General features: G+C 61.1%; 54 protein-coding genes. 36 read left to right on the top strand and 18 right to left on the bottom strand.

Features of this window, described 5'->3' with window-relative positions:
* Window positions 1–52: 52 nt before the first annotated feature.
* Both NMA58_RS16040 and NMA58_RS16035 read left to right on the top strand, forming a co-directional pair.
* Window positions 53–1,837 (top strand): IlvD/Edd family dehydratase, encoded by a 1,785-nt coding sequence (locus tag NMA58_RS16040; protein WP_434711184.1) that lies wholly within the window; start codon window positions 53–55, stop codon window positions 1,835–1,837.
* A gap of 327 nt (window positions 1,838–2,164) precedes the next feature.
* Window positions 2,165–3,013: a GNAT family N-acetyltransferase gene (locus tag NMA58_RS16035; RefSeq protein WP_434711182.1), complete on the top strand. Its 849-nt coding sequence runs from the start codon at window positions 2,165–2,167 to the stop codon at window positions 3,011–3,013.
* A 2-nt stretch (window positions 3,014–3,015) separates the two neighbouring features.
* Here the strand turns inward: NMA58_RS16035 and NMA58_RS16030 are convergent, their stop codons facing one another.
* Window positions 3,016–3,933, bottom strand: coding sequence for a DMT family transporter (locus NMA58_RS16030; protein WP_434711180.1), 918 nt, complete (start codon window positions 3,931–3,933; stop codon window positions 3,016–3,018).
* A 192-nt stretch (window positions 3,934–4,125) separates the two neighbouring features.
* Between NMA58_RS16030 and NMA58_RS16025 the strand changes: the two genes are divergently transcribed.
* Together NMA58_RS16025 and NMA58_RS16020 are read left to right on the top strand one after the other, a co-directional pair.
* Window positions 4,126–5,424 carry an adenylosuccinate synthase gene (locus NMA58_RS16025; protein WP_434711178.1) on the top strand — a complete coding sequence of 433 codons (1,299 nt, stop codon included), beginning with the start codon at window positions 4,126–4,128 and terminating at the stop codon, window positions 5,422–5,424.
* A gap of 60 nt (window positions 5,425–5,484) precedes the next feature.
* Window positions 5,485–7,971, top strand: a complete 2,487-nt coding sequence (locus NMA58_RS16020) for a hypothetical protein (RefSeq protein ID WP_434711176.1) — start codon at window positions 5,485–5,487, stop codon at window positions 7,969–7,971.
* Window positions 7,972–8,268: 297 nt separating this feature from the next.
* Here NMA58_RS16020 and rpoH read toward each other — a convergent pair whose 3' ends face one another.
* Together rpoH and NMA58_RS16010 are read right to left on the bottom strand one after the other, a co-directional pair.
* A complete protein-coding gene (rpoH, locus tag NMA58_RS16015) occupies window positions 8,269–9,177 on the bottom strand; it encodes an RNA polymerase sigma factor RpoH (protein ID WP_085779205.1) in 909 nt (302 codons plus the stop codon).
* Between the two features lie 189 nt (window positions 9,178–9,366).
* On the bottom strand, window positions 9,367–10,392 hold the full coding sequence (locus tag NMA58_RS16010; protein ID WP_434711174.1) for an RluA family pseudouridine synthase: 1,026 nt from the start codon (window positions 10,390–10,392) through the stop codon (window positions 9,367–9,369).
* A 41-nt stretch (window positions 10,393–10,433) separates the two neighbouring features.
* On the opposite strand from NMA58_RS16010, the gene NMA58_RS16005 reads away from it, so the two are divergent.
* Complete coding sequence (locus tag NMA58_RS16005) at window positions 10,434–10,817, top strand: hypothetical protein (RefSeq protein ID WP_434711172.1); 384 nt, start codon at window positions 10,434–10,436, stop codon at window positions 10,815–10,817.
* A gap of 6 nt (window positions 10,818–10,823) precedes the next feature.
* Window positions 10,824–11,645 (top strand): TrmH family RNA methyltransferase, encoded by an 822-nt coding sequence (locus tag NMA58_RS16000; protein WP_434711170.1) that lies wholly within the window; start codon window positions 10,824–10,826, stop codon window positions 11,643–11,645.
* 3 nt (window positions 11,646–11,648) lie between these two features.
* Here NMA58_RS16000 and NMA58_RS15995 read toward each other — a convergent pair whose 3' ends face one another.
* Together NMA58_RS15995 and NMA58_RS15990 are read right to left on the bottom strand one after the other, a co-directional pair.
* Window positions 11,649–12,809 (bottom strand): hypothetical protein, encoded by a 1,161-nt coding sequence (locus NMA58_RS15995; protein ID WP_434711169.1) that lies wholly within the window; start codon window positions 12,807–12,809, stop codon window positions 11,649–11,651.
* A 116-nt stretch (window positions 12,810–12,925) separates the two neighbouring features.
* Window positions 12,926–13,513, bottom strand: a complete 588-nt coding sequence (locus NMA58_RS15990; protein WP_434711167.1) for a DUF1134 domain-containing protein — start codon at window positions 13,511–13,513, stop codon at window positions 12,926–12,928.
* Window positions 13,514–13,707: 194 nt separating this feature from the next.
* On the opposite strand from NMA58_RS15990, the gene chpT reads away from it, so the two are divergent.
* Window positions 13,708–14,355 carry a histidine phosphotransferase ChpT gene (chpT, locus tag NMA58_RS15985; protein ID WP_085780171.1) on the top strand — a complete coding sequence of 216 codons (648 nt, stop codon included), beginning with the start codon at window positions 13,708–13,710 and terminating at the stop codon, window positions 14,353–14,355.
* Window positions 14,356–14,473: 118 nt separating this feature from the next.
* Complete coding sequence (locus NMA58_RS15980) at window positions 14,474–14,836, top strand: response regulator (protein ID WP_011426567.1); 363 nt, start codon at window positions 14,474–14,476, stop codon at window positions 14,834–14,836.
* 214 nt (window positions 14,837–15,050) lie between these two features.
* Here NMA58_RS15980 and ctrA read toward each other — a convergent pair whose 3' ends face one another.
* Window positions 15,051–15,752 carry a response regulator transcription factor CtrA gene (gene ctrA, locus NMA58_RS15975; RefSeq protein WP_007533606.1) on the bottom strand — a complete coding sequence of 234 codons (702 nt, stop codon included), beginning with the start codon at window positions 15,750–15,752 and terminating at the stop codon, window positions 15,051–15,053.
* 437 nt (window positions 15,753–16,189) lie between these two features.
* Between ctrA and NMA58_RS15970 the strand changes: the two genes are divergently transcribed.
* Window positions 16,190–16,543, top strand: a complete 354-nt coding sequence (locus NMA58_RS15970; protein ID WP_085779199.1) for a flagellar export protein FliJ — start codon at window positions 16,190–16,192, stop codon at window positions 16,541–16,543.
* 156 nt (window positions 16,544–16,699) lie between these two features.
* On the opposite strand, the gene NMA58_RS15965 is transcribed toward NMA58_RS15970, so the two are convergent.
* Window positions 16,700–16,978 carry a GNAT family N-acetyltransferase gene (locus NMA58_RS15965; RefSeq protein ID WP_183699090.1) on the bottom strand — a complete coding sequence of 93 codons (279 nt, stop codon included), beginning with the start codon at window positions 16,976–16,978 and terminating at the stop codon, window positions 16,700–16,702.
* A 135-nt stretch (window positions 16,979–17,113) separates the two neighbouring features.
* Here NMA58_RS15965 and NMA58_RS15960 point away from each other — a divergent pair, with 135 nt between their 5' ends.
* Window positions 17,114–17,581 (top strand): paraquat-inducible protein A, encoded by a 468-nt coding sequence (locus NMA58_RS15960; protein ID WP_430958573.1) that lies wholly within the window; start codon window positions 17,114–17,116, stop codon window positions 17,579–17,581.
* A gap of 21 nt (window positions 17,582–17,602) precedes the next feature.
* On the opposite strand, the gene NMA58_RS15955 is transcribed toward NMA58_RS15960, so the two are convergent.
* The gene (locus NMA58_RS15955; RefSeq protein WP_007533628.1) at window positions 17,603–17,878 is read right to left on the bottom strand and encodes a DUF1153 domain-containing protein; all 276 of its coding nucleotides are present in this window, start codon (window positions 17,876–17,878) and stop codon (window positions 17,603–17,605) included.
* Between the two features lie 105 nt (window positions 17,879–17,983).
* On the opposite strand from NMA58_RS15955, the gene NMA58_RS15950 reads away from it, so the two are divergent.
* Window positions 17,984–18,292: a hypothetical protein gene (locus NMA58_RS15950; protein WP_434711157.1), complete on the top strand. Its 309-nt coding sequence runs from the start codon at window positions 17,984–17,986 to the stop codon at window positions 18,290–18,292.
* Window positions 18,293–18,529: 237 nt separating this feature from the next.
* Here NMA58_RS15950 and NMA58_RS15945 read toward each other — a convergent pair whose 3' ends face one another.
* On the bottom strand, window positions 18,530–19,255 hold the full coding sequence (locus NMA58_RS15945; protein WP_085779195.1) for a sugar transferase: 726 nt from the start codon (window positions 19,253–19,255) through the stop codon (window positions 18,530–18,532).
* 548 nt (window positions 19,256–19,803) lie between these two features.
* Entirely contained in the window at window positions 19,804–20,601 is a 798-nt protein-coding gene (gene cysQ, locus NMA58_RS15940) for a 3'(2'),5'-bisphosphate nucleotidase CysQ (protein WP_285194278.1), read from the bottom strand.
* Window positions 20,602–21,135: 534 nt separating this feature from the next.
* Here cysQ and NMA58_RS15935 point away from each other — a divergent pair.
* The 6 genes from NMA58_RS15935 to NMA58_RS15910 all read left to right on the top strand — a co-directional run bounded on the left by NMA58_RS15935 (window position 21,136) and on the right by NMA58_RS15910 (window position 26,669).
* Window positions 21,136–22,038, top strand: coding sequence for a branched-chain amino acid ABC transporter permease (locus NMA58_RS15935; protein ID WP_064811172.1), 903 nt, complete (start codon window positions 21,136–21,138; stop codon window positions 22,036–22,038).
* A gap of 4 nt (window positions 22,039–22,042) precedes the next feature.
* Window positions 22,043–23,434: a high-affinity branched-chain amino acid ABC transporter permease LivM gene (gene livM, locus NMA58_RS15930; protein ID WP_085779193.1), complete on the top strand. Its 1,392-nt coding sequence runs from the start codon at window positions 22,043–22,045 to the stop codon at window positions 23,432–23,434.
* Window positions 23,434–24,309 (top strand): ABC transporter ATP-binding protein, encoded by an 876-nt coding sequence (locus tag NMA58_RS15925; protein ID WP_064804536.1) that lies wholly within the window; start codon window positions 23,434–23,436, stop codon window positions 24,307–24,309. The genes livM and NMA58_RS15925 overlap by 1 nt, the downstream gene beginning before the upstream one ends.
* Entirely contained in the window at window positions 24,309–25,052 is a 744-nt protein-coding gene (locus NMA58_RS15920; RefSeq protein ID WP_434711154.1) for an ABC transporter ATP-binding protein, read from the top strand. The genes NMA58_RS15925 and NMA58_RS15920 overlap by 1 nt, the downstream gene beginning before the upstream one ends.
* Window positions 25,053–25,070: 18 nt before the next feature.
* Window positions 25,071–25,424: a DUF6867 family protein gene (locus NMA58_RS15915; RefSeq protein WP_085779192.1), complete on the top strand. Its 354-nt coding sequence runs from the start codon at window positions 25,071–25,073 to the stop codon at window positions 25,422–25,424.
* A gap of 120 nt (window positions 25,425–25,544) precedes the next feature.
* A complete protein-coding gene (locus NMA58_RS15910; RefSeq protein WP_085779191.1) occupies window positions 25,545–26,669 on the top strand; it encodes a branched-chain amino acid ABC transporter substrate-binding protein in 1,125 nt (374 codons plus the stop codon).
* Between the two features lie 193 nt (window positions 26,670–26,862).
* Here the strand turns inward: NMA58_RS15910 and NMA58_RS15905 are convergent, their stop codons facing one another.
* Together NMA58_RS15905 and NMA58_RS15900 are read right to left on the bottom strand one after the other, a co-directional pair.
* Window positions 26,863–27,780 (bottom strand): response regulator, encoded by a 918-nt coding sequence (locus NMA58_RS15905; RefSeq protein WP_434711151.1) that lies wholly within the window; start codon window positions 27,778–27,780, stop codon window positions 26,863–26,865.
* The gene (locus NMA58_RS15900; protein ID WP_434711149.1) at window positions 27,773–31,156 is read right to left on the bottom strand and encodes a hybrid sensor histidine kinase/response regulator; all 3,384 of its coding nucleotides are present in this window, start codon (window positions 31,154–31,156) and stop codon (window positions 27,773–27,775) included. The genes NMA58_RS15905 and NMA58_RS15900 overlap by 8 nt, the downstream gene beginning before the upstream one ends.
* 178 nt (window positions 31,157–31,334) lie before the next feature.
* On the opposite strand from NMA58_RS15900, the gene NMA58_RS15895 reads away from it, so the two are divergent.
* From NMA58_RS15895 to ureG, 19 genes are all read left to right on the top strand, one after another.
* A complete protein-coding gene (locus NMA58_RS15895; protein WP_434711147.1) occupies window positions 31,335–33,239 on the top strand; it encodes a phosphatase PAP2 family protein in 1,905 nt (634 codons plus the stop codon).
* A 179-nt stretch (window positions 33,240–33,418) separates the two neighbouring features.
* Entirely contained in the window at window positions 33,419–34,711 is a 1,293-nt protein-coding gene (urtA, locus tag NMA58_RS15890) for an urea ABC transporter substrate-binding protein (protein WP_097600669.1), read from the top strand.
* A gap of 111 nt (window positions 34,712–34,822) precedes the next feature.
* A complete protein-coding gene (gene urtB, locus NMA58_RS15885) occupies window positions 34,823–36,448 on the top strand; it encodes an urea ABC transporter permease subunit UrtB (protein WP_434711144.1) in 1,626 nt (541 codons plus the stop codon).
* Window positions 36,445–37,608, top strand: coding sequence for an urea ABC transporter permease subunit UrtC (gene urtC / locus NMA58_RS15880; protein WP_085779185.1), 1,164 nt, complete (start codon window positions 36,445–36,447; stop codon window positions 37,606–37,608). Before urtB ends, urtC begins: the two co-directional genes overlap by 4 nt.
* A 5-nt stretch (window positions 37,609–37,613) precedes the next feature.
* Entirely contained in the window at window positions 37,614–38,369 is a 756-nt protein-coding gene (gene urtD / locus NMA58_RS15875) for an urea ABC transporter ATP-binding protein UrtD (RefSeq protein WP_085779184.1), read from the top strand.
* A gap of 76 nt (window positions 38,370–38,445) precedes the next feature.
* Window positions 38,446–38,964, top strand: coding sequence for a hypothetical protein (locus NMA58_RS15870; RefSeq protein ID WP_097600667.1), 519 nt, complete (start codon window positions 38,446–38,448; stop codon window positions 38,962–38,964).
* A 17-nt stretch (window positions 38,965–38,981) separates the two neighbouring features.
* Entirely contained in the window at window positions 38,982–39,677 is a 696-nt protein-coding gene (gene urtE / locus NMA58_RS15865) for an urea ABC transporter ATP-binding subunit UrtE (RefSeq protein ID WP_183699104.1), read from the top strand.
* A 151-nt stretch (window positions 39,678–39,828) separates the two neighbouring features.
* Window positions 39,829–40,650, top strand: coding sequence for an urease accessory protein UreD (locus tag NMA58_RS15860; RefSeq protein ID WP_085779182.1), 822 nt, complete (start codon window positions 39,829–39,831; stop codon window positions 40,648–40,650).
* A gap of 28 nt (window positions 40,651–40,678) precedes the next feature.
* On the top strand, window positions 40,679–40,981 hold the full coding sequence (locus NMA58_RS15855; RefSeq protein ID WP_064695492.1) for an urease subunit gamma: 303 nt from the start codon (window positions 40,679–40,681) through the stop codon (window positions 40,979–40,981).
* 9 nt (window positions 40,982–40,990) lie between these two features.
* Window positions 40,991–41,242: a DUF1272 domain-containing protein gene (locus tag NMA58_RS15850; protein WP_183699108.1), complete on the top strand. Its 252-nt coding sequence runs from the start codon at window positions 40,991–40,993 to the stop codon at window positions 41,240–41,242.
* Window positions 41,243–41,252: 10 nt separating this feature from the next.
* Window positions 41,253–41,558, top strand: a complete 306-nt coding sequence (locus NMA58_RS15845) for an urease subunit beta (RefSeq protein WP_003542314.1) — start codon at window positions 41,253–41,255, stop codon at window positions 41,556–41,558.
* A 17-nt stretch (window positions 41,559–41,575) separates the two neighbouring features.
* Window positions 41,576–41,983, top strand: a complete 408-nt coding sequence (locus NMA58_RS15840; RefSeq protein ID WP_434711138.1) for a lysozyme inhibitor LprI family protein — start codon at window positions 41,576–41,578, stop codon at window positions 41,981–41,983.
* Between the two features lies 1 nt (window position 41,984).
* Window positions 41,985–42,623, top strand: a complete 639-nt coding sequence (locus NMA58_RS15835) for a Urease operon accessory protein (protein WP_434711136.1) — start codon at window positions 41,985–41,987, stop codon at window positions 42,621–42,623.
* A 3-nt stretch (window positions 42,624–42,626) separates the two neighbouring features.
* The gene (ureC, locus tag NMA58_RS15830) at window positions 42,627–44,339 is read left to right on the top strand and encodes an urease subunit alpha (RefSeq protein ID WP_221113556.1); all 1,713 of its coding nucleotides are present in this window, start codon (window positions 42,627–42,629) and stop codon (window positions 44,337–44,339) included.
* Between the two features lie 12 nt (window positions 44,340–44,351).
* Entirely contained in the window at window positions 44,352–45,023 is a 672-nt protein-coding gene (locus NMA58_RS15825) for a TIGR02117 family protein (RefSeq protein WP_434711134.1), read from the top strand.
* A 330-nt stretch (window positions 45,024–45,353) separates the two neighbouring features.
* Entirely contained in the window at window positions 45,354–46,217 is an 864-nt protein-coding gene (locus NMA58_RS15820) for a GGDEF domain-containing protein (protein WP_434711132.1), read from the top strand.
* A 76-nt stretch (window positions 46,218–46,293) separates the two neighbouring features.
* Entirely contained in the window at window positions 46,294–46,896 is a 603-nt protein-coding gene (gene ureE / locus NMA58_RS15815) for an urease accessory protein UreE (RefSeq protein WP_434711130.1), read from the top strand.
* Window positions 46,897–46,902: 6 nt separating this feature from the next.
* Window positions 46,903–47,577 (top strand): urease accessory protein UreF, encoded by a 675-nt coding sequence (locus tag NMA58_RS15810; RefSeq protein WP_434711128.1) that lies wholly within the window; start codon window positions 46,903–46,905, stop codon window positions 47,575–47,577.
* Window positions 47,578–47,664: 87 nt separating this feature from the next.
* Window positions 47,665–48,276, top strand: a complete 612-nt coding sequence (gene ureG, locus NMA58_RS15805) for an urease accessory protein UreG (RefSeq protein WP_097600658.1) — start codon at window positions 47,665–47,667, stop codon at window positions 48,274–48,276.
* A 299-nt stretch (window positions 48,277–48,575) separates the two neighbouring features.
* On the opposite strand, the gene NMA58_RS15800 is transcribed toward ureG, so the two are convergent.
* From NMA58_RS15800 to NMA58_RS15775, 6 genes are all read right to left on the bottom strand, one after another.
* Window positions 48,576–51,896, bottom strand: a complete 3,321-nt coding sequence (locus NMA58_RS15800; protein ID WP_434711125.1) for an efflux RND transporter permease subunit — start codon at window positions 51,894–51,896, stop codon at window positions 48,576–48,578.
* Between the two features lie 12 nt (window positions 51,897–51,908).
* Window positions 51,909–53,099, bottom strand: a complete 1,191-nt coding sequence (locus NMA58_RS15795) for an efflux RND transporter periplasmic adaptor subunit (RefSeq protein WP_221113551.1) — start codon at window positions 53,097–53,099, stop codon at window positions 51,909–51,911.
* 397 nt (window positions 53,100–53,496) lie between these two features.
* Window positions 53,497–54,468 carry an ABC transporter substrate-binding protein gene (locus NMA58_RS15790; RefSeq protein WP_221113550.1) on the bottom strand — a complete coding sequence of 324 codons (972 nt, stop codon included), beginning with the start codon at window positions 54,466–54,468 and terminating at the stop codon, window positions 53,497–53,499.
* A 59-nt stretch (window positions 54,469–54,527) separates the two neighbouring features.
* Window positions 54,528–55,655 carry an ABC transporter permease gene (locus NMA58_RS15785; RefSeq protein ID WP_434711123.1) on the bottom strand — a complete coding sequence of 376 codons (1,128 nt, stop codon included), beginning with the start codon at window positions 55,653–55,655 and terminating at the stop codon, window positions 54,528–54,530.
* On the bottom strand, window positions 55,652–56,581 hold the full coding sequence (locus NMA58_RS15780) for an ABC transporter permease (protein WP_434711121.1): 930 nt from the start codon (window positions 56,579–56,581) through the stop codon (window positions 55,652–55,654). Before NMA58_RS15780 ends, NMA58_RS15785 begins: the two co-directional genes overlap by 4 nt.
* A 234-nt stretch (window positions 56,582–56,815) precedes the next feature.
* Entirely contained in the window at window positions 56,816–57,601 is a 786-nt protein-coding gene (locus tag NMA58_RS15775; RefSeq protein ID WP_085779168.1) for an ABC transporter ATP-binding protein, read from the bottom strand.
* Window positions 57,602–57,671: the final 70 nt, after the last annotated feature.

Genomic DNA, 57,671 nt, shown 5'->3' with positions numbered 1-57,671 from the left:
GCGCTTCGCTTCTAAATTTCGAAGAGAAGAGTGGCCGATCGGGAGGATAATGATGACGGACCGCCAAACGAAGAAACGCCGCCTGCGTTCGCAGGATTGGTTCGACAATCCCGATCATATTGACATGGCGGCGCTCTATCTCGAGCGTTTCATGAATTACGGCATCACCCCGGAAGAGCTGCGCTCGGGCAAGCCGATCATCGGGATTGCCCAAAGCGGCAGCGATCTAACGCCCTGCAACAGAGTGCATATCGAGCTCGCCAAGCGCGTGCGCGACGGCATTCGCGACGCAGGCGGAATACCGATCGAGTTTCCGACACATCCGATCTTCGAGAACTGCAAGCGTCCGACCGCCGCCCTCGATCGCAATCTTGCCTATCTCGGCCTCGTCGAAATCCTCTACGGCTATCCACTCGACGGTGTCGTGTTGACCACCGGCTGCGACAAGACCACGCCTTCGGCGATCATGGCTGCTTCGACGGTCGATATTCCGGCTATCGTGCTTTCCGGCGGTCCGATGCTCGATGGCTGGCACGAAGGCGAACTGGCCGGTTCCGGCACCGTCATCTGGCGGATGCGGCGGAAATATGCGGCAGGCGAGATCGATCGGGAGGAGTTCCTGCAGGCAGCGCTCGACTCGGCTCCGTCCGTTGGCCACTGCAACACGATGGGCACAGCCTCAACGATGAATGCGCTGGCGGAAGCACTCGGCCTGTCGCTCACCGGCTGTGGCGCCATCCCGGCCGCCTACCGCGAGCGGGGGCAGATGGCCTACCGCACCGGACGGCGCGCCGTCGAGATCGTGTTCGAGGATCTGAAGCCATCGGATATCCTGACGCGGGCTGCTTTCCTCAATGCGATCCGCACCAATTCGGCGATCGGCGGCTCGACCAATGCGCAGCCGCATCTGGCTGCGATGGCCAAGCATGCCGGCGTCGAACTTTATCCCGATGATTGGCAGGTGTACGGCTTCGATATCCCGCTTTTGGCCAATGTCCAGCCAGCGGGCGCCTATCTCGGTGAGCGCTACCACCGCGCCGGCGGCACGCCGGCGATCATGTGGGAGCTGCTGCAGGCCGGAAAACTCGACGGCGATTGTCGCACGGTGACGGGGAGGACGATGGCCGAGAACCTCGACGGTCGGCAGACTAGCGACCGCGAGGTCATTCGGCCATTCGACGAACCGCTGAAGGAGCGGGCGGGCTTCCTCGTTCTCAAGGGCAATCTCTTCGATTTCGCGATCATGAAGATGAGCGTCGTCTCGGAGGATTTCCGCCAGCGCTATCTTCTGGAACCCGGGCGGGAAGGTGTCTTCGAGGGCAAGGCGGTGGTTTTCGACGGTTCCGAGGATTATCACAAGCGCATCAACGACCCCGAACTCGGCATCGACGAGGATACCATCCTCGTCATCCGCGGCGCGGGGCCGCTCGGCTGGCCGGGATCGGCCGAGGTCGTCAATATGCAGCCGCCGGATCATCTGTTGAAGCGTGGCATTCGCAGCCTGCCGACAATCGGCGACGGGCGTCAGTCGGGCACCGCCGACAGCCCGTCGATCCTCAATGCATCACCAGAAAGCGCTGCCGGGGGCGGCCTCGCCTGGCTTCGCACCGGCGATATCATCCGCATCGACTTCAACCAGGGGCGCTGCGACATGTTGGTCGACGACGCGGAGATCGAGCGGCGCAGGAGCGACGGCATTCCGCCGGTGCCGGCGGATGCCACGCCGTGGCAGCAGATCTACCGCCGCTCGGTGACGCAGCTGTCGGACGGCGCGGTTCTAGAAGGTGCTTCGGAGTTTCGCCAGATCGCGAAAAACCCGCCACGGCACAACCATTGATTCTGGCGCAGGGCAGCGATAGTGGCTAATTTCCGCTGAAATGCTTCCTGTCCTCCGGGTTGAGTACGCGAGAGATTTCGGCGCGACATTTATCCGCGCCGGAAGTTATTGGGCACCAAGTAATTTTCTTGAGCTTGCAACGGCATTGTTTCATGGTAATGCGGAAACGAAGCTTACTGCATTGCATCGAAAACGATTATACGCGTGGTCAAGACCATCGGCGCGGCTTCTCCATCGTTCGTCCGGTGCGATCGGGTGGCGGTGATCTGAAAATTGCTTTGCCGTTGGCGGGATGGACTTGCGGGACATTCAATCTGGGAAGGTCGCATGAATTCGGAATTTGCCGTTCGTTCGATGCGGCCCGGCGAATTGGAACTCGTGCTCGAATGGGCGCGTCAGGAGGGGTGGAATCCGGGTCTCGACGATTCGCTTGCATTCCTCGAAGCCGATCCGTCGGGATTTTTCGTCGGCTCTATCGGTGAAGTCCCCGTCGGCTCGATCTCGGTCGTCAAATATGGCGACAGCTTCGCCTTTCTCGGCCTCTACATCGTCCACCCGGATTTCCGCGGCAAGGGTTACGGCAAGGCGATCTGGGAAGCGGGGATTGCCACGGCGGAAGGCCGGACGATCGGTCTCGACGGCGTTGCCGCGCAGCAGGGGAACTATCGCAAGGCCGGCTTCGAGCCCGCCTATTCCACCATTCGTTACGGCGGTGTTGCCTCCTCTTTGCCGGCCTCCACGCTTGTCGCGCAGCCGGTGCTGGATTCACGCCTGGAAGGGCTGCAGCGTTATGATGCGGCGATCTTTCCGCAGCCGCGGGATGCCTTCCTCGCCGCCTGGTGCACCAGCCGCAAGGGGCGGCGTACGGCCGTAGTCCGCAAAAGCCACAAGATCCGCGGTTACGGCACGATTCGCCGCTGTTACGAGGGCTACAAGATCGGCCCACTTTTCGCCAACGATGCAGACAGCGCCGCGGCGCTGCTTGCCGGATTGATCCCTGAGGCAAAGGGTGCTCAGATCTTCATCGATATCCCCGCCGACAATCGCGAGGCGATTGCACTTGCCGAAGGCATGGGTCTTCTGCCGGTGTTCGAGACCATGCGGATGTATCGAGGACCCGCCCCGGCGATCCCGCTGAAACACGTCTTCGGCGTGACGACGCTGGAGCTTGGTTAAGCCTAATCCACGGGCGAGGCGGGCACGGTGGGAGCGGACGCTTTCGGCCGGCCCTTTTCGGCGATTGCGATGCCGCCGAGCGTCAGCATCAGCGCTACCATATGGAAGGACTGAAGCCTTTCTCCGATCAGTACGACGGAAAGCAGTGTTCCGAATACCGGCACGAGATTGATGAAGAGACCGGCGCGGTTGGCGCCGATAGCCTCAACGCCTTTGATATAAAGGATCTGCGCCAGCAATGAGGGGAAGATCGCGGTATAGAAGGTGATGCTCCAGCCGGCCTGGTCAGGCCACTGCGCAGCGCCGCGGCCGATCTCCCAGAGAAGCAGCGGCAGCGAGGTCAGCATGGCGGCGAGGGCGGGGAAGGCCATTAGCGTGCGCCAGTCGACCGGCGGTTTCCAGCGCAGGAAAATGGTGTAGAGCGAATAGGCGGCAATAGCGATCAGCATCAGCCCGTCGCCGCGGTTAAGCTGCAACTGCAGGAGCGTGGCGAGGTCGCCATGGGCGGCGGTCAGCGCCACGCCCATCAGCGTCATGCCGAAGCCGAGACATTGCGCCAGCGAGATGCCAGTGCGGAAAAAGAAAAAATTCAACAGGAAGATCAGCATCGGAATGCCGGCTTGCTCGATGGCGACGTTGATCGCCGTTGTATATTGCACTGCCGAATAGAGCATGGCGTTGAAGAGCGTATAGCCAATGGCGCCGTAGCAAAGAAGCAGCGGCAGGTTTTTCCTCGCCACGGGCCAATCCTTCTTCAGTTGCGGCACAGATATCATGGCGATGAACGCGACGGCGAGGAACCAGCGCAGAAAGGTCAGCATCATTGGGCTGATATGGCCGACTGCGAGTTTGCCGGCGACGGAGTTGCCGCCCCAGCAGAGGGTGGCGATGACGAGGCAGATATAGGCTGTGGCTTGCAAGAGCGTTCTTCCTCGTCTTCTTGCGATCGAAGTTCGGATTTTTCCCAGGGGAAATAGACTGCCGGCTGCTGATTTGTCACGCAAAAAGCCCAATCGTCTGTGACAACAGGGTCGCTTTCCCAAAAACAAAGCTTTATAGATGCGCGGGTTTGAGCAGGTGCGCGGTTTTCCGCCGGTAACAGGAAGAGTTGGATGACGAACGTAGTCGTGGTCGGTTCGCAATGGGGTGACGAAGGCAAAGGCAAGATTGTCGATTGGCTTTCGGAACGTGCGGATATTGTCGTGCGCTATCAGGGCGGCCACAATGCCGGCCATACGCTCGTCATCGACAGCACGAGCTATAAGCTCTCGCTGTTGCCCTCTGGCGTCGTGCGTCCCGGCAAGATGGCGGTGATCGGCAACGGCGTCGTCGTCGATCCGCATGCCCTGATCGCTGAGATCGGCCGACTGGAGGCGCAGGGCGTGACGGTTACGCCTGACAATCTGCGCATCGCCGACAATGCGACGCTCATCCTGTCGCTGCATCGCGAGCTCGACGCGATGCGCGAGGATGCCGCGTCCAACAGCGGCACCAAGATTGGCACGACGCGCCGCGGCATCGGTCCGGCCTATGAGGACAAGGTCGGCCGCCGCGCCATCCGGGTCATGGATCTCGCCGATCTCGACAGTCTTTCCGGCAAGGTCGACCGTATCCTGACGCATCACAATGCGCTTCGCCGCGGCCTCGGCGTCGCCGAGATCAGCCACCAGGCGATCATGGACGAGCTGACCTCAATCGCCGATCGGGTGCTGCCGTTCCGCGACACGGTCTGGCTTTTGCTTGATAGGGAGCGCCGCAAGGGCGCCCGCATCCTGTTCGAAGGTGCGCAGGGCAGCCTGCTCGACATCGATCACGGCACCTATCCTTTCGTGACCTCCTCCAACACCGTGGCTGGCCAGGCGGCGGCCGGTTCCGGCATGGGGCCAGGCTCGCTCGGCTATATCCTCGGCATCACCAAGGCCTATACGACACGCGTCGGCGAAGGCCCGTTCCCGACGGAGCTGACCGACGAAATTGGCCAGTTCCTGGGTGAGAAGGGGCATGAGTTCGGTACCGTGACAGGGCGCAAGCGCCGCTGCGGCTGGTTCGACGCGGCACTGGTGCGTCAGTCGGTTGCGACCAACGGCATTACCGGCATCGCGCTTACGAAGCTCGATGTGCTCGACGGTCTCGAGGAACTGAAGATCTGCGTCGGTTATATGCTCGACGGGGAACAGATTGATCATCTTCCCGCAAGCCAGGGAGCGCAAGCTCGGGTCGAACCGATCTATGTCACGCTTGAGGGATGGAAGGAATCGACCGTCGGCGCCCGCAGCTGGGCGGATCTTCCGGCACAGGCGATCAAATATGTTCGCCAAGTCGAGGAACTGATCGGGGCGCCGGTCGCGCTCCTTTCCACCAGCCCGGAGCGAGACGACACGATACTTGTGACCGATCCGTTTGAGGATTAAGGTCACGGCCCACTGTGGAGGACAGTTCGGCAGAAGGCCGGACTTCTTGAGAAAGTAAGAATGGCGGATTTTATTGCAGTTATTCGGCGGGCCGTCGACGGCTTGGCTGAAAACACCCCCGAGATGCGGGTGAAAGTCTACGAACGTGCTCGCGGTGCAGTGCAGCGGCAGCTCGAGAACATGAAGCCGCGTCCGCCGGAAGCCATGCTGCAACGCCAGCTCGAAAAGCTCGAGGCCGCCATCCGCGAAGTGGAGGCTGAACACTCCGAAGCGCTGCCCCTCGAGGAGACGGTCGGCGCCGGTGCTGCGCCGGAAACCTTGGAAGAACAAGCGGTTCCTGACGAAAGCACCTTGCCGCCTGCGCCCCAGACCGCTGTCGGCGAGCCGGCCGGTGAAGCCGATGTGGAACCGGCGGCGGCCGACGCCGCCCATGAGCCGGATCACCATGAAGCTGACACACGGCAGGAAACTGAGGAAGAGGTCGCGGCCGAGGAGCCGCTTTCCGCGGAAGCTGAGGCCGCACAAACACCTGTTTCCGCTGAGACAGCTGCACCCGCCGAGACCTATTGGCATCCCTCGCATGAGGAAGAGGCTCCGGCCGAGGAATGGCATGCCGGCGAGGCGCGTGACGTCGCCGCCGAAGAAATGCAGCCGGAACATCACGGCTTCGAAACGCCAGCTGCCGATCATTCCTACGAGGAAGCCGACGAGCATCGTGCCGATGAAGAGCATCCCGTGGAGGCCGAGGAGATCGCGGCCGAACCGGCGATGGCGGAAAGCCATGAGCCCAAGGCCGAGGCCGCTTACGAGCCCATCGAGTCGTTTCAGCCGATCACACGCGGCCTAGAGCATGCATCCAACCGGCTCGTGGAGCCGGTTGCCGATTTCAATCGTGCCCAGGAATTCGTCGAACATAGCCGCGAGCAGCCGCTGCAGGCGGATGCTGCGGGACATTTCGATCCAGTCTGGGCCGAGCCTGCCGTCGAGACGCCGGCTCCGGCGCCCAAGGATGCGGAGACCGAATGGGCCGAAGAGGAGCTCCGCCAATATTCGGAAACGGCGCCAGTTACCGCCGACGCTTCGGCGCGTGCCTTCGAAGACGTGATATCGAGCCTCGAAAAAATGGCGCCCGCCGCTGTCATGCCGGCCGCCAAGGAAGCTTTCTCCTGGGAGAAGGCTGCCTTCGACGACCTGCCGCCGCTCGAGGCGGGCACCGACAAGAAGACGCCGGTGTCCTCGCATTTCGACGACGTTGATATCTTTGCGGAGGTGCACGACGGCAAGCCTACACCTCCCGCCGGCGCGCCGAGCGAGGCATGGCGCGAAGCGAAGGCGCTGCGGGGCTATGACCGCCGCGGCCCGATCGCCACTGACGATGACGACGCCAACCCGGCGATGGATATCGATCAGATCGTCGCCTCAAAGCTGCAGGGCAAGAATTTCCGCATGGAACCGAAGCGCCGCCGCTTCGGCATCGGCACGATAATTACTCTTCTCTTTGCGCTTATCCTGATCGGTGGCGGCGCCTATGCCGGCTGGGTGAACAGAGAAGCGCTGGTGGCGATGGTCGATGGGCTTGTCAGTTCGGCACCGTCGCAGGCGACGAGGAACGAGGCTGCAACCACGCCGGCGGGGTCCGAGATGCCGGCTCAGCCCGCGCCGACGCCAGCCCAGCCAGCCGCACCGGAAGCACAGAATACGCCGCCGGCGCCGGCACAGCCTAACCAGCAAGTAGCGTCCTTGAACAATGACGGCGCGGCGGCCAATTCCAAATTCACGCAACGACTGCTTTCCGACGGGACCGAAGTCGACAGCGGCCCGGCGACGGTGCCGGGAACGCCGACGGCTGAAGGAAAATCGGTGGCCGAGCAGAACGTCGCGGCGGCGGATACGCCGGCGGCCAGTGCGCAAGGCGATGCGGCCCCGCCCGAAACGCTGACGCCCAACGGTCCTGCGGCATCGCCGCAGCAGGCTGCGCCGGTTGGTTCGTCGGAAAAAATGTTCCTCTATGAGGAGCGTATCGGCCAGAGCTCGCCGACGGCGATCGAGGGAACGGTCGTCTGGACCGTCCAGCACGAGGCTGGCCAGGACGGCCGGCAGGAGGCGACGGTACAAGGCAATGTCACCGTTCCCGAGCGCAACCTCTCGGCTCTCGTCACCTTCAAGCGCAATTCCGATCCGTCGCTTCCGGCGAGCCATCTCGTCGAGATCGTCTTTTCGGTGCCGCCCAACTTTGAAGGCGGCAGCATCGAAAGCGTCCAGCGCATCTCGATGAAGCGCACCGAGCAGGATCGCGGCGACGCGCTGATCGCGGTTCCGGCCAAGATCACGGATGATTTTCACATGATCGCGCTCAACGACTATCCCGATGCGCGCAAGGCCAATCTCGATCTGCTGTCGACCCGCAACTGGATCGATATTCCGATCACCTACCGCAACGGCCGCCGTGCGCTGCTGACGATGGAAAAGGGTGGTACGGGAACGGATGCCTTCAATACAGCCATCAAGGAGTGGACTGCACTCGGGGATGTCTCGACGAGCCAGTGAGTGGGTCTCGGTGCGTTGTGCCACCGGCCCCCTCATCCGCCTGCCGGCACCTCCCCGAGGGGGAGAAGGGAATCGTGGCAGCGTCCTGTCTTTCTTAAAGCATTCCTTTTGGATATGAGGGCGAGCAGCTTGCTTCTCCTCTTCTCCCCAGGGGGAGAAGGTGGCCCGAAGGCTCGGATGAGGGGGCTGCACGGCACGCCCTTCCACGTCCTTCCTGCCGGCATCGCCCGCCCACAAAACAAAAACGCCACCTCCCGCATCCGGAAGGTGGCGTTTCCAACTGTCAGTTCAGTTCTATCAGGCCGTGGCTTCGACGACGCGAATGGCCTTGGCGCGTTCCAGGGCTTCCTTGCGGACAGCATCCTGCACCTTTTCAAAGGCGCGGACTTCGATCTGGCGGACGCGTTCGCGGCTGATGTCGAACTCGGCCGAGAGATCCTCCAGCGTCACCGGATCCTCGGCAAGGCGGCGAGCCTCGAAGATGCGGCGCTCGCGTTCGTTCAGAACACTCATCGCTTTCGCCAGCATGCGCCGGCGGGTTTCGAGCTCATCCTGTTCGATCAGCACGTCTTCCTGGCTGTCGTGGTCGTCCACAAGCCAATCCTGCCATTGACCGCTGTCGCCTTCGGCCGCCTTGATCGGCGCGTTCAGCGAAGCGTCGCCGGAGAGACGGCGGTTCATCGAGATGACCTCCTCCTCCGAGACGTTCAGCTTGGTGGCGATTTCCGAGACGTGCTCCGGCTTCAGGTCGCCGTCGTCGATCGCCTGGATGCGGCCCTTCAGCCGGCGCAGGTTGAAGAACAGGCGCTTCTGGTTGGCCGTCGTGCCCATCTTCACCAGCGACCACGACCGCAGGATATATTCCTGGATCGAGGCCTTGATCCACCACATGGCGTAGGTGGCGAGGCGGAAGCCGCGTTCGGGATCGAATTTCTTGACGGCCTGCATCAGACCGACATTGCCTTCGGAGACGACTTCGCCGATCGGCAGGCCGTAGCCGCGATAGCCCATCGCGATCTTCGCGACGAGGCGAAGATGGCTGGTGACGAGCTTATGGGCAGCGTCGCGGTCGCCATGCTCGGCATAACGCTTGGCCAGCATATATTCCTGCTGCGGCTCCAGCATGGGGAACTTGCGGATTTCGTCGAGATAGCGGTTGAGACCGGCTTCGCCGGCGGTAATGGACGGCAAGGTATTTCGGGCCATATTGCACCCTCCTAAAGTGAATTCCGGTTCCCGATGGAAACGCGCCCCCGCGTTAAAAGGCGAACCGGGACGTGCGGCTTTTGTTCCAAGCCCGCACTAAGTCTATATACAGATAAGTATGGCGAAACGGCGGTTCAAGGTGCTGCTCACGCAGGTGTGAGGCGGCGAGAGAGGTATCCCGGGCCGCCTTTATCGTCGCAAAGCTGCGACCAGTTTCATCATATCATCCGGCAGCGGCACTTCGAAATGCATGAGTTCGCCGGTGCGGGGATGCTCGAATTGCAGCATGAAGGCATGCAGTGCCTGACGGCCGAAACCGTTGACGATCTTGCGGATTTCTTCGGGCAGAAGATTGGCCTTGGTCCTGAAGCCGGCGCCATAAACGGTGTCGCCAACGAGCGGATGACCGATATGGGCCATATGCACGCGGATCTGATGGGTGCGACCGGTTTCCAAGTGGCACTCGACCAGCGAAGCGAGCGCGGTCGCGTCAGGGTTTTCCTGGAAGCGCTCGATTACTTCGTAGTGGGTGATCGCCGCGTCCGCATCCTGGCTGTCGGGGCGCTTGACGGCCCGGCGGGTGCGGTCGCCGGTGGCGCGGCCGAGAGGCGCATCGATTGTTCCCGACAGAGTGCGGGGACGGCCCCAGACGACTGCCCGATAGGCCCGCTCCAGCGGCATGGTGCGGCCGTGGTCGGCAAATTGAAGCGAGAGGTGGCGATGGGCGACGTCGTTCTTGGCGACGACCATGACGCCTGTCGTGTCCTTGTCGAGACGATGGACAATGCCGGGACGGCGCACGCCGCCGATGCCTGAGAGCGTATGGCCGCAATGATGGATCAGCGCGTTGACCAGCGTTCCTGTCCAGTTACCGGAGCCGGGATGGACGACCAGACCCGCCGGTTTCGATATGACGATAAGGTCATCGTCCTCATGCAGGATGTCGAGCGGGATATCTTCGCCCTTTGGGGTCGGGTCCTCCGGCTCGGGCAGGGTGATCTCGAAACTGTCGCCGACGCGCACCTTGCGCTGCGGATCGGTAACCTGCTCGCCTCTCAAAGAAACCAGTCCCTCCTTGATCAGCGCCTTGATGCGGCTACGGGAAAAATCCTCACCGACCTGCGCCGTCAGCCAGGCGTCGAGCCGGCCTTCGGCGGTTTCATCGGCGGTCAGGACTTTTCTAATGCCGGCTGCTTGTTTAAAGGGGTCGCTCAAGACGCTTCTTCTCCGACGTATTTTTAGAACGGAACGCACAGATGACAGCAATCGAGCCAGACGACCAGGAAGAGAAGCCCCTTGATCCGGCGATGGAAAGTGTCCGGCGCAAGATGGTCCGCCTGCAGATTGTTTCCGGCGCCATCATGTTCGTCAGCCTTATGGCGGTCTTCGGCGCTGTTGTCTACAAGACGATGCGCGAGCCCAAGGAGACCGCGTCCACTGCCGCAGCCTCCGGCGTGCCTGCGGATGCACCGCTTGCGGCGAGCCTCTCCCTGCCTATCGGGTTCAAGGTGCAGTCCACCTCGTTTTCGGCGGGACAGATGCTGTTCTATGGAGAAACGGTTGAAGGCACGAGGAAGGCGCTGGTATTCGATCTGAGGACCGGCCGCACGGTCGCCGACGTCACCGTCGGGGGAAATTGAGGCGGGATGGTCGCCCCGATCGTCATCGACAGCGCCAACGATCCACGCATCGCCGAGTTTCGCGATATAAGAGAGCGTGACCTGACGGGCCGGGAAAACCGCTTTATCGCCGAAGGCACTGTCGTGCTGCGCATGCTCGCCGAGGCGCATGCGGCACGTCGCGGCTTCTCGGCCGAGAAAATCCTGCTGCTGCGCAATCGCGTCGACGGCTTGCAATCCATCCTGGAACGGTTTCCGGCTAGTGTGCCGGTTTATGTCGCCGAGGCCGAAGTGCTCGATGGTGTCGTCGGCTTTCATCTGCATCGCGGCGTTCTCGCCCTTGGAAAGCGAGAGGACCGCGGCGAGGCGGCACTTCTCGACGCATTGCCGGAACGGGCGCTGGTGCTGGTCGGCTGCGGCATTTCCAACCACGACAATGCCGGCTCGATGTTTCGCAATGCTGCTGCCTTCCGGGCGGATGCCGTGTTGCTCGACGAAACCTGCTGCGATCCGCTCTATCGCAAGGCGTTACGTGTGTCGGTCGGCTCGGTGCTTAGCGTTCCGCACCGGCGCGGCGGCAAGGCGCTGGACCTGCTCCTGACGCTTGCCCAACGGGGCTTTGCCATCTGGACGCTTTCGCCGCACGGAAAGACCGACATCCGCGCCATTCCCGCTGCGGCACGCATGGCGCTCGTCATCGGCACCGAAGGGGAGGGCTTGCCGGAGGCGCTGCTGGCGCGTTTTCAGAGCGCGCGCATCCCCCAATCAGACGAGCTCGATAGTCTCAACGCGGCAACTGCGACAGGGATCGCATTGTTTTCCATGGCCTCCGCCATGGGGCGGCTATGAGCTTTAACGCAGCGGATTGGCGATGATGGCGGCCGCCCTGTCTGCAAGACTGACGCGATCGCTCGGATTTTTGTTGCCGGCATCCGGCAGTAGCGCGCGGATCGGCGACGAAGGGCCTTCGTTGAGTGCGGTCAGCGCCACCATGTTGGCGGCGATCGAGGCGATCTCCTCGCGGATCGCGCCATCGCGTCCGGTGACGGACTTTGCCTTCTGCAAGCGTTCGGCAAGGGCGGCGCTGCGCTTGCGGACATCCTCGCCTATCTCAGCCGTCACAGCGGCCATGTCGAGCACGGATGCGGTCGTGTCTTCGACTGTCAGTTCCGTCGGTAGTTCTGCCGCTATCTTGGCCAGGCCGGCATCGCGCAGGATTCGGTTGATCTTGCGGATCTCGGCATTGGCGGCTTTCAACTGCTCCTTCAACTTGGCGATCTCCTGCTGACGGCGGGCGAGCTGCGTTTCCTTCTCGGAGGCGGAAGCACTTTCGCGCGCAGCCTTATCCTCCAGGCGGATCACCAAATGCTGCTGCTGCGTGAGTTTCTGCTCGACATCCCTAGCCCGCTTCTGCAGCAGGTTGGCGTCCTGGCGCAAGGTGTCGCGTTCGTCGCGCAACGCGTTGGCGCGGAATTTCAGGCTTTCCGCTTCGGTCTCACGCGCGGCGAGATCGATTCTCAGCCCGTCGGCCTGTTCGCTGAGTTTGCTCAGCCGCGTCCGCATTGCCGTCAGTTCGGCCTCCTTGTTGGCGGCGGATTGTTCGGCAATATGCAGATTGGTCTTCAGCTGGCTGATATAGTTTTCATCCTTACGCAGGCGCGAGCGCTGCTCGGCCGCCTCGACGTGCATCTCGCCGATCTGGGCCTGCAATTCGCCAATCTCGGCGGCGAGCCTGCCGGCATCGACGGCGAGCGCATCGTGGCGCAGCTGGAGAGACAGGGATTTCTCGCGCTCACGCAGAAGGTCCTGGGTGGTGCGGGCATTTTCGGCGGCATGAAGCGCGCGCACCATATCCTTCTGGGCGCGAACCTCCTGCGGGCTCAGGGGCATTGTCGCCTTCAGGCGGTTCTCGGTATACCAGACAATGCGGCGGTGAACGGCCGGCGAAACCAGAAAGACGAGGAAGGCCGCGGTCAGGAAGCCCAATCCGAACAAGAGAGCGTATTCGATCACGGCGCGGCCATCGGTTCGACAGTTAATGCGGGGTCAGCCGCGATGATTAAAGAGACATGGCGCGCATGGCAAGGCCGCCGATGCGGCGGCGGCCGATTCCTGCCGCTTTTAAGGTCTCAGAAGGGGTTCCAGGTCGGCGCTTGGGTGATCTTGAGATAACCCACATTGACCCCGAGGCGGGCGCCGACGCCGGTGCGGATCGGCACAACCAGCACGTCATTGTTTTTCAGCACCGTCATGCCGAAGCCGGCGATCACATAGGCCGAACCGCTGACGCCGCCGAAGCGGGCATAGATGCCGTCGATGGAGGGCAGGTCGTAAACCAGCATCATGACGCGCGAACCCTGGCCGCCGTAATCGATGCCGAGAGACGGGCCCTGCCAGTAGAGCGGATGCTCGCCGGCGTTCTTGGTGTTGAGTTGGCCCTCGCCGTAGGTGAGACCGGCGATGAAGGCGCCGCCGCCTTCCTGCCCGAGAATATAACCGTTCGGCAGGCCGTATTTCTGGAAGGCGCTCTCGACCACCTTGGCAAGGCCGCCACTGGCGGAGCCGAAGAAGGAGTGGCCGGTATCGATGATTTCCTGCATCGTATACTGCCCGTTGTTCTGGGCGGCGGCCGGCGCGGCAATCACCAGCGAGGAGAAGACGAGGGCCGAAAGCAACCTGCAGAAGCCAATGAATCGGTGCGGAAATCGAGGGCGCATGATGTCATCCGTTCGTCGTTTGGCTGGAGCGGGCACCCGCTCGCGTCGATTGCTGCATTTTGCGCCGATGATCTTAACAATCGGTTTACCAAATATGGTGTCATTATGGCACCGAATACGATCGCAAACTTCGCGCAATTTTGATGAAGCATATTTGCGGGCGCGATGAGATTGCCGCCTTTCAGGAGACGATGATGTCCAAGAACCCGAACCTCACCCTGTCCGGCCCGGATCTGGCCGCGCTTCTCTGCAGCCGCGTTTGCCACGACGTCATCTCGCCCGTCGGCGCGATCAACAACGGCCTGGAACTCTTGGATGAAGGCGGAGCTGATTCCGATGCAATGGATCTGATCCGCACCAGTGCGCTCAACGCCTCGGTCCGTTTGAAATTCGCGCGCCTCGCCTTCGGCGCCTCCGGTTCCGTCGGCGCCTCGATCGATACCGGCGAGGCCGAGCGGGCCGCGAAGGATTTTGCACTCGCCGAGAAGAAGACTGAGGTGATCTGGAATGGACCGCGTGCCATCGTCGCCAAGAACCGCGTCAAGCTGCTGCTCAACCTCTTCCTCGTCGCCTATTCGGCGATTCCGCGCGGCGGGGTGCTCGAGGTAACGCTCGAAAATCCCGAATTCGACGCCAAGTTCACGCTGACGGCGAAAGGCAAGTTGATGCGTCTGCCGCCGAAATTCGTCGAGATATCGACGGGCACGATCGAGGAAGCGATCGACGCCCATTCGATCCAGCCGTACTACGCCGTGCTTCTGGCCGAGGAGTGCGGAATGACGCTTGACCACAGCGCAAGCCCGGACGAACTGGTGTTTACGGCGACGGTTGCTGCGGTCTGATTTTCGGGTGCAGCAGCATGCTCTCGCCCGTCTGGTAACGATTCCTTAGCCTGATAGACCTATTCTCTTAGGTTGTGGAAGACCCCTCGTTACGACGAATGCGGGGAAAGGAGTAGTCATGCAAAGGTTCATGATCACCGATAATTCGGATATTGTCCGTAAGGTCGGCAAGCGCATTCTCTCCGAACTCGACTTTCTCGTCAGCGAGGCCTCCAATGCCGCCGAGGCGCTGCAGCGCTGCCAGACAGAGTTGCCGGAATACCTGATCGTCGATTCCGGCATGGAAGGTGCGCTCGATCTCATCGCGGCCATCCGCGCCATGGACGGCGGCAAAGAGGTCAAGATCTATTACTGCGTCATTGAGGCGGATCTGAAGAAGCTGATGGCGGGTAAACGAGCCGGCGCCACCGATTTCCTGCTGAAGCCGTTCGATCGTAAGATCCTAACCGCGGTTTTCGGAAACCGCGCGATTGCTGCCTGACAGCAGCTTTTTTCTGGCCGCATCGGCCGTCCCTGAGCATAGTGCCGAAAGCGCCGCCGGGCTCCGGCTGACGCTGCGCTTTTCCTTGACCGGATATCAGCCTGTTCGGTCAGATCAGGCGGATACCTTCAACGCGGCGGCAGCGCCGGCGGTACAAACGAAAAATCCCGCCGAAAGGGCGGGACTTCGTCATCCGACAAGGGGGATCGGAAGATCAAGCGGTTTCCGCATATTCGGTGCCATCCGGCTCGCGAAGAACGTAACCACGGCCCCAGACGGTTTCGATGTAGTTGGCGCCGCCGGCGGCGTTGGCGAGCTTCTTGCGCAGCTTGCAGATGAAGACGTCGATGATCTTCAGTTCCGGCTCGTCCATACCGCCGTAAAGGTGGTTCAGGAACATTTCCTTGGTGAGCGTGGTGCCCTTGCGAAGCGACAGCAGCTCCAGCATCTGATATTCCTTGCCCGTCAGGTGGACGCGCTGGCCGCCGACTTCGACGGTCTTGGCGTCAAGATTGACGATCAACTCGCCGGTCATGATGACCGACTGGGCGTGACCCTTGGAGCGGCGAACGATAGCGTGGATGCGGGCGACCAGTTCGTCCTTGTGGAACGGCTTGGTCATGTAGTCGTCGGCGCCGAAGCCGAGGCCGCGAACCTTGTCTTCGATGCCTGCCATGCCCGACAGAATGAGGATCGGTGTCTTGACCTTGGAAAGCCGGAGAGTGCGGAGCACTTCATATCCGGACATGTCGGGCAGGTTCAGGTCGAGAAGGATGATGTCGTAATCATACAGCTTGCCCAGATCGACGCCTTCTTCACCGAGATCGGTGGTGTAAACATTAAAACTCTCTGATTTGAGCATCAATTCGATGCTCTGCGCCGTAGCGCTGTCATCCTCGATGAGAAGTACCCGCATAATTATCCCCTTTACCGCCGCCGAAAGGTGGTCTGGCCCCCTACACGCTACCCGAACAAGCTAGGTGATTTGGAGGCTGCCACGAAATGGTTAACAAATTCTAATTCACTCTGGCAAGGAGTATCGAATTTATTAAATAATTTTTCCATTTCTCTGTTTTCCAATAGGAATCTCAAAAAGGCGTTCCTCAACGTTAACATTAGGAAACAGCGCTAAGTGATTCATCCGACTCGCCAATGAAAAGGTTCGAACTTCATGCCGTGGCATTTACCGACCCTTAAATCATCGGGCCTATCATTAACGATGCCCGTAAACGAAAGGTTACCAGCGGTAGGTTTTTGTTAATATCGCAGGAAATTTTTTAGCAAACCGTGTCAAAGCGGCGCGCAGGGCGGTTTCAAGTTGAGCCGGGGTCTCGCATCACGGGAGTAATGCGTATGAAGTCGCGAGAAAGTCTCGTTCGCCTGAAAGAGTTTCAGGTGAACGAAAAACGACGTCAATTGCAGCAATTGCAGATGATGATGTCCGAATTCGAACGGATGACGAAGGATCTGGAGAGCCAGATCGTCGTCGAGGAAAAGAAGTCCGGTATATCCGACCCGAATCACTTTGCTTATCCGACCTTCGCCAAGGCCGCGCGTCAGCGGGCCGACAACCTGCAGGTTTCAATCAAGGAACTGAAGATGCAGGAAGAGGCGCTGGAATTGGCGCTTGAGGAGATGCAGGCGGAATTTGCAAGGGCGACGGCGCTGGAAGAACGTGACAGCGGCGCCCGCGCCGCCAGGGCCTGAGAGAAAATGCGGGCGCCGGCGTCGGCGCCCCGGGAATCGCCAGAGAGAAGCCATGTATGATGGGCGTGCCGTCCGTCATACATGGCTTTTGGTGTTTCCCTTGTTTTGCGTCCGCACGCCGCCGCTCCACGCGACGACCGCTTCAAGCGTCGCGAATCAGTTCACGACATCTTGCCATTCCGGATGACGTTGTGCCTGCGCCTTGAAGAACGGGCAGAGCGGAATGATCTTCCAACCGCCGGCGCGGGCCGCTTCCACCGCGTGAAGCGCCAATGCCTGGCCGACACCCTTGCCACGCAAAGCGTCGGGAACGGCCGTGTGATCGATGATGACGAGCTTCGGCGACGCACGTGAATAGGTCATCTCCGCCTCGTGCCCCTCGACATCCACGGCATAACGGCCGCCGGATGCGCCTTCCTCATTTCGGATATCCATCGTCTTTCCTCGTACACAGATATTTATCGCAGCCGACGGTGACACGGCGGCGCGGTCGTGCCAAGCGAGTGGAACAGTTCCTCAGGGAGACGCAGTGTTCATGAAAAATGTCGGATCGGCGCTAGGTCTTTGGGAATGAGCGCGCTTTCGATCGTCCGCCCTGCTCTTCTCGTAGCAGCGCCGTTCCTCCTGGCGCTCGGTCTGATCTTGCCGCTGGTCCGTTTCGAGACTCTGTACTTCTTCGATCAGACTCCGTCGCTCATCGAAATCGTCGTCTCGCTCTGGCAAGGCGGAGATGGGCTGCTGGCGCTGATCGTCGCGCTGGTCTCGATCGTGCTTCCGTTTCTGAAGATGATCGGGATTGCGGCGGAAGCGACGGCTGCCGGCAGCGGGGCCGGGAGCCTCTTCTATCGTCGCGTCGTGCCGCATCTGTCCAAGTGGTCAATGATGGACGTGCTGCTGGTCGCGATCGTCATTGCTGCGGCGAAGACAACGGGGTTGGCGGATGCCTTCACGCAGCCCGGCCTCTGGTGCTACGCGGCCTCGTCAATGATTTCGGGCCTTCTTCATTCCCTGATGGGAGATGCGTCCGGCCCGAAATAAGTGACGACGAATGGCGCGTGATCAGTGGCGATACTGCTGGATGCGGGTGGTGCGCAGCCCGGCGAGGCCGTGGCTGTTGATCGACGACTGCCAGGAAAGGAATTCTTCGACCGTGAGCGTGTAACGCTCGCAGGCCTCTTCCAAGCTCAACAGGCCACCGCGAACAGCCGCGACAACCTCTGCCTTGCGGCGGATTACCCAGCGCCGCGTATTGGGCGGCGGAAGGTCCGCGATGGTCAGGGGGCTGCCATCGGGGCCGATGACATATTTCACTCGGGGACGTATCATTTCGGTCATTGGACTCTCTACACAACGCAAGACCACGAGCGCCACTCTAGCCTGCCACATTTAAAAATTGCCTAAGCCCAACGTAAGACTTTGATAACAAATTTAGGTGCCGGAGTGGCCGGTGAACGAGCGAAACAAAATCCCGCCGGCTCTCACGAGCACGTCGATCTCTTCTATGGCATCAGACCGGTGACGCCGATGAAGCGTACGGTTCCGCCGATCTTCTGCGAGGATGGATCGATTGCGGGCGGTGCTGCCGATCAGGAAAATTGCCGCCTCGACGCGCTCTTCCAGGTGTCCGGCCTGAACATCCCTTCGCATTGCCCGACACTCACCGGAAGCAAATACATTTTCGCTACTCGGGCGGCGATGTGGGCACGGGAGCACTCTGTGGCAATGCGCTATGGCTGCGTGAGGTTCTAACCGCAATCCGGAAGATGGCTCGCCGGAAACGTCTAGCCGGCGCCAGCTCGAAGAGCTGCGTTGTCAGCGAAACGCACGAGCAGCGATGAGATTACGATCATTCTCGATCTCTCGTCGCACGCGGTCGATGGTTATCTGAAGAGCGCGATGTCCAAGCCATATACGGTCAACCGCACGCAGGAGATCGCCAGAACGGCACCGGCCGCCCTGAGGCAGCCGGCCTTTCTCACAAAAAGCTTAGAAGCCTTTTCCGCCGGTCAGTTCGGATACGACGGTCCCGGCGATAATGCGCATATCCATCAAAATCGAGAAATTCCCAACATAATAAAGATCACAAGCGATGCGGGCGCGCGCCTTGGCGGGACGATCGGTCGGACCGCGCAGGCCACGCATCTGGGCAAGACCGGTCATGCCGGGGCGCATCGCGTGGCGCTGATGATATTCGGGTACGAGCTCTTCATAGAGCATGCCGCCGGCGCGCATGCCGATTGCATGGCAGCGAGGACCGACGACCGACATGTCGCCCAACAGCACGTTCAACAGCTGCGGCAACTCATCGATATTCGTGCGGCGCAGAATAGCGCCGATGCGGGTGATGCGCGGGTCGTTCTTCACCGTCTGGGCAACGCCCGAGACATCGCAAAGATCGGTGCGCATGGAACGGAACTTGTAGACCTTGATGGCCTTGCAGTTCTTACCCCAGCGGGTCTGCTTGAACAGCACCGGTCCCGGGCTGTCGAGCTTGATCAGCAGGGCTATGAGGAGAAGGAAAGGAGCGAGGACGAGGAGGGCGCTCAACGACGAAACTATGTCGAACGCCCGCTTCAGGGCGAGGTCCATCCACGGCGCCTGGGAGGCATCGCTATGGATAACAGGGGTCTGAATCTTCAAGCTCGGCTGCTGGCGGCGGCTCGGGCGGAAGGAATCAGTCGAAATGGTGTTGTTTAATTCCGTGATGCTCAAGGATCGTACTCTGTTGTCTTCGAGGGGCGCGGCGGCAATAGGCGATCAATGGTTTGCCCTGTGACCAGGGCTGCACTCAGGTGTTGGTAACCCTACTAAAACGGAAAAATGCGACAATTGTGTAATGGTGTCCAGAGAAATATCGCATCGCAACAAATCTTTCGCACCTGCGTTAAGTTGAGGCAAGCTCATGATATTTCGTTAAGAATTACAATTTCGTCAAGGTTTCTAGGCCTTTGGCCATGGCTTCCATGGGGCTGTCCTCGTGTTGTTTCGACACGCGACCGACGGTTGGCTGACGGCATTTTTAACGAATTCCGACGTGAATTTTTTTGCCGGATATGTTCGGCCGTTCTCAATCTGTGTCAGAATATGACAAAATCAAGGCCGAATCGACAAGCTCCAAACTGTGAGCGATCGAGAGTTAAGCCGGCCCGGAATCACGCGACCGCCCCGGCCAAATCACTTCCCAGTTTGTGCGAGGGTGTGCTGTGCGATCGAACGCGGTAGGGAATGCCGCGGCAGGCGCAGAACATCATAACGGGCGGTCACGCGGGTTCGAGGACGCGTTTCCTGCCGCCCCAGGAGATGAAGTTGGGGTTGGCAAAGTCGAAATCGGCCGCCGCCCCCGTCTTGCCATAGGTCAGCAGCGCCCCGTCGAGCGTCACTGTCGACCCTCCGGCGGCGCGCAGCACCGCGTCGCCGGCCGCGGTGTCCCACTCCATCGTGCGGGTGAAGCGTGGATAGACGTCGGCCTTGCCTTCCGCCAGCAGGCAGAATTTCAGCGAAGAGCCGATATTGGTGCATTTGGAGATCGCGTGATCGGCGAGGAAGGTTCCTGTCTCCGGACTGTTGTGACGAAGGCTTGCAAGTGCCAGCCGATCGTCCGGCTGCTCGCGCACGGCAATTGCGGTGCGTGCCCCAATGGTGAAGTCCTCGGTGACATCAAGCCTTTCGGCACGGCCGCGTTCTCCCGAGAAGGCGAGCCCGAGCGCCGGCGCGTAGACGATCCCGGCGACCGGGGCGCCGTTCTCGATATAGGCGATGTTGACGGTGAATTCCTGCCGTCCGTCGACGAATTCACGGGTGCCGTCGAGCGGGTCGACGAGGAAGAAGCCCCGGCCGCTGATGTCGGGCACGTTTCCAGCGGCAACCGACTCTTCCGCCACGACGGGTATGTCGGGGTAATCCCTGGAGAGATGGGCGAGGATGATGCGTTCGGCCTCCTCGTCGGCAACCGTAACCGGACTTGCGTCCGCCTTCATGGCGATGGGAAAGCCTTCGCGCAAAACCGCGATGATGGCCTTACCGGCTTCGAGCGCCGCCTTTTCAAATGTGGTCAGCATTGTCCTTTGCCGTTCGCCGCGCCGCGAGCGCCCGCTGTCGCTCGTCGTCAACCATCCCTGTCGCACCAGATATCGATATGGTGGTTCTCGCCGCGCCCCGCACCCCCGATAACGCAGATAGTTGATGCTACCATAAGTTCACGCAGCTGTCAGGCGAGGATGGCGGCATTTGCATGTGAAATACCATTCGCAAAAACTGCGGGCTGAAGGGTTGAATTTGCGCTTTCTTCCAGCCTTGCGGAATAGCTTACGCGGAAAGCGACGCGGGAAATCGAAGGCGCGCTTGCCGGATGGTTAAGCCGGCAGAGGGTTTTGGCTAAAAATGGGTCGGCCTTTGCCGATTTTCTGTGGATTTTGGTTCAAAATGCGCCATTTAGGCCTGTTCGAACAAGAATCTGCTGGAGTAGACCCTTTTTGTCTTCACATTTTCAACGAAACCGGTATGGATGCGGCCTATGAGGTTCCTTGAACGGGGAGCCGAATAACCAAAAAGAGATGCAGCATCTTTGGCTCGCATCCAGGGGAAAACGACATATGGAGTATTTCGTCCAGCAGCTCTTCAATGGGCTGACGCTCGGATCCATCTATGGCCTCGTGGCTATCGGCTATACGATGGTTTATGGCATTATCGGCATGATCAATTTCGCCCATGGCGACATCTTCATGCTCGGTGGTTTCGCCGCTCTTATCGTCTTTCTCGTCCTTACATCCATCTTCGCAGGTCTCCCGGTGGCAATTTTGCTGCTGGCGATGCTTGTCGTTGCGATGCTGATGACGAGCTTGTGGAATTGGACGATCGAGCGTGTTGCCTACCGTCCGCTGCGCGGATCCTTCCGCCTTGCACCGTTGATCACCGCAATCGGCATGTCGATCGTGCTGTCCAACTTCATCCAGGTGACGCAGGGACCGCGCAACAAGCCGATCCCGCCGATGGTGAGCTCGGTTTACCAGTTCGGCAACATCTCGGTGTCGCTGAAGCAGATCATCATCATCCTGATCACGGCGGTGCTGCTGACCGTCTTCTGGTATATCGTCAATCATACCGCGCTTGGCCGCGCCCAGCGCGCCACGGAGCAGGATCGCAAGATGGCGGCGCTGCTCGGGGTCAATGTCGACCAGACGATCTCGATCACTTTCGTCATGGGGGCGGCGCTGGCTGCCGTCGCCGGGACGATGTATCTGATGTATTATGGCGTCGCTTCGTTCGCCGATGGTTTCACGCCGGGTGTGAAGGCATTTACCGCAGCCGTTCTCGGCGGCATCGGCTCGTTGCCGGGCGCCGTTCTCGGCGGGCTGATGATCGGCCTGATCGAATCGCTGTGGTCGGCCTATTTCACCATCGCGTATAAGGATGTGGCGACCTTCGCCATCCTCGCTTTCGTGCTGATCTTCAAGCCGACGGGCATCCTCGGACGGCCGGAAGTCGAGAAGGTATAACGTCATGGCAAACATCGAGAATTCTGCAGGCAAGCCCGATGCCGGACTTGTCCGCAAAGGTCTTATCGAAGCCCTTTTCGCCGCCGTCCTGTCGCTCGGCATGTTTGTTCTTTATGTCGGTCTGAAGACCGATCAGAACATCAACAACGAGCTGATCATCATCCAGCGCTGGGGTCTGCTGGCGATTTTCGTCGCCATCGCGGCGATCGGCCGTTTCGCCATGGTCGTTTTCATCAAGCCGAATATCGACCGCCGCAAATTGCGGAAGGCGCGGGAGGGCGATCTCGACATTTCGACCGAGAAGAGCTTCTTCCATCGGCATTTCCTGAAGATCGCGCTGATTGCGCTGCTGCTCTATCCGATGGTGATCGTGGCGGCAGTCGGCGCTCAGGGCTCATTGAAATGGGTCGACAATTTCGGCATCCAGATCCTGATCTACGTGATGCTCGCCTGGGGGCTGAACATCGTCGTCGGCCTCGCGGGCCTTCTCGATCTCGGCTATGTCGCCTTCTATGCGGTCGGCGCCTATTCCTACGCCCTGCTGTCGAGCTATTTCGGCCTGTCCTTCTGGTTGCTGCTGCCGCTTTCCGGCATCCTGGCTGCGCTCTGGGGCGTCATTCTCGGCTTCCCGGTGCTGCGTCTGCGCGGCGACTATCTCGCCATCGTCACGCTCGCCTTCGGTGAAATCATCCGCCTCGTGCTGATCAACTGGACCGACGTGACCAAGGGAACCTTCGGTATCTCAAGCATTCCAAAGGCGACGCTCTTCGGCATTCCTTTCGATGCGACGGCCGGCGGCTTTGCCAAGCTCTTTCACCTGCCGATGTCTTCCGCCTACTACAAGATTTTCCTCTTCTACCTGATCCTGGCGCTGTGCATGTTGACGGCTTACGTCACCATCCGCCTGCGGCGCATGCCGATCGGGCGTGCCTGGGAAGCGCTGCGTGAAGACGAGATCGCTTGTCGTTCGCTCGGCATCAATACGGTGACGACCAAGCTGACGGCGTTCGCGACCGGAGCCATGTTCGGCGGCTTCGCGGGTTCGTTCTTCGCCGCTCGCCAGGGCTTCGTCTCGCCGGAATCCTTCATCTTCCTGGAATCGGCCGTCGTTCTTGCCATCGTCGTTCTCGGCGGCATGGGCTCGCTGACCGGCATTGCGATCGCCGCGATCGTCATGGTGGGCGGTACCGAAGCGTTGCGCGAAATGGATTTCCTGAAAGCGGTCTTCGGGCCCGACTTCACGCCGGAACTCTACCGCATGCTGCTCTTCGGTCTCGCAATGGTGGTCGTCATGCTGTTCAAACCGCGCGGTTTCGTCGGATCGCGTGAACCAACCGCCTTCCTCAAGACACGCAAGGCCGTATCCGGAAGCTTCACCAAGGAGGGCCACGGTTGATGAGCCCCGTCACCAATACGATGTCGAGCGACACGCTTCTCAAGGTCGAGCACCTGTCGATGAAGTTCGGCGGCCTGATGGCCATCAACGACTTCTCCTTCGAGGCCAAGCGCGGCGACATCACCGCGTTGATCGGTCCGAACGGCGCCGGCAAGACCACCGTCTTCAACTGCATCACCGGCTTCTATAAGCCGACGATGGGGATGATCACGCTTAATCAGAGAAGCGGCAAGCAGTACCTGCTGGAGCGTCTCCCGGACTTTCGTATCACCAAGGAAGCCAAGGTGGCGCGCACCTTCCAGAACATCCGGCTGTTTTCCGGCCTGACGGTTCTGGAAAATCTGCTCGTCGCCCAGCACAACAAGCTGATGCAGGCGTCGGGCTATACCATTCTCGGCCTCATCGGCATCGGCCCTTATCGGCGAGAAGCCGCCGCAGCCGTCGAGTTGGCGCGTCATTGGCTTGAAAAGGCCGATCTGATCGAGCGTGCAGACGATCCGGCAGGCGATCTGCCTTACGGCGCCCAGCGCCGTCTCGAGATCGCACGTGCAATGTGCACGGGCCCGGAATTGCTTTGCCTGGACGAACCGGCCGCAGGCCTCAACCCACGCGAATCCGCTAAGCTCAACGAGCTTCTGCAGGGCATTCGCGCCGATACCGGAACCTCCATTCTCCTTATCGAGCATGACATGTCTGTGGTTATGGAAATCTCCGATCACGTCGTCGTCCTCGAATATGGCCAGAAGATTTCCGACGGCACGCCGGATCATGTGAAGCACGATCCAAAGGTCATTGCGGCCTATCTCGGCGTCGAGGATGAAGAAGTGGAAGAGGTGATCGCAACCGTCGAGCAGCTCGAAGGAGGCGCAAACTGATGGGCGATGCAGTCATGACGGGTCAACCGCTTCTTCAGGTGAATGGCGTCGAAACTTATTACGGCAATATCCGTGCGCTGGCCGGCATCGATGTCGAGGTCAACAAGGGCGAGATCGTCAGTCTGATCGGCGCGAATGGCGCCGGAAAGTCGACACTGATGATGACGATCTGCGGCAGCCCCCAGGCCCGTAAGGGATCGATCGTCTTCGAGGGTCGCGAGATCACCCGTATGCCGACCCATGAAATCGCACGCCTGCGCATCGCGCAGTCGCCGGAAGGGCGTCGCATCTTCCCGCGCATGACGGTCATGGAAAACCTTCAGATGGGCGCGGGTCTCGACAATCTCAAATATTTTGCTGAGGACGTCGAGAAGATCTTCACGCTCTTCCCGCGCCTCAAGGAACGCCATGCCCAGCGCGGCGGCACGCTTTCGGGCGGCGAGCAGCAGATGCTGTCGATCGGCCGCGCGCTGATGGCGCGTCCGAAGCTCTTGCTGCTCGACGAACCTTCGCTCGGCCTGGCGCCGCTGATCGTTAAGGGGATTTTCGAAGCGATCCGGAAGCTCAACGAGCAGGAAGGCCTCACCGTGTTCCTCGTCGAGCAGAACGCATTCGCGGCACTGAGGCTTTCGCACCGCGCTTATGTGATGGTGAACGGCAAGGTGACGATGAGCGGCTCCGGCAAGGAACTGCTCGCCAATCCGGAAGTCCGCGCCGCCTATCTCGAAGGCGGAAGACACTAGTCGAAGGGAGAGTTTAACATGCAGGGACTTTTCTTCGAAAGTGACGACGGCGTTCGCGTCGTCATTCGCGCCCTCGTGGTTCTGATCGGCTTCTGGACGGCCTGGCGAGCCGGCAAGGCGGTTGCTGACGGCTGGAACAATTATCCACTGGCCGTCGTCTACACCTTCCTCCTTGCCTGGGCGATGCAGTTTCTACACCACGCCCTGTTCAATGGGCCGATGCTCAGCGCCCTCTACTATGGCATCGACTTCGTGACCTTGCTTGTCTTCTCGACGGCGGGCTTTCGCTTTCGCCGTACCAATCAGATGGTCAACAACTATTACTGGCTGTACGAAAAAACTTCCGCGTTTTCGTGGAAGGACAAACATTGACAGTCCGTTGAAACTAGGCATGAATTGCCTTCAGAGCGGAACAGCTTTCCTGGCGCAGTCTATGGTGGGTAATGCGTCGGGCCTTGGACCGGAACCCGCCCAAAAATTGGGAGTAACAATATGAAGAAGTCTCTTCTGTCGGCAGTGGCTCTGACGGCGATGGTCGCCTTCAGCGGCAACGCTTGGGCCGACGTCCTCATCGCTGTCGCTGGTCCGCTGACCGGCCCGAACGCCGCTTTCGGCGCTCAGCTTCAGAAGGGTGCCGAGCAGGCAGCCGCCGACATCAACGCTGCTGGCGGCATCAATGGCGAGCAGATCAAGATCGAGCTCGGCGACGACGTTTCCGACCCGAAGCAGGGCATTTCCGTTGCCAATAAATTCGTTGCCGACGGCGTCAAGTTCGTCATCGGCCACTTCAACTCGGGCGTTTCAATCCCGGCTTCGGAAGTCTATGCCGAAAACGGCATCCTCGAAATCACCCCGGCCGCTACGAACCCGAAGTTCACGGAACGGGGCCTCTGGAACACGTTCCGCACCTGCGGCCGTGACGACCAGCAGGGCGCCATCGCCGGCAAGTATCTCGCCGACCACTTCAAGGACGCCAAGATCGCCGTCATTCATGACAAGACCCCATACGGTCAGGGCCTTGCAGACGAAACCAAGAAGGCGATGAATGCCGCCGGCCTGACGGAAGTCATGTACGAAGGCATCAACGTCGGCGACAAGGACTTCTCGGCCCTCATCGCCAAGATGAAGGAAGCCGGCGTCTCGATCATCTATTGGGGCGGTCTGCACACCGAAGCCGGTCTCATCATCCGTCAGGCCGCAGACCAGGGCCTGAAGGCAACGCTGGTTTCCGGTGACGGCATCGTTTCGAACGAGCTGGCCTCGATCGCTGGTGACGCTGTCGCCGGTACCCTGAACACCTTCGGCCCCGATCCGACGCTGAACCCGGCGAACAAGGAGCTCGTCGAAAAGTTTAAGGCTGCTGGTTTCAACCCGGAAGCCTATACGCTCTACTCCTACGCTGCGATGCAGGCAATTGCCGGCGCTGCCAAGGCTGCCGGTTCGGTGGACCCTGAAGCCGTCGCCACGGCCATGAAGGAAAAGGGTCCGTTCCCGACGGTGCTCGGCGACATTTCGTTCGACGAAAAGGGCGATCCGAAGATTCCTGGCTACATCATGTACGAATGGAAGAAGGGCGCGGACGGCAAATACACCTACGTCCCGCAGGAGACCAAGTAAGCTTAGCTTCCTCTCTAGGAATATGATCATTGAAGCCCGGTTCACCGGGCTTCTTTTTTGGCGGCGCTTCATCCACCGGGCGGTCAGCCGGTGAAGCGGCGCTGGCTTGGCCGGATGGAGAAAGTGGTACTGCTGCCGCTTGTCAGCGGTGCGGTGGAGGAGGCGTGATCCACGGATCGCCTTCCGCTATCCATCACATCTCATGCAGCACATGAGTCGCCTTCACGGCGGCCGATGCGCGGTTCTCTACCCCGAGTTTCACGTAGATCTGTTCGAGGTGCTTATTCACGGTGCGCGCCGACAAACCCAGTATTTCGCCGATGTCACGGTTGGCCTTGCCCTTGGCGATCCAGAGCAGCACTTCGGATTCTCGTTGGGTGAGCGAAAAACGTTGGCGCAGCATCTCGTCGTCACTACGGTGGCTGGCGGCGGTGAGGCGGAAGAGATATTCATCCGGGCCGATCGCGCCAAGGAAGGCAAGCTGCAGCGCTGCCTGGCCGGCATGGGTGATTGAGATGATGCCGTCTCGTCCCGCGCCTGCGCGGTCGCGCATCCAGCCGGCAATATGACGGACGACGATCTCCATGCCGTCGTCACTGCCCATGGCGGCATTGACGAGCCGCGTTGCCTGCGGCGTCGACCAGTGGATCGCACCATCGCCCTTGACCGCCAGCAGGTGACGGCCGGCAGCGTCCAGCGCAACGCGGGCGCTCTGGGCCGAGCGGGCATTGCGCAGATGGACGCGGATGCGGGCGCGCAGTTCGTCGATGTTGATCGGTTTGGTGAGGTAATCGACGCCGCCGGATTCCAACGCGTGCACGACATGCTCGGTCTCCGTCAGGCCGGTCATGAAAATCACCGGCACCTGGCCGACGGCGGCATTTGCCTTCAGCCTGCGGCAGGTCTCAAAGCCATCCATCACAGGCATCACAGCGTCGAGCAGGATCAGATCAGGCGTGATGCGCTCGACGATGCCAAGCGCTGCCGTGCCCGAGGTGGCGATGAGAACGGAGAAGCCGGACTGTTCGAGCGCATCCGTCAGGAAACCGAGTGCCTCCGGCGAGTCGTCGACCAGCAAAACGATGTCGTGGGGGAGGGCCGGCTCAGCCAATGGATTCCACCTTTTCGTCGAAGTCGTGCAGGAAGGACATGAAGCCGGCCAGATCGAAGGCGGCCACATAGGGTCGAAGAGCCTCCGTGAATGGCCGATTTGCCTCCACCTTGGCAAGGTCCGAAAGCTTAGCTTCGATGCCCTTGATGTAACCGATCTCGCCGAGCCGTAGCAATTCCTGCACATGGGCTGCACCCGGGCCTAGCAGCTGCGCCTCGATCTTTGCAGGAGCGGCGGGCGCATCATCGGCATAGACCCAATTCAGGCCGAGATGCAGGGCAAGCTTGTCACGCAGTTGGCGAATGTCGATCGGTTTGCCGATAGCGTCATTGTGGCTGTCGTCGCTGTCGCTCAGAACCGTCGCATCGCCAATATTGGCCGAAAGCATCAGCATCGGTGCCGTCTGGCCGGCCTCACGCAGACGCGAGACGAGCTGCCAGCCGCTCATGCCGGGCATCAGTATATCCACGAGGAACAGATCGGGCTGGATGCCGTCGATCAGTGTCAGGCACTCGGCGCCGCCTGCCGCCGTCAGCACGATGAAATCGAGCGGCGCCAGGATTTCACGCATCATCTCGCGGTGATCCTCATTATCGTCGACGACGACGATGGTGCGGCGCGGACCGTCGTAACCGACGATGCGTTTTTCCTGCGGCGGCGCGGCGGCGCGCATGACGGCGGACAGCATGAGCCGCACACGGAATGTCGAACCTTCGTCCTTGACGCTGGATACCGCAATCTCGCCGCCGAGCGTGTTGGTCAGAAGCCGGGTGATGGTGAGGCCGAGGCCGAGGCCAGGCATCGGCCGCACGCTGTCTGCCTCGCCCCGCTGGAAAGGTTCGTAGATGCGTGTCAGGTCTTTTTCGGCAATGCCGCGGCCGGTATCGGTGACGGTGAAGGTCGCGACCTGGCTGCGATAGGCGACATCGAAGGCGACGCTGCCTTCGTCGGTGAACTTGATGGCATTGGAGAGCAGGTTGACGAGGATCTGGCGCAGGCGCTTTTCGTCGGTGCGGACGAATTGCGGCAAAACAGGCGAACGGTCATGTAGAAAGACAAGTCCCTTGGCCTGCGCCTGCGGGCGGAATAGCTCGACGATCTGGTCGAGGAAGTCATGGATATTGATCTCGTTGGAATAGACCTGCAGGCGGCCGGCCTCGATCTTCGAAATATCGAGCAGGCCGTCGATCAGCCCCGAGAGATGTTCGGCGCTGCGGCGGATGACCTTGATCGAGGATTGGCGCGGCGCCGGGATCGTTTCGTCGCGTTCGAGGATCTGGGCATAGCCGAGCACGGCGTTCAAAGGTGTGCGCAGCTCGTGGCTGAGGCCGACGACATAGCGGCTCTTGGCGCGGTTGGCGGCCTCGGCCGTCTCCTTGGCGTTCTGAAGGGCCGCATCGGTTTTCTTGTGGGCGGCGATTTCTTTGAGCAGCAGCGTGTTCTGGCGCGAGGATTCCTCCTCGGCGACGACGCGACTATCATGGGCGAGCACATAGAACCAGCAGACGACGCCTGATATCACCGAGAAGACGAAGAAGACGATCAGAATAGTGCGATTGACCACCTCTGCAGTCTCCGGCGAGGCGGAGGCGACCTGATGGGCGATCATCGCCAGGATCGCGCCGATGGCGGTCAGCGCCAGCGCCACGGCGATGCCGTAGCGGCCAAGGCGTGTCGTCAGCTTGCCCAGAACGCTCTCCGGCAGCAGCGTCCTCGCGACCGTTCCGACCTGGGCGTTGAAACGCGCGGCCGGCTTGCACATGTCGTGGCAGCGGCTGTCGAGCGAACAGCAGAGCGAGCAGATCGGGGCTGCATAGGCCGGGCACCAGGCCATATCCTCCGGCTCGAAAGGATGCTCGCAGACAGAGCAGGTGATGCTGGTCAGATTCTTCCAGCTCTGGCGCGGCTTGCGGGCGAGATAGAACTTGCCCCTCGTCGCCCAGGCAATGGCAGGCGAGGCAGCCAGCGCGATGACGAGGGTGATATAGGGAGCAAGCGACGCGGCCATCTCGCCGAAAGCGCCGAAGTGGGCGATCAGCGATATCGTCGCCGACAGCGTCATGGCGCCGAGGCCGACCGGGTTGATGTCGTAGAGATGGGCGCGCTTGAACTCGATGCCGGCAGGCGCGAGCCCCAGCGGCTTGTTGATGAAGAGATCGGCGGAGATCGTGCAGAGCCAGGCCATCGCGATGATCGAGAAGATGCCGAGCGTCTCCTCCAGCAGCCGGTAGATGCCGAGTTCCATCAACAGCAGAGCGATCGCAACATTGAAGACAAGCCAAATAACGCGGCCGGGATGGCTGTGGGTCAGCCGGGAGAAGAAATTCGACCAGGCGAGCGAGCCGGCATAGGCGTTCATCACGTTGATCTTGAGCTGCGAGACGACAACGAAGGCGGCCATAAGCAGCAGCGCGGCATTGTGCCAGGGAACCATGTAGCCGAAGGCGGTGAGGTACATCTGCGCGGGATCGGCGGCGCGGTCGAGGGGAACGCCGGAAGTGAAGGTGAGCACGACCAGGAAGGAGCCGGCAAGCAGCTTCGGCGCGCCGATGATAACCCAGCCGGGTCCGGCAAGGAAGACGGCTAGGCGATGGCGCCATTTGCGCTGCAGCGCCGGCGGCAGGAAGCGGAGGAAATCGGCCTGCTCGCCGATCTGCGACATCAGCGCCAGAATGACGGCGGAGGCGGCGCCGAACTCCATCAGATCGAAGTCGGCGATGGTACCGGGCGGGCCGGAAGCGTGGCGGATGCCTGAAAAGGCGCGCCAGAGATCGAATTTCTCCCAGTCCATGAAGGCGATGAAGATGAAGGGCAGGATGTTCAGCACGATCCAGAAGGGCTGGGTGATCAGCTGGAACTTGCTGATCAGCCGCACGCCGTGCGTCACTAGCGGGATCACCATGACGGCGCTGATGATGTAGCCGGTCCAGAGCGGAATGCCGAGGGTGAGCTCCAAGGCCCCGGACATGATCGAGGCCTCTATCGCAAACAGCATGAAGGTGAAGCTCGCATAGATCAGCGAGGTGATGGTCGAGCCGATGTAGCCGAAGCCGGCGCCGCGCGTGAGAAGATCGATGTCGACGCCGTGGCGGATGGCGTAGCGGCTGATCGGCAGGCCGATTGCGAGCATCACGATCGAGGCGACGATGATGGCGCAGAAGGCGTTGGTGGTGCCGTAGGAGAGGGTGATCGCCCCGCCGATCGCTTCGAGCGCCAGGAAGGAGATCGCGCCGATTGCCGTCTGCGAGATGCGCTCAGACGAAAAATGGCGGGCGCTCTTTGCGGTGAAGCGCAGCGCATAGTCTTCAAGCGTCTGGTTGGCGACCCAGCGATTATATTCGCGTCTCACCGGAATGATGCGTTGGCGCGCTGTCATGCCCTCTTTCCGGCACTCTCGTTGGGCTCATCGTTTCCACGGCAGTTTTGGCGGGATGGACGGGAAAGGCAAGGGGTGAGCACTGGCGGATTTGCAGAACAGTCATATTTTTGAAACGGCTCTGTCACATATCCGCTCTAACCCTACCGCCACTCGTTAAACCATTTCGGGTATACTCATGTCTGTTTCAAAACTTTGCCGCCTGAGCACCGCTCTCGTCAGCCTTCTTTCGGTCGTGCCCTCGCTTGCCGCGGCAGAGCAAGCCACAAGCGCGAAAGCGCCCTATGCCGAGACCGGAAACACCAACAAGCGCGGTGACGCTTGCTTCTCGACCGCCGACACCAACGCCGCCGTCCATCTTCTCTCCGGCTTCCTAGAAGTATGGAGGCCGCGCACGCCCTTCGTCGATGCCGGCGTAGAAGCTCCGGCCAAGGACAATTGCCCTGCAGTCGCCAAGACAGATTGGGACGGCATCCCCTTCAGCAAGACCGACGGCCAGATCGTCAACAAGCTCGTTCATGATGCGAATATCGGCTATGTCATCAAGGCGACAAAGGCGCGTACTGCCGAACAGGCGGTCGCGGCCTATCTCGATGACCGGCGCGGCAAAAATGCCAGCATCGTCGATGGCCTCGGCCCGCTGACGGATGCCTGGAAGGCCGGTTCCAAGCAGACCACCACGATCACCGAAGTCGCGGCCGATGCGACGACCGTCAAATATGACGACAAGGGCAACAATCGCGGCGCCGGCAGCAAGCCGGACACCGAAAACAAGACCGATGCCAATCCGGACATGGGGCTCGCCATAGACTTCATCAACGCTGCAAGCGCCGACGGCTCGACGGAACCTGCCAAGCGCTATTTCAAATATGCCCGTCCCTATCGCTGGAGCCAGGACGTCTCGGTCGTGCCGACGCTCGAGCCCGCCAAGAGCGGCAAGCCGGTCGAGGACGGTGGCTTCCCGAGCGGGCATACCGCGGAAGCCTGGCGGGATGCGCTCGCCATGGCTTATCTGGTGCCGCAGCGATTCCAGGAAATGATCGCGCGCGCCAGCGAAATGGGTGAAGACCGCATCCTTGCAGGCATGCACTCTCCGCTCGACGTGATGGGCGGCCGCATGCTCGGAACCGCCACGGTCGTCTATAACCTGAACAAGTCCGACAATTCAGCGCTGAAGAGCGCTGCCTACGCCCAGGCGCAGTCATGGCTGATCGCCAAGTCGGGTGTTGCGGATGCGGGTGCGCTCGAAGTTGCCGCCCATGCAGCGCCGCTTTCGGCGGACCGTTTCGCCGATCACGAGGCAAATCGTGCCTATGTGCTGCAGCGCCTGAGCTATGGGCTGCCGACGATCCATGCGACCGATCAGCCGGCCCTCGTGCCGGAGGGCGCCGAAGCGCTTCTGGAAACCCGTCTGCCCTATCTTGATGGTGAACAGCGCCGCGAGGTGCTTGGTACAACGGAAATCGCCTCGGGCTATCCGCTGCTCGACGACGCGGAAGGCTACGGCCGCCTCAACCTGTTTGCCGCCGCCGACGGTTACGGCGCCTTCGAACAGGACGTGACCGTGACCATGGATGCGGCAAAGGGCGGCTTCAATGCGATCGATACCTGGCGCAACGACATCGGCGGCAAGGGCAGACTGGTGAAGCGCGGCAGCGGCATTCTCGGTCTTTCCGGCGCCAACAGCTATGCCGGCGGCACCGTGCTGGAAGAGGGCGTGCTGGTTGCCGGCTCTCCCTCGGCCCTCGGCGCCGGCGGGTTGATGGTCAATGGCGGGTCGCTCATCGTGGCCGCCGACAAGCCCTTAGCCGTGGGCGGCGACTATCAGCAGCTCGCCAGTGCGACGGCCAAGCCGACGCTCGGCGCGAATGGCGCCGGCACGCTGGTCGTTGCAGGCAAGGCGGCGCTTGCCGGCGATCTTGACGTGGCGCTCGCCCATGGCTTTGCGCCGGCGCCTGGAACGAAGATCGAAATCCTGAAGGCTGCCGCCATTACCGGCACCTTCGGCAAGTTCACCATCTCCGGCCACAGGGCGACCCTGTCTTACGGCCCGAGCTCGGTCACCTTGATGATCGACGGCTAATATCGAACCGACCGGGCACCCCTGCGGCGGGGATGCCCTCCTCGTCATGACTGCGCATTCGACCCCTGCGCCTACGTCATTTTGCGTATGTGTTTTTGCGCTGCAGCACCCGATAGTCCTCTCGGCAACAGTTAACTCCGTTTCCGGCCTGTTGCGGAACAAGAGAGGGGATCAACCATATGAATCTCAAATCCACGATTACGGGTGCCGCGCTCGGCGCCATCATGACAGCGTCGGCTGCCTTCAGCAGCGCGATTGCCGCCGACGATACGATCAAGGTCGGCGTGCTGCATTCGCTCTCGGGCACGATGGCAATTTCCGAAACCACGCTGAAAGACGCCATGCTGATGCTCATCGACGAGCAGAACAAGAAAGGCGGCCTTCTCGGCAAGAAGCTCGAAGCTGTCGTCGTCGATCCGGCGTCCGATTGGCCGCTCTTTGCCGAAAAGGCGCGTGAGCTGATCGAAAAGGACAAGGTCGCCGCGGTCTTCGGTTGCTGGACGTCGTCCTCGCGCAAGTCGGTGCTGCCGGTTTTCGAAGAGCTGAACTCGCTGCTCTTCTACCCTGTGCAGTATGAAGGCGAGGAATCCTCGCGCAACATCTTCTACACGGGTGCGGCTCCGAACCAGCAGGCGATCCCGGCTGTCGACTATCTGATGAAGACCGAAGGCGTGAAGCGCTTCGTGCTCGAAGGCACCGACTATGTCTATCCGCGCACGACCAACAAGATCCTGGCAGCCTATCTCGAATCCAAGGGCATTCCGAAGGAAGACATTCTCGTCAACTACACGCCGTTCGGCTTCTCCGACTGGCAGACCGAGGTCGCCAAGATCAAGGAATTCGGCTCTGCCGGCAAGAAGACCGCCGTGGTCTCCACGATCAATGGTGACGCCAATGTGCCGTTCTACAAGGAGCTCGGCAATCAGGGCATCAAGGCGACCGACATTCCGGTTGTCGCCTTCTCGGTCGGCGAAGAAGAGCTTGCCGGCCTCGACACCAAGCCGCTCGTCGGCCATCTCGCTGCCTGGAACTACTTCGAGTCGGTGGAAAGCCCCGCCAACAAGAAGTTCATCAAGGAATGGCACGCCTTCACAAAGAACGACAAGCGTGTGACGAACGATCCGATGGAGGCCGCCTATATCGGCTTCAACGCCTGGGTGAAGGCCGTCGAGGCCGCTGGCACCACCAATACCGATGCCGTTCTCGATAACATCATCGGCGTCACCGTTCCGAACCTCTCCGGCGGCTATGCCACCGTTATGCCCAACCACCACATCACCAAGCCGGTGCTGATTGGTGAAATCCAGGCCAACGGCCAGTTCGAAATCGTCCAGCAAACGCCCGCTGTCGTCGGCGACGAATGGTCGGACTATCTGCCGGACTCCAAGGACCTGATCTCTGATTGGCGCAAGCCGTTGAACTGCGGCAACTTCAACGTTGCCACCGGCAAGTGCGGCGGCAAGGGCTCCTGAGGAGACGCGTCCGCTGATAGCCTGAAGACTTCCGTCCGGAGCTGATCCGGGCGGAAGCTCCATCTTTACCGCTGCGCCGCAAGGCCGACGACACTCAAGGCGAGAGAGCCGATGTTTCGCGCCATCCAGATTCTCCTTCTGACATTTTGTCTGATGCTTTCGGGCCTGACGCTTTCTGGGACCGGCCTTCGGGCCGAGGACGACGTGCACGCTCTCGTCGATGCGCTCGGCGTCGGCGGCTTTCCCGAGCGCGACGCGGCCATCCGGGCGCTTGCCGCTTCCGGGGATACGCATGTCAGCCAGATCCTGCAGCAGCTGAGTGACGGCCAACTCTACGTCAATTCGGAAGGCGGCCCCGTCCTCGTTCAAGGCGGCACGGAGGACGGGCCAACCTATTCCGATCCGATCACCGGCGAGGCGGTTGCCGATGTCGATCCCGACTTGATGTCGAAGGTCAAGATCAACAATGCACTGCGCACCACGATCACGACCATGATGAGCCAGCTGACGCTTCTGAGCCCGGATCGCTCGGCGCGGCTCGCTGCGGCCGAGGGCATGCTTAGGGATGCCGATCCTGCCAATCTCGAACTCCTGAATTCGGCTCTTTCAGCCGAGAAGGATGGCGAGATCAAAAACACGATGGAAGCGGCGCGGGCCGTGATGGTGCTGAAGAGCGATGCCGGTCTCGAGGAGAAGCGGGCTGCCATCGATATGATCGCCGCCCGCGGCGGCCGCGATGCGCTGACGATCCTGACGACGGCGATGGCGAATGCGCCCGACGATCTGAAGCCCGCGATCCAGACGGAGATCAATTCGATCAACCGTGACCTGGCGCTCTGGGACGTCGTCCAGAACGTCTGGTACGGCCTGTCGCTCGGCTCGGTGCTGCTCTTGGCCGCTATCGGCCTTGCCATCACCTTCGGCGTCATGGGCGTCATCAACATGGCGCATGGCGAGATGGTGATGATCGGCGCCTATACGACCTATGTCGTGCAGGAAACGATCGCCTCGGCCTTCCCCTCGCTTGCCGATTATTCACTGGCCTTCGCGGTGCCGGCTGCCTTCCTCTTCACCGGTCTGGTCGGTCTCGTCATCGAACGTTCGGTGATCCGCTATCTCTACGGCCGCCCGCTGGAGACCCTGCTTGCCACCTGGGGCGTGTCGCTGATCCTGCAGCAGGCGATCCGCAGCTATTTCGGCCCGACCAACCGCGAGGTCCGCAATCCGAGCTGGATGTCCGGTGCCTTCGATTTCGGCGGGCTGGTCATCACCTGGAACCGGCTCTGGATCATCGCCTTCTCTGTGGTGGTATTCCTGACGCTCCTGATGCTGCTCAAGCGCTCCGCATTCGGGCTGCAGATGCGGGCGGTGACGCAGAACCGGCGCATGGCTTCCTCCATGGGCATCCGCACCGGCTGGGTCGACGCCTTCACCTTCGCGCTCGGCTCCGGCATCGCCGGCATGGCCGGTGTGGCGCTCTCGCAGATCGATAACGTCTCGCCGAACCTCGGCCAGAACTACATCATCGACAGCTTCATGGTCGTCGTATTCGGCGGGGTCGGCAATCTCTGGGGCACGCTGGTCGGCGCCCTGTCGCTCGGCGTCGTCAACAAGTTCCTTGAGCCCTTCGCCGGCGCCGTGCTCGGCAAAATCCTGGTGCTCGTCCTCATCATTCTGTTCATCCAGAAGCGTCCGCGCGGGCTCTTCGCACTCAAAGGAAGGGCGGTGGAAGCATGATAACGGCCTTCCTTCTCCGATCGCTCGATCGCAGGATCACAATCGCCGTCGCCCTGCTGCTGGCGGTCGCCATTCTCGTGCCGGTGCTGAACCTCGCCACCGGGCCAACCCATCCGCTTCACGTCCCGACCTACATCATGGCACTGTTTGGCAAGTATCTGACCTATGCGCTGCTGGCGCTGGCGCTCGATCTCGTCTGGGGCTTCTGCGGCATCCTTTCGCTCGGCCACGGCGCCTTCTTCGCGCTCGGCGGTTATGCGATGGGCATGTATCTGATGCGCCAGATCGGCTCGCGCGGCGTCTACGGCGATCCGATCCTTCCCGACTTCATGGTGTTCCTGAACTGGAAGGAGCTGCCCTGGTTCTGGTACGGCTTCGACCAGTTCTGGTTCGCGGCGCTGATGGTGCTCCTCGTGCCTGGGCTGCTCGCCTTCGTCTTCGGCTGGTTCGCCTTCCGCTCGCGCGTCAACGGCGTCTACCTCTCGATCATCACCCAGGCGATGACCTATGCGCTGCTGCTTGCCTTCTTCCGCAACGACATGGGTTTCGGCGGCAACAACGGCATGACCGATTTCAAGGACATCCTCGGCTTCAACATCCAGGCAGACGGCACGCGCGCAAGCCTCTTCGCCGCGACCGCGATCTTTCTGGCGCTATCGCTGACGATCGCCTCGGCAATCGTCCGCTCGAAGTTCGGCAAGGTGCTCGTCGGCGTGCGTGATGCCGAAAGCCGCACGCGCTTCCTCGGCTATCGCGTCGAGCATTTCAAGCTCTTCACCTTCGTCGTCTCGGCGATGATGGCGGGCATTGCCGGCGCGCTCTACGTGCCGCAGGTCGGCATCATCAATCCCGGCGAATTCGCGCCCGCAAACTCCATCGAAGTCGTCATCTGGACGGCGGTCGGCGGGCGGGGAACGCTGATCGGGCCGATCATCGGGGCGATCCTCGTCAATGGCGGCAAGACGATTTTCACCGGTCTCTTCCCCGAGTTCTGGCTGTTTGCGCTCGGCGGTCTCTTCGTCGCCGTTACGCTGTTCCTGCCGAAGGGCGTCGTCGGCACCATCGCGCACCAACTCGGCAAACGGAAGGCCGTCACCGACGCTGTACCCCCGGCGGCAGAGGAAGATGACATCGAAGCGAAAATCCAGGCAGCGGAGTGAGTGCCATGATTCCCGACGTCAAACCCAACAGCGTGCTCTATCTCAGCGGCGTCTCCGTTTCCTTCGACGGCTTCAAGGCGCTGAATTCGCTCTCGATCGTCATCGAGCCCGGCGAGCTTCGCGCCATTATTGGCCCGAACGGCGCCGGCAAGACGACGATGATGGATATCATCACCGGCAAGACCAGGCCTGATGAGGGCGAGGTTTTCTTCAACGGGACCGTCGACCTCACCAAGAAGGATGAGGCCGACATCGCTCAGCTCGGCATCGGCCGCAAGTTCCAGAAGCCGACGGTCTTCGAAAGCCATACGGTCTGGGATAATCTGGAACTGGCGCTGAACCGCCGCCGCTCCGTCTTCTCGACGCTGTTCTATCGACTTTCGAGCGAAGACAGGACGCGCATCGATGAGATTCTCGAAACCGTGCGGCTGACCCACCGCCGCGACGAATTGGCTGCCAATCTATCGCACGGGCAGAAGCAATGGCTGGAGATCGGCATGTTGCTTGCCCAGGAGCCGAAGCTGCTGCTCGTCGACGAGCCGGTCGCCGGCATGACGGATGCGGAGACAGCGGAAACGGCGATTCTGCTCAAGAATATCGCCAAGACCCGGTCGGTCGTCGTCGTTGAGCACGACATGGGCTTCATCCGCGACCTCGGCGTCAAGGTGACCTGCCTTGCGGAAGGATCGGTGCTGGCGGAGGGATCGATCGATTTCGTCAGTTCGGATCCGAAGGTGATCGAGAATTATCTAGGAAGGTGAGGAATGCAACTTCCAGGCTTGAACCTGACAATGGAAGACGCTCTAAAACGAGCGGGGTTTACTGTGGGGTTTCATCATGGCTTTTCTCGGTATTCTGGTCGCGGCGCTCAGCGGCGCGGTCATCTGGTATTGGCGTTTTAAAATGGTGCGCGAGGCGGGAAACGAGATCATCGATTCCGTCGAGCGCATGCGGGGCGCTTATAAGCGCAGGAAGTTTCGCAAGCAGGCTGAGGTAGCGCCGCTGGCCTCGATTGCCGATCCGGCGATTGCGGCGGTGGCCTTTTTCTTCTGCCTTGCCAAGGAGAAGCCGATGTATGTCGACGCGGCGAAGGATGTTATCCGCAGCCGCATGAAAGGCATCATCCGGCCGGGCGACCTGGAAGAGGTGTTGGTTTTCGGCGAGTGGGCTTCCAAGAACGTCACCAGTCCGGAAGATCCGATCCGCCGGTTCCGGGATCTCTGGTTAAAGGCGCTCGACATGCAGGAGCGCCAGCAATTGATCGGCATTGCCGAGGACGTGGCCGAGACCGGCGGCGAGAGAACGAAAGAACAGGACTACGCCCTGCAGACGCTGAGGCGCAGTCTGATGAACTGATGGGGAAGGGTGAACGGATGCTGACAGTCGAGAACGCAAATCTGCATTATGGCGCGGCGCAGGCGCTGCGCGGGATCTCCATCAAGGCGGAGATGGGCAAGATCACCTGCGTGCTGGGGCGCAACGGCGTCGGCAAGAGTTCGCTGCTGCGCGCCGTCACCGGCCAGCATCCGCTATCGGCCGGCACCGTCACCTTCAACGATACAAAACTGAACGGCCTGCCGCCCTTTGCCCGCGCCAAGCAGGGCATCGGCTATGTGCCGCAGGGGCGTGAAATCTTTCCGCTGCTTAGCGTCAAGGAAAATCTCGAAACCGGCTTCGCTCCGCTTGGCCGCCGCGACCGCAACATTCCCGACGATATCTTCAGTCTCTTCCCGGTGCTGAAATCGATGTTGTCACGGCGCGGCGGCGATCTTTCCGGCGGGCAGCAGCAGCAGCTGGCAATCGGGCGCGCCATGGTGACGCGGCCGAAAATTCTCGTGCTCGACGAGCCGACCGAGGGCATTCAGCCGTCGATCATCAAAGATATCGGCCGGGCGATCCGCTATCTCCGCGATTCCACAGGCATGGCGATCCTGCTTGTCGAGCAATATCTGGATTTCTGCCGGGAGCTTGCCGACTATGTCTACATCATGGACCGCGGCGAGATCGTGCATGAAGGGCTTGCCGAAACGCTGGATACGCAGGAGGCTCGCCGCCATCTGACCGTCTGACCGGCAAATGCCGCAATTTGCGGCAGAGAGAACGACGGCTCGTTGATCTCTTCTGCGCGGACCGCAGCCCTTGTCGGGCGGCATGGGAATTGCTTGCTTTCCGTCATTCGCGCGCGTGAATGGAAAGCGGTGGCGCGATTGAAAGGACGACATGACGAGTGCGGCAGTGAGTACCAGACCGCAAAGAGCGGAGGGACGGGGGCATCTGGCGGCAAGGCTGCTCGATGGGCGCACTCGTATTCGCGAGCTCTATCAGGAGGGCGCGGCGAAGATCCGCTTGCCTGATACTTTCGACGCCTCGATGGAAGCCGTCATCATCAACACCGCGGGCGGGCTGACCGGCGGCGATCGGCTGGACTGGAGCGTTGTTGCCGGTGCCGGCACGAAGATCGACGTTACCACCCAGGCCTGCGAAAAGATCTACAAGGCGTCGGCCGGCACCGCCGAGGTGACGACCCGCATCGAAGTCGGCGTTGGAGCGCGCGTCGACTGGCTTCCGCAGGAAACGATCCTCTTCGACAGGGCAGCGCTTTTCCGCCGCCTGGATGTCGATCTCGACGAAAGCGCCGAATTCCTGGCCGTCGAAGCGGTGCTGCTCGGCCGCAAGGCAATGGGCGAGGCGGTGGAGACTGGGCTCTTTCGTGACCGCTGGCGTATCCGCCGCTCGGGCCGGCTGATCCATGCCGAGGAGCTTAGACTTTCCGAGGGTATCGCGGCATTGACCGCGCGTCAGGCCGTGCTCGGCGGGCAGGTGGCCTTTGCGACGCTGCTTTATGCCGGTCCGCTGGCTGAAGCCTATCTCGGCAAGGTGCGGCCGCTCGTCGAAGGGATCATGGGCGGCGCGAGCGCCTGGAGCGACAAGCTCGTCGTTCGCCTTGCCGCAGCCGACGGTTTTACGCTGAGAAAAATCCTTATCCCGGTCATTTCCGTCTTGCGCAACGGTGCGCCTGTGCCGAAAGTCTGGAATCTATGAAGCGAAGCATGAGGCAGATGGGCAAGCAATGAACCTCACTCCGAGAGAAAAAGACAAGCTGCTGATTTCGATGGCGGCGATGGTGGCACGGCGGCGGCTGGAGCGCGGCGTCAAGCTGAACTATCCCGAAGCGATTGCGCTGATCAGCGACTTCGTCGTCGAAGGCGCCCGCGACGGCCGTCCCGTCGCCGAGCTGATGGAAGCCGGCGCCCATGTGATCGGCCGTGATCAGGTGATGGAGGGCGTTGCCGAGATGATCCACGACGTGCAGGTGGAAGCAACGTTTCCCGACGGAACCAAGCTCGTCACCGTACATGAACCGATCCGGTAGGGAGAGAAAATGCTGGAACTGAGGCCCAATTGCGAATGCTGCGACAAGGATCTGCCGCCGGAGAGCGCTGAGGCGCGGATCTGCACCTACGAATGCACCTTCTGCGCCGATTGCGTGGACGGCGTGCTGAAGGGCACTTGCCCGAATTGCGGCGGCAATCTCGTCGCCAGGCCCATCCGGCCGGCCGCCATGCTCGCCAAACATCCGGCGTCGACGAAACGCGTGCTGAAGGCCGAGGGCTGTGCGCCCAGAGCGGCTTAAGGAGAATGAGATGATTCCGGGCGAGATCATTGCCGCAAGCGGCGACATCGAACTCAATGCCGGCGCGCCCACGGTGACGCTGGAAGTTTCCAATACAGGCGACCGGCCGGTGCAGGTCGGCAGCCACTATCATTTTGCCGAGACCAATGCCGGGCTTTCCTTCGACCGCGCGGCGGCGCACGGGAAACGTCTTGATATTCCGGCCGGGACGGCCGTGCGCTTCGAGCCGGGGCAGACGCGTTCGGTGACGCTGATCCCGCTTTCCGGCAAGCGCGAGGTTTACGGCTTCCGCCAGCTCGTGATGGGCAAGCTTTAGAAGAACGGGAGAGGTGATTGCGTCTGAATATCTGCCTCATTGGGGCGGCGATGCTGTTTGTGGCCGGCCGTGTGTCCGCGCAGGATGTCGATTGCAAGAGTCCGCAGACGCAATCGGACATGACCTCCTGCGAAGAGGCGCGCCATGAGGCTGCCGACAAGGCGCTGAACGAACAATATAAGAAGACACGCGCCGCCATGGCGGCGATCGACAAGGATCTCGACGGCGACATGAAGGGTGCCGAAAGGGCGCTGGTCAAGGCGCAGCGCGCCTGGATCGACTATCGCGACGCAGAATGCGATGCCTTCGGCTTTCAGGCCCGCGGCGGCACGATGGAGCCGATGCTGGTTGCCGGATGTCTGGCCGAAGAGACGGATAAACGCACGAAAGAGCTGAAACAGCTCGAAGAGACGATGAGTAACTAGGGTGATCAAAAAGGTCGTAATCGTCGGCAATGGCGAGATTGGGGAAGGACAGGCAGGCATCATCGATGCCGCCGATTTCGTCATCCGCTTCAACGACTGCCGCTCCTACGGAGCCGGTGGCAGCCGCACCGATGCCGTCGCGGTCTGCAATACCGGCCGGCCGGCAAAGGCAATGCTCGGCTCACCCGAGTGGCGCGCCCATCCCGGTGTTGTTTCGGCGCGCGAAATCTGGAGCGTGCGCCACCCGGAAAAATTTGCCGCGATGCGGGCGCCGCTTGCCGTCTCGCATCCTGATCTCGATGATTTCTGCGACGACTATACGGATGCGTTCGCTGCCTTCTGCGCGGAAACCGGCAAGGGGCATATCGTCATCGGCAAGACGGTCCACGAGGCCGTCGACGCCTCGCTTTCGGCCTTTGAGCCGGCGCCCTATGTGGTGCCGAGCAGCGGCATGATCGTCACCGCCGAGGCGCTGGACAAATATGCCGAGGCCGAGGTGATGCTCGCTGGCTTCGGTCACGTCGGCTGGGAATGGCACCCGTTTGCGGCCGAACGGCAGCTTGTCGATACTTATGTAGCCGCTAGCCGCCTCACACGACTCGGCGAAAAAACACTTGTCTCTTCCTTCCACGGAGCCTGATGAATGCCCTACAAGATCTCCCGCGCCGCCTATGCCGGCATGTTCGGACCGACCACCGGAGACAAGGTGCGCCTTGCCGATACGGAGCTCTTCATCGAGATCGAGAAGGATTTCACCACTTATGGCGAGGAGGTGAAGTTCGGCGGCGGCAAGGTGATCCGTGACGGCATGGGCCAGAGCCAGGTGACACGGGCGGACGGCGCGGTCGATACGGTCATCACCAATGCGGTGATCGTCGATCATTCCGGAATCTATAAAGCCGATATCGGGCTGAAGGGTGGGCGCATCGTTGCGATCGGCAAGGCCGGCAATCCCGATATGCAGCCGGGCGTCAACATCATCGTCGGCCCGGGCACGGAGGCTATTGCCGCCGAAGGCAAGATCGTCACCGCAGGCGGCATGGATAGCCATATCCATTTCATCGCGCCGCAGCAGATCGAGGAAGCGCTGATGTCCGGCATGACCTGCATGCTCGGCGGCGGCACGGGACCGGCGCATGGTACGCTCGCCACCACCTGCACGCCGGGTCCCTGGCATCTGGCGCGTATGATCGAGGCGGCGGACGCCTTCCCGATGAACCTTGCCTTTGCCGGCAAGGGCAATGCCTCGCTGCCGGGAGCACTGACGGAAATGGTGCTGGCCGGCGCCACCTCGCTGAAATTGCATGAGGACTGGGGCACGACGCCTGGCGCCATCGATTGCTGCCTGTCGGTCGCCGACGAACATGACGTGCAGGTGATGATCCACACCGATACGCTGAACGAAAGCGGCTTCGTCGAGGATACGATCGGCGCCATCAAGGGCCGCACCATCCATGCGTTCCACACGGAAGGGGCGGGCGGCGGGCACGCGCCCGATATCATCAAGATCTGTGGGCAGCCGAACGTCATCCCGTCGTCCACCAATCCGACGCGGCCCTACACGGTCAACACTATCGCTGAGCATCTCGACATGCTGATGGTCTGCCATCACCTGTCGCCGTCGATTCCCGAGGATATCGCCTTTGCCGAAAGCCGCATCCGCAAGGAGACGATCGCGGCGGAAGACATTCTCCATGATATCGGTGCCTTCTCGATCATTTCATCCGACAGCCAGGCCATGGGCCGCGTCGGCGAAGTGGCGATCCGCACCTGGCAGACGGCCGATAAGATGAAGCGCCAGCGCGGCCGACTGAAGGAGGAAAAGGGCGACAACGACAATTTCCGCGTCCGCCGCTATATCGCCAAATATACGATCAACCCGGCGATCGCCCACGGTCTCAGCCATGAGATCGGCTCGGTCGAGATCGGTAAGCGCGCCGACCTCGTGCTCTGGAACCCAGCCTTCTTCGGCGTGAAGCCCGACATGGTGCTGCTCGGCGGCTCGATTGCCGCCGCCCCTATGGGCGATCCGAATGCCTCGATCCCGACGCCGCAGCCGGTGCACTATCGGCCGATGTTCGCCTCCTATGGCCGCAGCCTCACCAATTCCTCCGTCACCTTCGTCAGCCAGGCGTCGCTCGATGCCGGGCTGAAGGGCAGGCTCGGGGTCGCGAAGGAACTCGTGGCGGTGAAGAATACGCGCGGCGGCATCTCCAAGGCGTCGATGATCCACAATGACCTGACACCGGAGATCGAAGTCGATCCGGAGACCTATGAAGTCAGGGCGAACGGCGAACTGCTGACCTGCGAGCCCGCGACGGTGCTGCCGATGGCGCAGCGCTATTTCCTGTTCTAGGCCAGTCATTCCGTGCTGAGGGGGATGCGCTGGCTGTTGCGGATCGTGCTCCTGCTCGCAACTCTGGCAGCGGGCGGAACCTTCATTCCCCGGCCGCTGATTGCCCCGGTCAAGGCGTCGTCGGCGGAGGCAATCCACCGCATTCTCCTCCTATCGGGATCGATTCATACCGATATTGCCATTCCGCTCGATGAGGAGACGCGGGCGGCATTTTCCTTCCTCGACGAGCCGGATTTTCCGCTCGGTCATCCGAATGCGGAATGGCTCGTGATCGGCTGGGGCGGCCGCGCCTTCTATCTCGAAACACCGACCTGGGCTGAGCTGAAGCCGCTGCCGGTGCTACGGGCGCTGACAATAGATCGTTCGGTGCTGCATGTGGATCTCGCTGGCCATATTGCCGAGCCGCAGTCTGATGTTACGGCCTTCGATATTGGTGATGATGAATTGGCGCGGCTGCGCGAATTCATCGCGGACAGCTTCGTCCGCAACGCGGGCGCGATCGCGCCGATCCCGGATGCGGGTTACGGGGAGATCGATCGGTTTTTCGAAGCCAAGAGATACTTCAATGCCCTCTTCGGCTGCAACACCTGGACTGCCGCAGCACTCCGCTCGGCAGGGCTTCGGACTGGCTTATGGAACCCTCTTCCACAATCATTGCGATTGTCTGTTGATGTCTACAATTGACGCACTCGCTGGCCCGTCCGCTCTTAAACGAAATTGTGAATGGATTTCTCCGTCCGGTTGTAAAAATCGCTAAAAAACCGCAGTTTTTTTTGAGCTAGACCATTCTGAAACAGCTCGGCGCAAGATCGTGGCAAGGCTATTATATATCAACACATTAGCTGCTTGTGTACGTTGTTCGATTCAGGGATCGAAGACTTGCAGCCCCTGCTAGAAAAAATCTCACCACCGAATCGTCTGAAATCGTTCGAATTTTAGCGAATCGATTAAGACACCCGCAGCAATTGGGCTCTTATCAATGCCTTGAAACGCCGGGCAGGAAGGTCGATTCTCATGAGAAACTGGATGTCGCTGCAGGCCGATTTTGGCCATTTTCTATATCGCAGGCAGGTCTATGTCTTTGCGTTGAAGATGAGCTTTCTTGCCGTCATTTTCTCCGGCGTTATCATTGCGCTGACGATACCGCCACTCGGTTTTCTCGGGCTGTTGCCGGTGACCCTTTCGCACGCGATCGGCTTCGGCGCCATTTTTTCCTGGCTTGTCGGCGGCACGGTTTCCGGCCTGATGTCGCTGGCGGCGGGTTTTGCAATGCATGAACTGACGCTGTCGCGGGCGGAGTTCGAAAAGCTCAGCCGCACGGATACCCTCTCCGGCCTGTTGAACCGGCGCGCCTTCACCGAGGCGCTGGATCGGATCGAAGGCGACGCCTCGCTCGTCATTTTCGACGTCGACCGTTTCAAGGCGATCAACGATCGTTTCGGCCATGCCTGCGGCGATGCGGTTATCACGGCGGTCTCGGCGGTGCTGCTTTCCGCCTTCGACGAATCGTCCGTCGTTGCGCGCCTCGGTGGCGAGGAATTCGGCGTCATCGTCTCCGGCGAACCGCTGGAGAAACGGTTGGAGCGGATCCAGGCCGTGCAGTCCGATATCGCCAACAGACCGCTCGTGGCAGATGGGAATCATATTGCCATCACCATTTCCGGCGGCGTGGCCGATCTCATTCCTGGGCGCAGCAAGCAGCAGGTCTATGCCTCGGCCGATCGGGCGCTTTATCTCGCCAAGGCGCTCGGACGCAATCGCGTCGTGCACGAGCGGGAGGGACTGCATCATGCCTGGCACGGGCTCGCCGAAACCAGCGCCAATACCGAGGGCAGGGGGCTGGGGAGCGACAACATGATGCAGGCCTACGGAATATAAAAGCCGGCCTCCCATTGGTGCTTGCATCGGGAAGGGCTATTTTGCATGGTCGTGGTCTCATCAAAACGGACATATCATGCAGCGCGTCACCTCCTATCTTCCCGCCGGAACCCCTTCCTCCCATCCGACCGCCCAGGTCAAGCTGCCGCATGATCTGCGGCATTTGCGCCGCAAGCTCCTGCATCTGGAGAATGGCGAGATGGTCATGCTCGACCTCAAGGATCCGGTGCTCTTCGCCAATGGCGACCTGCTTGTGCGCGAAGACAGCGAACTGATCGAGATCCTTGCCGCCGACGAGAAGCTCTTCGAGATTCGCGGACGCGACCGCACGCATCTGGTCGAGCTTGCCTGGCATCTCGGCAACCGTCATCTCGCCGCCCAGATCGAGGAAGACCGCATCGTCATCCTGCGCGATCATGTCATCCGAACCATGCTGCAGGGGCTCGGCGCCACCGTGCTCGATATCGAAGAGCCCTTCCAGCCTGCGCGCGGGGCCTATCATTCACATGGCGGACATTCGCATGACCAGGCGCATGCGCATCATGACCACGGGCACAATCACAACGCTGGTCATGACCATGATCACGCGCATGGCCATGACCACAAACATGATCACACCTGCGACCATGATCACCACCATGGTCATGGGCACGGGCATCACGGCCACAAACACGATTGAGGCTCGATGAGCGAAGATCGTGAATTGCAGGCATTGTTGCGCCTGATGGCATGGCTTTCACCGGCCTTTCCGATCGGCAGTTTCGCCTATTCAGGCGGGTTGGAGCGGGCGGTAGCCGATGGGCTCGTGACCGACGCGGCCTCGCTTGCGGACTGGATCGGCACGCTGATCGGCCATGGTTCGGCCTGGAACGATGCAGTGCTTCTGACTGAGAGCCACAGGCGCCAGGCGGAGGAGGGTCCAGGCCTTGCCGAAATTGCTGCGCTTGCCGAAGCGCTTGCCGGATCGCGCGAGCGCCATCAGGAAACGATGCTGCTCGGCGAGGCGTTCCTCTTGGCGGCGCGAGCCTGGCCGGGCGAGGTTTTCGAAAGACTGCCTGGCAAGACCGCCTATCCTATCGCAGTCGGAGCGGTTGCGGGCGCCCATGGCATAGGGCCTGAAAAGGTGCTCGCGGTCTTCCTACATGCCTATGCCTCGCAGGCGGTATCATCAGGCATCCGTCTCGGCGTTGCCGGGCAGAAGGATGGTGTTGCCATGCTTGCCGGGCTTGAAGAGCAGATTGCGGGGATTGCGCGGCGGGCAGCAGCCTCAACCCTCGACGATCTCGGTTCGGCGACGGTGCAGGCCGATATCGCCAGCCTGCGCCACGAAACCCAGACGATCAGGCTTTTCCGCTCGTAACTACCAAATTATCCCGCAACTGCGTCATTTGACGGTGGCGCATGCCGGCGGCGTCGCTATCATCGGAATCCTATTGGAGTACGCCATATGAAATCAAGAAACGGACCTCTGCGCGTCGGCATCGGCGGGCCGGTCGGGTCGGGCAAGACGGCGCTGACGGAAAAGCTCTGCAAGGCGATGCGGGACGACTATTCCGTCGCCGTCGTCACCAACGACATCTATACGACCGAGGATGCCGAGGCGCTGGTGCGCATGCAGGCATTGCCTTCCGATCGCATCGTCGGCGTCGAGACGGGCGGCTGCCCGCATACCGCCATCCGCGAGGATGCGACGATCAATCTTCAGGCGATCGCGAGCCTTAACGAGCGGATCCCCAATCTCGATGTCGTCTTCATCGAGTCAGGCGGCGACAATCTGGCGGCGACCTTTTCGCCGGACCTCGCCGATATCACCATCTATGTCATCTCGGTCTGCCAAGGGGAGGAAATCCCGCGCAAGGGCGGGCCCGGTATCACCCGCTCCGACCTGCTCGTCATCAACAAGAAGGATCTGGCACCCCATGTCGGCGCCGATCTTGAGGTGATGGAGCGGGATGCGACGCGCATGCGCGCCTCACGCCCCTTCGTCTTCTCCGATATGAAGCGTGGCGATGGCGTCAGCTCGATCGTTAGTTTCTTGAGAGAGCAGGGCGGGCTCTGAGGGACAAGCCCGCCGCATCTGGCGGATGGCGGCGAGGGTGGCGAAACAAAAACGGGCCGGGAGATCGCTCCGGTCCGTAGTTTGTTGACAACGTCTCTTCCGCCATGCTCGGGCTCGTGCCGAGCATCTAACCACCGCGATTATTTGATGGGTAAACCTTTATTTCCAGGTATTTAATTGGGCCGGCATAGATCCTCGGCAGAAGGCCGAGGATGACGTCGGGGGTTTTGCATGCGGTTTGTCAGCAGCCCGACGAGCGGGAGGTCGCTCCCGGCCCGTCTCGTTTCCTGAGGCTTTGCTCACTCCGCCGCAAACGGCGGCAGGCGGAGCACATTGGTGTCGTTGGCGCCCTTGCGCTTGCTTTCCGGCTTTTCGATCGCGGTCAGGCGCTCGTCCAGCGCATCGATATCGCTGCGGTTCTCGCGGGTCACGCGGGTAAGATCCTCGCGCGAGAGCGGCAGGTCTTCCTCATCCTTCCTGCCGACCAGGCGTCCAAATATCCAGCCGAGCAGGCGGGACAGATCGTCCATGATGAGGAAGAAGGAGGGAACGACGACGAGCGACAGCACCGTCGAGACGATGATGCCGCCGATCACGGCGATTGCCATCGGCGCGCGGAACGAGCCGCCTTCGCCGACGCCGAGCGCCGACGGCAGCATGCCTGCCGACATGGCAATCGAAGTCATGATGATCGGCCGGGCGCGTTTGCGGCCGGCCTCGACCATGGCTTCAACACGGGACATGCCCTGATGGCGCATCTCGATTGCAAAATCGACGAGCAGAATGGCATTCTTGGTGACGATGCCCATCAGCATCAGAATGCCGATCATGACAGGCATTGACAGCGGATTGCTGGTGATGATCAGGCCCGCCGCGACGCCGCCGATCGCGAGCGGCAGCGAGAACAGGATGGTGAAGGGCTGGATCACGTCCTTGAAGAGCAGGATCAGCACGGTCAGCACCAACAGGAGGCCCATCAACATGGCGTTGACGAAGCTCTGCTGCATCTCGGTCTGCACCTTGGTGTCGCCGCTTTCCGCGAGGTGCACCGTGGCCGGAATGTTGGCCGCCTTGACGATCTCGCGGAAACGGGCCGAGGCGGTGTCGAGCGCTACGCCCTGCGGCAGGTCGGAACCGATAGAGACGACCCGGTTACGGTTGTTGCGCTTGATCGAGCTTACGCCTTCCGAATAGTCGATATTCGCGACGCTCGAGAGCGGAACGGTGCCGCCGCTGGCGGTCTGGATCTTCAGCGCCCGGATGGCGGCAAGGTCGCGGCGCATGTCAAGGGCCGCCTGGACTCGGATCGGGATCTGGCGATCGTCGAGCGAGATCTTGGCGAGGGCCGCATCGACATCGCCGATGGTGGCGACGCGGATCGTCTCGGAGATCTGCTGCGGCGTGATGCCGAGACGCGCCGCCTCGTCCTTGCGCGGATAGACCTGCAGTTCCGGACGCGGCAGGGCGCCGTCGGCGCTGACATTGGCGAGCAGCGGGTCGGCACGCAACTTGGATTCCAGAATGCCGACGGCTTCGTTCAGGTCCTTCTCGTTTTTGGAGAGGAAGTTGAAGGAGAGGTCGCGTTCGCCGCGGTCGTTAAGCTTCAGGATATGGACATCGGGAATATCGCGCAGCTTGGCGAAGACTTCCTTTTCAATATCCCATTGCGGGCGCTCGCGGCCGTGGACTTCCACCTTCGGCAGCATCGGACCGATGACCGGGATATGGCCGAGCACGTCGTTGACCACCTTCTTGACCAGCGACTGGTCGAGCTTGTGGAGCGCCAGCGTAATGGTCGCACGGCGGAGTTCGAGATCGCCCTTTGGCGATGCCCCGCCGAGGACGAAGACGCTTTCGACGCCGTTGAGGTCCTTGACCCTGTCATAGATCGCCTTCGTCGTCTTCTCGGTGTCGTCGAGCCGCGCATTGGGCGGCAGTTCAACAGAGAGAACGATGCGCGAGGCATCTTCGGGCGGCAGGAAGCTGCCTGGAACCTTCATCAGCAGCATAACCGAACCGACGAGGAAACCGATCGCCGCAAGCAGCGTCAGATATCGCGAATATTTGTGCCCGGTCGTGGCGCGGATCAGGCGCGTATAACCCTTCATCAGCAGACCGTCATTGTCGTGATGGTCGTCAACACCGTCTTCGGCGCGCATGAGATAGGCGGCCATCATCGGGGTGATGAGGCGTGCCACCAGCAGCGAGAAAAAGACGGAGAATGCGACGGTCAGGCCGAACTGGATGAAGTACTGGCCCGGAATGCCCGGCATGAAGGAAACTGGCACGAAGACGGCGATGATGGTGAAGGTGGTGGCGATGACGGCGAGACCGATTTCATCCGCCGCCTCGATCGCCGCCCGATAGGGCGTCTTGCCCATCTTGATATGGCGGGCAATGTTCTCGATTTCCACGATCGCGTCGTCGACCAGGATACCTGTCGCGAGCGTCAGCGCCAGGAAGCTGACGAGGTTCAGCGAGAAGCCCATCATGTCCATAACCCAGAAGGTCGGGATCGCGGAGAGGGGTAGGGCGATGGCCGAAATCAGCGTCGCCCGCCAGTTTCGGAGGAACAGCAGAACCACGATGACGGCGAGCAAGGCGCCTTCGAGCAGCGTGTGGATGGCGGCTTCATAGTTGCCGTAGGTGAAATAGACCGAATCGTCGATCATCTCGATCTTCACGTTCGGATTTTCGCTTCGCACCTTGTCGAGGCTCTGCGCCACCGTCTCGGCGACGCTGACCTCACTGGCGCCCTTCGAGCGGAAGACGCCGAAGGTAACGACGGGCGTATCGTTGAAGCGCGAAAAGGATTTCGGCTCCTCATAGGTGTCCTTGATGACGCCGAGATCGGACAGCTTGACGAAACGGCCGCTCGGCAATGCAATCGTCGTGTCTGCCAGTTCGGCGACGTTGCGGGCGTCGCCAAGAACGCGGATTGCCTGTTCGCTGCCCGCCACCTGGCCGCGACCGGAGCCGAGATCGACATTGGTGCCGCGCAGTTGATCGTTCACGCTTGCGGCGGTGATGCCGTAAGCATCCAGTTTTCCGGGCGTGAGTTCGATGCGCACTTCGCGCTCCGCGCCGCCGTAACGATCGACGCGGCCGATGCCGGCCTGGCCCTGCAGCGCTCGCTTGATTGTATCGTCGACGAACCAGGACAGTTCTTCGAGCGACATGTCGGGTGAGGACACGGCGAAGGTCTGGATCGCCTGGCCCTCGACATCAACCTTGGTAACGATTGGTGCTTCGGCCGTCGCCGGCAGATCGCTGCGGATGCGGTCAATCGCGTCCTTGACGTCCTGTACGGCTTGTTCGGTCGGCACTTCCATCCGGAACATGACGTTGGTCTGTGAACTGCCGTCGGTCACCGTCGACTGGATTTCGTCGATGCCGGTGATCGAGGCGATCGCGTCTTCGATCTCCTTCGTCACCTGCATTTCGAGTTCGGCCGGCGACGCGCCGCTTTGCGTCACGCTGATCGAGACCAGCGGCACGTCGATGTTCGGAAAGCGCGTGATCGGCAGCGTGTTGAAGGACTGAATGCCGATGAATATCAGCAGGCAGAAGGCCAGCAGCGGCGCGATGGGATTTCGAATGGACCAGGCTGAAAAATTCATCGGATGGTCTCTTTAGTTGGAAGCGGAGGGCTGTTCACGCACCGGCGTGATGTGGTCGCCGTCGCGAACATAGGCGCCCGCCTTGGCGACGACCTCGTCGCCGCTCTTCAATCCATTGACGATCTCGACATAGGCGCCGTCCTGGATGCCGGTCTCGATCTTAGCGAATTTCACCACGCCGTCTTCGACCTTGCGGGCGGAGGATCCGTCGTTGCCGGTGAGCACCGCAGTCAGGGGAAGCGATACACCCTCGGTTTCACGGACGATGATCTCGGCGCTGCCATACATGCCGGAACGCGCCTTGCTGTCATCGTCGATGGAGATATGGACGAGGCCGAGGCGGGTCACGGAATCGACGGTGGGTGAAACCAGGCGCACGGCACCGGAAAGCTTTTCGCGGCTGCCGGAAAGGGAAATGGTTGCCTTCTGGCCGGCCACAATCCTGACAATATCGCTTTCGGCGACTTCGGCGACGAGCTCGATATCGCCGTTGCGGATGATGGTGAATAGCGGATCGCCGTTGCCGGCGGCGATCGCGCCGACCTTGGCGTTCTTAGCCGAAACCACACCGGCAACCGGCGTCTTCACATCGGTGCGGGCGAGCTTCAGATCGGCGTCTGCGATCTGGCTGTCGAAGACCTTCAGATCGGCCTCGGCGACCTCAATCGCCTGCTCGGCGGAGACGACTCGGGCGTTGGCGGCAGCGGCGGTCGCATCGGCCTGCTCGACCTGGGCTGTAGAAACCGTGCCCTTCTTGCCCATTTCCTGGGCGCGGGCCTGCTGCTGCCTTGCCTGTTCGGCATTGGCCTGCGCTTCGATGAGCTGGGCGCGCAGTTGGGCAAGGCTTGCCTCGCCCTTGGCCTTCGTCGCCATCATCTGGCTTTTCTCCAGGACCAGGGCGTCGTCATTGAGCGTTGCCAGCGTGCTTTCAGCCTGGACCTTGTCGCCGACATCGGCTTTCAGCGTGCGAATCGAAAGGCCTTCGACCTGCGGCTGGATATAGACTTCCTCGACCGGCTTGACCGTTCCGGTGCCGATGACACGGTCGACAAGAGTGCGATTGACGGCGGTGGTGACGACGATCGCCGGCAGGTTCTGTTGCGGCTTTGCGACCGGCGCTTCCTGCGAAAAGGCGGCGGATGCAGCCAGCGCCGCTGCAAAAAGGGTGGATGTGCCTAAAATTCCAGTCGGCTTGCGTGCCATGCGTTTTCGTCCAATCTCATCATAAGGTTAGCCGAATTCGCGCGTCTGCCATTGAGCTCGCGACCAGGCCACTGCCTTTCCTGCATTCTCAGGGGTATCCACACGTCATTTGCCGTCTTCATCCCTCGCCGGCAAATCGGCTTCTAGTTGGTATCGATTTGCTCGATATGCAAGCCCGGCAGAAAACAATTCCCCATGAGCCGATAATAAATACCATCATAATCTGAATCAATCATCGCAGAGTTATGCGAACATGACGATCATTGATCCCGCTTCTCTCCTAATGACGTTTGACGCCGGAAAATGCGACATCAGCGACGCTTTTTTTCGTGTTATCCCAAAAATGAGAAACGCGCGGAAATTTTCTCCGCGCGTTTCGCTTTACTTCCTGCCGTATTTACTTGGATGCGGCGTCTGTGATCTCGTGTGTCCAGGCCCCCGAGGGCTCCTTGTTGATGATCTTCTGGTCGAGCAGAGCCTTCGCCGTGCGGGCATAGAGCGCTTCGTCCAGCTTGCCGGAGCCGTCGCCGACCAGTTTGGCAACTTCGCCCATCATACGCTTCTGGTGGTTCTCGTCCTGGCCGCCGTTGTCCACGACGATCTCGGCGGCTTCATCGGGGTTCTCGGTCGCATATTTCCAGCCCTTCATCGAGGCGCGGACGAACTTGACCATCTTCTCCTTGAACGCCGGGTCCTTCAGCTTGTCTTCCATGGCGTAGAGGCCGTCCTCGAGAAGGTCATTGCCCATTTGCGTATAGTTGAAGACCGTCAGTTCCTCCGGCTTGAAGCCGGCGTCGATTGCCTGCCAGTATTCGTTATAGGTCATGACGGAGATGCAGTCGGCCTGCTTCTGGACGAGCGGCTGTACGTCGAAGCTCTGCTTCAGCACGGTGACGCCGTTCGGGCCGCCTTCGGTGGAAAGACCCAACTTGTTCATCCAAGCGAAGAAGGGGTATTCGTTGCCGAAGAACCAGACGCCGAGCGTATGGCCCTTGAAGTCGGCCTCGGTCTTGACCGGGCCGTCCTTACGGCAGATCATTTCCAGGCCGGACTTCTGATATGGCTGGGCGATGTTGACCAGCGGAACGCCCTTTTCGCGGGCAACCAACGCGCCGCCCATCCAGTCGACGATGACATCGGCGCCGCCACCGGCGATCACCTGCTCAGGCGCGATATCGGGACCACCCGGCTTGATGTCGACGTCGAGGCCCTCTTCCTTGTAGAAACCTTTCTCCTGGGCGACGTAATAACCGGCGAACTGGCTCTGTGTGACCCATTTCAGCTGCAGCACCACCTTGTCGGCGGCCATAGCATGGGCCGCTGCAAGCGACATGGCGCTCGCCATCATTGCAATCATCAATTTTTTCATTTTCTTGTCCTTACCCTCTGAAGTTATGCCCGGACCCAATTTGCGAGGCCCGCGCGCGCCTAGCCACCACGGATAGACGGATGCCAGAACGTCACCGCCCGTTCGGTCAGGGCGATGATGCCATAGAAGATCGAGCCGGCCAGCGCCGCGACGGCGATTTCCGCCCAGACCATGTCGACATTCATGCGGCCGATCTCGGTCGAGATGCGGAAGCCCATGCCGACGATCGGCGTCCCGAAGAATTCCGCAACGATGGCACCAATCAGAGCCAGCGTCGAGTTGATCTTCAGTGCGTTGAAAATGAAGGGCATCGCCGCCGGAAGCTTGAGCTTGAGCAACGTCTGCCAGTCGCTCGATGCGTAGGTGCGCATCAGGTCGCGCTCCATGCTGCCGGAGCCGGAAAGGCCTGCCACGGTGTTCACCAGCATTGGGAAGAAGGTCATGATGATGACGACGGCGGCCTTCGACGGCCAGTCGAAGCCGAACCACATGACCATGACCGGAGCGATGCCGATGATCGGCAGGGCCGACACCATGTTGCCGATCGGCAGCAGGCCGCGGCGCAGGAAGGCGATGCGGTCGGCCAGCACCGCGACGACGAAGCCGCTGAGGCAGCCGACTATATAACCGATCAGCACCGCCTTGAAGATCGTCTGCCTGACGTCGTGGCCGAGGATGGGCAGAGAGGCCATGATGCGGGCGCCGATGGCGCTCGGCGGCGGCAACAGGATGAAGGGGACGCCGGCACCGCGCGTGATCGCCTCCCAGAGGATGAGAATCCAGGCGCCGAAAATCGCCGGAATCAGAAGTTCGAGCACCGATGCACCGAAGGCGGCGGCAGGCGGCACTTTCGAAAGCTCCGTGACGCATCGCCAGGCGAGCAGCCACGCGGCGAAGAGCAGCAGGAAGTAAGCCCGCGTTGCCGTGCCCTCGTTGCCGGAAATCGCTGCAAGCAGCAGCCAGGCGGCGCCATGGGCGCCGATGAACAGCACGGTGGCGCGATAGGCCGGCGGTTGCGGTGCAAAGGACAGGAGAGCGGCCGCGGCGATGACGATGAAGATCAGGCTTGCGGTGCCATCGGTTAAAGGACGGGCCGCGCCCTCGGCCAGAAGCGGTAAGGCAGCCAGCGCCGCGATGCAGAAAAGAAGAGCGGCCGCGCCTTGCCAGGAGAAGCTCAGACGTCTCATGCCGGCCTCCCGCCCATGGCGCGGTCGACGATCTTCGCCGCAAGGCCGACAATCGCGACCAGAACGCCTGCAAGCAGCGAGCCGGCGACCAGCGCTGCCCAGATATCGATGGTCTGGCTGTAATAGGAGCCGGCGAGCAGCTTCGAACCAATGCCGGCAACGGCGCCCGTCGGCAATTCGCCGACGATGGCGCCGACGAGGCTTGCTGCGATCGCGACCTTCATAGAAGTGAAGAGAAAGGGGATCGAGGCAGGGACGCGCAGTTTCCAAAAGGTCTGCATCGGACTGGCGTTATAGGTGCGCATGAGGTCGAGATAGAGGAGTTCGGGTGACCGCAGCCCCTTCACCATGCCGACGGCGACCGGAAAGAAGGAGAGGTAGGTGGAGATCAGCGCCTTGGAGACGAGGCGGGAGGCGTCGGAATCGAGATTCAGCAGATGCGCCAGCGCATTGTCGCCGGTCAGCACGTTGTAGGAGATGATGACGATCATCGGCGCGATAGCGAGGATCGGGATTGTCTGGCTGGCTACGAGCCAAGGCATCAGCGAGCGGTCCATGGCGCGGTTATGCACGATCAGCACGGCGAGAAGAATGCCGAGCAGCATGCCGAAACCGAAGCCGAGCAGGGTGGAGGAGAGCGTTACCCAGCTGTGATAGACGAGGCTGCGGCTGCTCGAAAGGCTGCGCAGGAAAGTGTTCTCATAGACATTCTCAGCCACCTGATGCGGTGCCGGCAGGATCGGCTTCGGCTGCGCCAGCGTCTTGCCGATGAATTCCATCGTAGTCGGCGTGACGCCGGCGCGGCTGTCCATGTCACGCTGGAACGGCGCGTTCATGAGAATGGCGGCGACATACCAGATGGCGACGAGGGCGAGCAGGATGGTGGTGACGGGGACGATCTTGTCCTTGAATGTGTCGGGTTTCACAGCGACTGCCCCCATATGTTGGTGTCGAATGCGCAGCCACCCCCCTCTGCCCTGCCGGGCATCTCCCCCACAAGGGGGGAGATCGGCAAGAGGATAGCACCTCGTTCCCATTTGCTTCTATGGAGTACTGCTCTCTTGTCCTTGTTTGCGGGAGCCTTCGCCTCCTGCTGATCTCCCCCCTTGTGGGGGAGATGCCCGGCAGGGCAGAGGGGGGTGGCCCAAGAACGCAACGGCCTAAACCTCATGGCTATGCCCCGTCCTCAGCCCCTCGCGGACGCGGTGGGCGATTTCCAGGAACTCCGGCGTGTCGCGGATGTCGAGCGGGCGTTCGGCCGGAAGCGTGGAGTCGATCACGTCGGTGACGCGGCCGGGGCGCGGCGACATCACCACGATCTTGGTCGAGAGGTAGACCGCCTCGGGGATGGAGTGGGTGACGAAGCAGATCGTCTTGTTGGTGCGGGCCCAGAGTTTCAGCAGCTCTTCGTTCAGATGGTCGCGGACGATCTCGTCAAGCGCGCCGAAGGGCTCGTCCATCAATAGCAGGTCGGCGTCGAAGGCGAGCGCGCGGGCGATTGAGGCGCGTTGCTGCATGCCGCCGGAAAGCTGCCAGGGGAATTTCTTCTCGAAGCCGGAAAGACCGACGAGGTCGAGCGCCTCGGCGATGCGCCTCGTCCGATCGGCGCCGCGGTAGCCCATGATCTCCAAGGGCAAGGCAATGTTGTTCTCGATGGTGCGCCAGGGATAGAGCGCCGGCGCCTGAAAGACGTAGCCGTAGGCGCGGGCTTTGCGCGCCTCCGCCGGCGTCATGCCGTTGATCGAGATTTCGCCCGAGGTGCTCCTTTCGAGATCGGCGATGACGCGGAGGAAAGTCGTCTTGCCGCAGCCGGACGGGCCGATGAAAGAGACGAAATCGCCCTTGCGGACATCGAGATTGACATCGCTCAGCGCCCGCACCGGGCCGTCATTCGCCTGGTAGGTGAGACAGAGGTCCTTGGCGGATACGACGGAGGGTGCTTGCATCAATGCGACCGATCTTGTTTTCCCCGCTTGACGGCGGTTTGCATGTTACCATCGCTGCCGGCTTTGCCGG

It is taken from the genome of Rhizobium sp. YTUHZ045, from assembly GCF_051124255.1.
Lineage (GTDB): Bacteria > Pseudomonadota > Alphaproteobacteria > Rhizobiales > Rhizobiaceae > Rhizobium.
This window is presented reverse-complemented; position numbering and strand designations above follow the sequence as displayed.

Coding starts and splice junctions, on each gene's coding strand:
- NMA58_RS16040 (WP_434711184.1), top strand. CDS start 53: ATGACGGACCGCCAAACGAAGAAACGCCGCCTGCGTTCGCAGGATTGG.
- NMA58_RS16035 (WP_434711182.1), top strand. CDS start 2,165: ATGAATTCGGAATTTGCCGTTCGTTCGATGCGGCCCGGCGAATTGGAA.
- NMA58_RS16025 (WP_434711178.1), top strand. CDS start 4,126: ATGACGAACGTAGTCGTGGTCGGTTCGCAATGGGGTGACGAAGGCAAA.
- NMA58_RS16020 (WP_434711176.1), top strand. CDS start 5,485: ATGGCGGATTTTATTGCAGTTATTCGGCGGGCCGTCGACGGCTTGGCT.
- rpoH (WP_085779205.1), bottom strand. CDS start 9,177: ATGGCCCGAAATACCTTGCCGTCCATTACCGCCGGCGAAGCCGGTCTC.
- NMA58_RS16005 (WP_434711172.1), top strand. CDS start 10,434: ATGACAGCAATCGAGCCAGACGACCAGGAAGAGAAGCCCCTTGATCCG.
- NMA58_RS16000 (WP_434711170.1), top strand. CDS start 10,824: ATGGTCGCCCCGATCGTCATCGACAGCGCCAACGATCCACGCATCGCC.
- NMA58_RS15990 (WP_434711167.1), bottom strand. CDS start 13,513: ATGCGCCCTCGATTTCCGCACCGATTCATTGGCTTCTGCAGGTTGCTT.
- chpT (WP_085780171.1), top strand. CDS start 13,708: ATGTCCAAGAACCCGAACCTCACCCTGTCCGGCCCGGATCTGGCCGCG.
- NMA58_RS15980 (WP_011426567.1), top strand. CDS start 14,474: ATGCAAAGGTTCATGATCACCGATAATTCGGATATTGTCCGTAAGGTC.
- ctrA (WP_007533606.1), bottom strand. CDS start 15,752: ATGCGGGTACTTCTCATCGAGGATGACAGCGCTACGGCGCAGAGCATC.
- NMA58_RS15970 (WP_085779199.1), top strand. CDS start 16,190: ATGAAGTCGCGAGAAAGTCTCGTTCGCCTGAAAGAGTTTCAGGTGAAC.
- NMA58_RS15965 (WP_183699090.1), bottom strand. CDS start 16,978: ATGGATATCCGAAATGAGGAAGGCGCATCCGGCGGCCGTTATGCCGTG.
- NMA58_RS15960 (WP_430958573.1), top strand. CDS start 17,114: ATGAGCGCGCTTTCGATCGTCCGCCCTGCTCTTCTCGTAGCAGCGCCG.
- NMA58_RS15955 (WP_007533628.1), bottom strand. CDS start 17,878: ATGACCGAAATGATACGTCCCCGAGTGAAATATGTCATCGGCCCCGAT.
- cysQ (WP_285194278.1), bottom strand. CDS start 20,601: ATGCTGACCACATTTGAAAAGGCGGCGCTCGAAGCCGGTAAGGCCATC.
- NMA58_RS15935 (WP_064811172.1), top strand. CDS start 21,136: ATGGAGTATTTCGTCCAGCAGCTCTTCAATGGGCTGACGCTCGGATCC.
- livM (WP_085779193.1), top strand. CDS start 22,043: ATGGCAAACATCGAGAATTCTGCAGGCAAGCCCGATGCCGGACTTGTC.
- NMA58_RS15925 (WP_064804536.1), top strand. CDS start 23,434: ATGAGCCCCGTCACCAATACGATGTCGAGCGACACGCTTCTCAAGGTC.
- NMA58_RS15920 (WP_434711154.1), top strand. CDS start 24,309: ATGGGCGATGCAGTCATGACGGGTCAACCGCTTCTTCAGGTGAATGGC.
- NMA58_RS15915 (WP_085779192.1), top strand. CDS start 25,071: ATGCAGGGACTTTTCTTCGAAAGTGACGACGGCGTTCGCGTCGTCATT.
- NMA58_RS15910 (WP_085779191.1), top strand. CDS start 25,545: ATGAAGAAGTCTCTTCTGTCGGCAGTGGCTCTGACGGCGATGGTCGCC.
- NMA58_RS15900 (WP_434711149.1), bottom strand. CDS start 31,156: ATGACAGCGCGCCAACGCATCATTCCGGTGAGACGCGAATATAATCGC.
- NMA58_RS15895 (WP_434711147.1), top strand. CDS start 31,335: ATGTCTGTTTCAAAACTTTGCCGCCTGAGCACCGCTCTCGTCAGCCTT.
- urtA (WP_097600669.1), top strand. CDS start 33,419: ATGAATCTCAAATCCACGATTACGGGTGCCGCGCTCGGCGCCATCATG.
- urtB (WP_434711144.1), top strand. CDS start 34,823: ATGTTTCGCGCCATCCAGATTCTCCTTCTGACATTTTGTCTGATGCTT.
- urtC (WP_085779185.1), top strand. CDS start 36,445: ATGATAACGGCCTTCCTTCTCCGATCGCTCGATCGCAGGATCACAATC.
- urtD (WP_085779184.1), top strand. CDS start 37,614: ATGATTCCCGACGTCAAACCCAACAGCGTGCTCTATCTCAGCGGCGTC.
- NMA58_RS15870 (WP_097600667.1), top strand. CDS start 38,446: ATGGCTTTTCTCGGTATTCTGGTCGCGGCGCTCAGCGGCGCGGTCATC.
- urtE (WP_183699104.1), top strand. CDS start 38,982: ATGCTGACAGTCGAGAACGCAAATCTGCATTATGGCGCGGCGCAGGCG.
- NMA58_RS15860 (WP_085779182.1), top strand. CDS start 39,829: ATGACGAGTGCGGCAGTGAGTACCAGACCGCAAAGAGCGGAGGGACGG.
- NMA58_RS15855 (WP_064695492.1), top strand. CDS start 40,679: ATGAACCTCACTCCGAGAGAAAAAGACAAGCTGCTGATTTCGATGGCG.
- NMA58_RS15850 (WP_183699108.1), top strand. CDS start 40,991: ATGCTGGAACTGAGGCCCAATTGCGAATGCTGCGACAAGGATCTGCCG.
- NMA58_RS15845 (WP_003542314.1), top strand. CDS start 41,253: ATGATTCCGGGCGAGATCATTGCCGCAAGCGGCGACATCGAACTCAAT.
- ureC (WP_221113556.1), top strand. CDS start 42,627: ATGCCCTACAAGATCTCCCGCGCCGCCTATGCCGGCATGTTCGGACCG.
- NMA58_RS15820 (WP_434711132.1), top strand. CDS start 45,354: ATGAGAAACTGGATGTCGCTGCAGGCCGATTTTGGCCATTTTCTATAT.
- ureE (WP_434711130.1), top strand. CDS start 46,294: ATGCAGCGCGTCACCTCCTATCTTCCCGCCGGAACCCCTTCCTCCCAT.
- NMA58_RS15810 (WP_434711128.1), top strand. CDS start 46,903: ATGAGCGAAGATCGTGAATTGCAGGCATTGTTGCGCCTGATGGCATGG.
- ureG (WP_097600658.1), top strand. CDS start 47,665: ATGAAATCAAGAAACGGACCTCTGCGCGTCGGCATCGGCGGGCCGGTC.
- NMA58_RS15800 (WP_434711125.1), bottom strand. CDS start 51,896: ATGAATTTTTCAGCCTGGTCCATTCGAAATCCCATCGCGCCGCTGCTG.
- NMA58_RS15795 (WP_221113551.1), bottom strand. CDS start 53,099: ATGGCACGCAAGCCGACTGGAATTTTAGGCACATCCACCCTTTTTGCA.
- NMA58_RS15790 (WP_221113550.1), bottom strand. CDS start 54,468: ATGAAAAAATTGATGATTGCAATGATGGCGAGCGCCATGTCGCTTGCA.
- NMA58_RS15785 (WP_434711123.1), bottom strand. CDS start 55,655: ATGAGACGTCTGAGCTTCTCCTGGCAAGGCGCGGCCGCTCTTCTTTTC.
- NMA58_RS15775 (WP_085779168.1), bottom strand. CDS start 57,601: ATGCAAGCACCCTCCGTCGTATCCGCCAAGGACCTCTGTCTCACCTAC.